The sequence below is a fragment of the Streptosporangium sp. 'caverna' genome (genome assembly GCF_003203775.1).
Classification (GTDB): Bacteria; Actinomycetota; Actinomycetes; order Streptosporangiales; family Streptosporangiaceae; genus Streptosporangium; species Streptosporangium subroseum.
On record NZ_CP029711.1, the window covers coordinates 10083238 to 10138861 of the forward strand.

Genomic DNA, 55624 nt, shown 5'->3' on the forward strand with positions numbered 1-55624 from the left:
CGGGAGGCGACCTGCTCGGCGGTGACCTGACCGACGAGACCGGTCTCCTCGGCGGCGACCTGGGCCAGGACGTCCCATGAGCTGGCGCGGACCTGGATCCACTGGTTGCGCTGCGCCTGCTCGGCGCTGATCTTCCAGGGGGTGTAACCGCCGTACAGCAGGCCGGTGTCCAGGGAGATCTGGTCGATGCCCCCGGCGGTCAGGGATGCCTCCAGCTGCTCGGGGACGAGCAGCGGATACTGCTTGCGCATCTCCGTCTTGCAGGCGGCGTTCGCTCCACAGGCGAACTCGGGCACGACCGTGTGCACGCCCAGCCGCTTGCCGGGCGCGGCCTGGCGCAGAGCCGTGGACGCGGCGGTGACGAAGGTGTTGATCTCCTCCGCCGTCTTGAAGTTCTTGTTGTAGCCCAGCTGGGAGGTGAAGCGGATCCCGGCCACCTCCGGCCGTGCGGCCAGTGCGCCGATGCGCTTGACGGCCGCGGCGAAGGTCGTCGTGCCCGCCTTCCAGTCATCGGCCAGCTCGGTGTCGATCCAGACCCTGAACCCGTCGGCCTTGGCGGTGGTGATCGCCTTCCCGGTGGGGGTCTGAGCGGCGGCGGCGACGGCGGCGGTGTCCTGCAGGGTCACGTTCTTGGTCGTCGCGGCGCCGACGGGGAGCTTGGAGCCGCCCAGCTCCGACCCGCTCACCGTCCCGTCACCACCGGCCTCATAGCCGCCGATCGCGCACTCCTGGCCCGCTTCGCACTCGGGCACCCCGCCGTCCTCGGCGCCCTCGGGGATGGGCGAGTTCTCGTCGCCCGAGATCTCGTCGCCCTCCGGCATGGGGCAGACGTCCCCCGGAGAGGAGCAGTCAAGGAACTTCCCCTCCTGGGGAGTGGCCTCCTTGAGGTTGGCCGAGTCGTTGGCCCCCCAGAACAACGCGACGTCAAGGGCCTCCTCCGGCTTCGCAAGCCATACGCAGACGACGTACGCGGGGGTGTCGGCACCCATCAGATCGTTGCAGCTACGAGGGTCGTCATCCTGCGAGTAGGCGGCCCCCGGCGTCATGACACCGACGACCGCGAGCGTGGCGCCGATGGCGAGAGCCCGGCGCAGAGTAAATCGCATGTACAGAACTCCCCGGTAAAGCCGGTCAAAAGCATCAAAACAATTTGTTTGCACTCTAGCCAGACGAGATCACCCCAACAACCCCGGTCAGGAAAACAACTCCGGTCACGAAAACATCGGAATCCCCATGTCCCGGAGGCCGTTCGGTGCGCGGTCACGACAGCCGATCACTGATCGGTCCGGCCGCTCGTGCGCAGGCCACGGGCGGGAATCCGCTCGTGAAGACCGAAGCGGGGCTCGGGCTCACGACCATCCTCAAGGATCTCCGCAACGTACTCGGCCAGGGCCGGGGCGTGCTTGAAACCGTGTCCCGACTCGCCGCCGAGCAGCCAGACGCCGTCCTCCGGCTGGGCGATGATCCACTCGCTGTCGCGCGTGATGGTGTACTGGCAGACCTGGCTGAACAGCACGGGCGCCCCCGCCAGACTCGGGAACCTGCGCCGGAGGTAGGCCCGCGAGACGTCCTCGCTCGCCGCCGAGATCCTCCGGTCTCCGGTCTCCGGGTCGTACGGCTCTCCCTCGGCGTCCGACGACACCTTCATCCCGAGCCCGTCGACGTCCCCGTGCCCGTAGATCGATGCGTCGTAGTCGACCCACGCCGGGGTGTCCCACTCGCCCGGCACCGCGAAGTGCAGCGTGTCCTGCTTGGTGACCTGGAGGTCCACGAGCCCGGGAAACAGCCGGGGCAGCCAGGCCCCGCACGCCCAGACCACCCGATCCGCACGCAGCACCTCCCCGCCGACCCGCACCGCCCCGCCGTACGGCTCCGCCCGCCCCCTGACCGACTCGACCCCGGCGGCGAGGGCGAGCCTGGCCGTCACCTGCGTGGCCCGCCTGGCCCTGACCACTCCGGCCTCGGGCTCCCAGAGCACGAATTCCAGGTCGTCGCCGCGGAAGTCCGGGAAGACGGTCCCCGCCCTGGCCGGGTCCCAGATCTCGTGCGGAATGCCGAGCCGCTCCAGAACGGAGGCGCTGGAGTGTTCCCACCCCTGAGCCCGCCGGGCGAACCAGAGCATTCCCATCTCCGCGTACAGCTCCTCGCCGACCCGGTCGCCGAGCTCCCGCCACAGCTCACGGGCCCGCCGCACCATCCGGACATACCATTCGTCGGTGCCGTGCGCGGACCGCAGCAGCCGCGTCTCCCCGGCGCTCGCCTGCCGCAGGTGTCCCGGCTGGTACTGCTCGACCAGCGTGACCCGCCACCCGGACTCCGCCAGCCGCAGCGCCAGCGACGTTCCCCAGATACCCGCTCCGACGATGACGACGGACCTCATCGGCGTCCCCTTCCCCAGATCACACCTCCACCGTGGGCCACGCCGGCTCGCGACCGCAAGCACCGGCGATAATCGAGGGCATGCTCTCAGCCCAGCGGGTGCCCTGATGGCGGCCGAAGCGTCGCAGACCCTCGAACGCGGCCTCCGCCTGCTCCGCCTGCTCGCGGACGGCCGCCGCGGCCGCACTCCCACCGAGCTCGCGGCCGAGCTGGAGCTGAGCCGCCCGGCGGTCTACCGCCTGCTCACCACCCTCCAGAGCGAGGGCTTCGTCCGCCGCGACGACAACGGCCGCGTCCACCTCGGCTTCGGCGTCCTCGTCCTGGCGCGCGCCGTGCAACCGCTGCTGCGTGACGGCGCCCTGCCCACCCTGCGCAGGCTCGCGGAGGAGGTCGGCGCGACCGCGCACCTCACCGTGGCCGAGGGAGACGACGGCCTGGCGGTGGCGGTGGTCGAACCCTCCTGGACGAACATGCACGTCGCCTACCGCGAGGGCTCCCGCCACCCCCTCGCCCGGGGCGCCGCCGGGCTCGCCATCCTCGCCCTGCGTGAGGGCCGCACCGGCTATCTGATCACCGAGGGCCAGCTCCAGGAAGGCGCCCGCGGCATAGCCGCCCCCGTCCCCGGCCTGCCCTGGCTCGAAGCCTCCGTGGGCGTGATCGCCTTCACCCCCCTGGATCCCGGCACCATCGGCCCCCGGGTGGCCGGCGCCGCCGCCGAACTCGCCCGCTCCCTGACCTGAGTGAGCGTTCGAGACTGCTTGATCACGACGGGCGTGCCGTCATCGCGTCCGGCTCACAGGTGATCGACATGGTCGGGCACCGCGTGAACGTCGCCACCCCTCCGGCCCGCGGCGGCCGCGTGAGTGCGGCGGCCGGTCCAGACCTGGCTGAGCTGAAGGACGCTCATGCCGAACATCAGCACGCCCAGCGGGACGTGCAGGGTCTTCACGTGCGCGATACCCAGCGCTATCTGCGCCAGCGTGAGCCCCATGAACACGGCCGCGTACAGGATGGGCCTGGGCGAGCCGCCGCCCGGCCGCCACAGCAGGATCGCGGTGACCAGGTGCAGCACCGCCACGGTGAACACCCCGTACGCCGAAATGCTGTGCAACGCCCGTCCGCCGGACGATGACAGCAGCAGTCCGGCGGTGATCGGCGCGGAGAAGAGGACCAAGGTTTGCAGAGTGATCACGGCACGCAACAACACGGGTGACTCCTTGACGGCTGGGGGACGGGGCGAAGCCGGCGATGATCTGCGGGCCGGATGGTGTCCCAGTAGTCCGACGACGCAACCGCGGGGAATGTGAGGTGCCGCGCCGGCCTCACCTTCCGCGGGGTCGGCTCGTCGCTCTGACGAGGGCGGACGCGACCGAGGAAGGTCGCCACCCCAACGGCCGGGGTGCTTCGACGGCCGCGCGTCCGGGTGGGTCCTAGTGCTGTGGCCCCGTCGTCCACGGCCGGAGCTTGTCGGGGTTGCGCACGGCCCAGATGTGCTTGATCCGGTCGCCTGCGACGTCGAACGCCACCACCATCACGGTGACGCCACCTTGCTGGGCCACCAGACCGGGCCGGCCGTTGACCGTACGCTCCAGGAGCGTCAGGTCGGGCACCCTGCCGGCGATGTCGACGGCGTAGCGCACGACCTGCTCGGCGCCTTCGACCGGGCGGAGCACGGCACTGACCAGGCCGCCCCCGTCGGCGATCACCGTGGCACCGGGGTCGAGAAGGCCGATGAGGGCGTCGATGTCCTTGGCCTCCCACGCGTGCTTGAAGTCCCTGACGAGGTCGGCCTGCCGGGCCGCCGGAGTCGCGGGAGCCTGTGAGTCGCGGATGCGGCGGCGGGCCGAGGAGGCCAGCTTGCGGCAGGCCGCTGGGGTGCGGCCGACGATCTCGGCCACTTCGGCGAAGGAGTAGCGGAAGACGTCGTGCAGGATGAGCGCGACGCGCTCGGCCGGGGTCATCGAGTCGAGCACGACGAGGAAGGCCATGGTGATCGACTCGTCCAGGGTGACCCGGTCGGCCGGATCGGCCGTACTGCCACCCGACGGCCCGCTGGTCCACTCCGTACGGTCGGGCAGCGGCTCGGGGATCCACTGGCCCACGTAGCGCTCCCGCCGGGCCCGCGCCGAGCCGAGCAGGTCGAGGCAGATGCGACCGGCGACGGTCGTCAGCCAGGCGCCGGGGGATTCGATGGCCTCCCGCTGCTGCCCGGACATGGCGTACCAGCGGGCGTAGGTCTCCTGGACGACGTCCTCGGCGTCGGCCAGGGAGCCGAGGAGCCGATACGCGAGATTGATCAGCTGACGCCGCTCACTCATGATCGCGCTCAGGCTCGGATCGAGCCGGTCGTCTCCCGGCTCGGATGGGGTGGTCACGGTGTCGCCGACTTTCCTTGGTCGCGTCTGCCCTCGCCAGACCGACGACACAACCCTCCGGAATGTGAGGTGACGCGTCCGCGGTTGTGTCGTCGGACTACTGAGACACCATTCAGCACGCAGGAAAGCCCGGTTACCCCCGTCCCGTATGCGGATCGCCGTTGAAAGTCCGCGGGGAGAACGTGACCGACCCCGGCGGGGACGTCGCCGGCTTCCGGCGCCGTACGACGCCCGTCGGGTCTCCCGGGAACCCGCCTGCGCGTCTCAGGTCTCCTTGAGCAGCCGCCGGAGAAGCGCGGAGGTCTCGGTCGGCGGTTCGGCCTCGACGACCAGGCGGTTCATGACGTGCCAGTAACCCTCGATGTCGGCCTCCCTGTCGGGATAGAGAGCGCTGGTGAGCTGTTCGAGATACACCACGTCGGGGAGCTCGTTCTCGGGAAAGCGCAGGATGGTGACCGGTCCCCCCGCCGCGGCGTGGCCGCCCGCGCTGAACGGCATCACCTGGATGGTGACGTGAGGAAGCTCGGCGAGCTCGATGAGGTGCTGGATCTGGGCGCGCATCGTCACGTCGCCACCGATCGGGCGGCGCAGCGCCGCCTCGTCCAGTACGGCCCACAGCGTGGGCGGGTCAGGCCGGGCGAAGATCCGCTGACGGCGCATCCGCAGGCCGACACGTCGCTCCATCTCCGCGCTCGGGGCGTTCTGGTGGCCGAGCCGGATGGTGGCGCGCGCGTAGTCCTCGGTCTGCAGCAGGCCGGGAACGAACTGGACCTCATAGCTGCGGATGACCGAGGCCGCCTGCTCCAGCCCGACGTAGGCCTCGAACCAGCCGGGCAGCACATCACCGTAGGCGTGCCACCAGCCCGGCGCGTTGGACTTCTTGGCCATGGCGAGCAGGCTCTCCCGTACGGCGCCGTCGCCGACGCCGTAGAGGGTCAGGAGATCGGCCACATCGCGCGGCTTGAATCCGGTCCGGCCCATCTCCATACGACTGATCTTGGAGTGTGACGCCCGGATCGACTCTCCGGCGCTCTCGCACGTTATCCCGCCGCTCTCGCGCAGCCGGCGCAGCTGCAAGCCCACCATCATCCGCAGCACCGTCGGCCCCGCATGATCGCAGTCCAGGACACGGTCGTCGGACAAATCACTTGCGTCCTGAATAGCCGCCATACTCCCTCTTTGTCGAGAAGCTGTGCATTTCCGACACCTCGCCGCCCCAAGCCTTCCACGTTCCCGGCCCGGCCCGAGAAGACGGGTTCCCTGACATGGCATTCTCGCCATTTTTCGGGGCATCGCGAGAGGGATTTCCAGGCATCCCCGGAGACTTGCCGCAATGTTGCCGAAAACGCTCCGCACCCGAGACGATGGCCTTCATCGGCAACTGCACCTTTGTCCTAATTGTGCCTCATTAAGCGATCTTGGCGGTTCCGGGAAACGCGGGGAGTGAGCAATAAACGGCTCCCGGGAACAGATGCAAACCGGCAAGATAGCAACAAAAAGGTCTTCTCCACCGCCGGTACCGAAGGAAAGAGCCTCCCTCGCCCTCTCGGCTCGCCGACAGCACCAACGTCATCCGCGGCAAGGAGTTCGACGAGGCGACAGCCATCTGGAACGACGCCGGTTCGACTCCGCACTTCCTCCGCGAGCCGGAGCAGATCTCCCGGTTCCTCGGCGGCCGGGAACCGGTGGAACCCGGAGTGGCCTCGTGCCCGCCGTGGCGGACCGGACCCGCCGGTCTAGACATCGGTCACGAAGTGGACGAGTTCTGCGCCGTCGGCCGGAAACTCTGACGCGCCGTCCATCGCCCTCCCTTTGGGACGAGTCCTGCAAAGGGTGACCCAAAAGGCGCAACACGGCGATTCCGGATGACCTTTTCCCTGGTCAGCGGCTTACGGTGGGCATCATCCCGATGGCCAAACCCGTTGAAGGGAGACAGGTCCTCATGCGGATCGTCGTCGACCTCAACCGGTGCGAGGGATACGCGCAGTGCGCGTTCCTCGCACCGGATGTGTTCACCATGCACGGTGAAGAAGCGCTGATGTACACCCCTCACGCCGATGACGCGCAACGCGAGCACGTCGTGAGGGCCGCGGCCGCCTGTCCGGTCCAGGCCATCCTGGTTGACCAGTGGGCCGACCAGGCCGACGAGCCCGCCCTGGCGAGGGAGGCGGACGTCCATGTCGGTTGACGGACCCGCGCAGGTGTTCAAACGGCACGGCCGCATCGTCATCGTGGGCGCCTCGCTGGCCGGCCTGCGTGCCGCGGAGACCCTGCGCAAGGAGGGTTTCACGGGGTCGCTGACCATGATCGGCGACGAGCCTCAGGAGCCCTACGACCGGCCGCCGCTCTCCAAGCAGGTCCTGCTGGGCCGCATGCCGGCGGACGGCGCTCCCCTTCCCCGGCGATGCGCCATCGACGCGCAGTGGCGCCTCGGGGTCGCCGCCACGGGGCTGGACCTGGTCGGCAAGCGGGTGCGGATGGCCGACGGCGAGGAGGTCGCGTTCGACCGCCTGCTGATCGCGACCGGCACCCGCGCCCGGCCGTGGGTGAAGGAGGCCGAGGCCGACCTGGACGGGGTCTTCGTCCTGCGCACCAGCGAGGACGCGGTCCTGTTGAACCGGCGGCTGACCGCCCGGCCTCGGCGGGTGCTCATCATCGGTGCCGGGTTCACCGGCTCCGAGATCGCCTCCGCCTGCCGTGAGCGGGGACTGGAGGTCACGGTGGCCGAGCGCGGCCCCGCCCCTCTGGTGGGCGCGCTCGGTGGCGTCATCGGCACGGTCGCGGCGGAGCTGCAGCGCGCGCACGGCGTCGACCTGCGCTGCTTCATCACGGTCACCGCGCTCGAAGGCGACTCGGCCGGGCGGCTCACGCGCGCCCATCTGTCCGACGGCACCGCGCTGGACGTGGACGTGGCGGTGGTCGCGCTCGGCGCGATGCGCAACACCGAGTGGCTCGCGGGATCCGGAGTGGCCGCCGGCCCGCGGGGGATCGCCTGCGACGCCGGGTGCCGGGCCTTCGACGTCCACGGCATCGTCACCGACGACATCTTCGTCGCCGGGGACGTCGCCCGCTCGCCCCACCCGCTCTTCGCGTACCAGTTCCTCTCGCTGGAGCACTGGGGCAACGCGGTCGCACAGGCCGAGATCGCGGCCCACAACATGATCGCTTCCGGACCCGACCGCCTCCCGCACCTGTGGGTTCCGGCCTTCTGGTCCGCCCAGTTCGGCGTCAACATCAAGTCCACCGGCGTACCGACCATGGGTGACGAACTCATGATCACCCAGGGGTCACTCGCCGAGCACCGCTTCGCCGCCGCCTACGGCTTCCAGGGCCGCGTCATCGCCGCCGTCACCTTCGACCAGGCCAGGTGGCTGGACTTCTACCGCAAACTGATCGAGTCGGCCGCGCCGTTCCCGCTCGACTTCGCCAACGTGGACCGGCGCCCCGAAGGGCTGCGGGCGGTCCCGGCCGAGTTCCCGGATCCCTCCCTGCCCTCTCACGGGCCCACCGTCACCCTGAGCGGCTACTCGCCCAGCGACCGGCGGGTCACGTTCACCCCGGCCCGTGCGTGACGACGAGCTTCCCGACCGGACCTTCACGACGGTGAGCGTCCTGACCGAACATTCGCGACGATGAGCGTCCCGACCGGATATTCAAGGACTTCCATGACTTCGGGCACCCTACTGCGGCAGATCACCGACTACGCCAACCGCGCCGATCCCTACCCGCTCTACGCCGAGCTCCGTAAGACGCCGGTGGCACGGCAGGAGGACGGCGTCTACACCGTCAGCACCTACTGGGAGATCCTCTCCCTGCTGCACGACCCGCGGCTCAGCTCCGATCTGCGCAACCGCACTCCCCAGCCGGGCTGCGCCCTTCCCGTGGAGGAGGACCCGGGCCTGCCGGTCAGCTTCATCAGGCTCGATCCTCCCGAGCACGACCGGCTGCGCCGCCTGGCGACGCGCCCGTTCGGGCCGCCGAAGAACCCCCGGCGGATCTTCAACATGCGCGGCGAGCTCGCGCAGATGATCTCCGAACTGATCGACGGCTTCCAGGGCAGGAACCAGGTCGACCTCGTCGACGACTTCGCCTACCCCTTCCCCGTGACGGTGATCTGCAAGCTCCTCGGGGTGCCCCGCCAGGACGAGCCGCGCTTCCACGCCTGGGCCGAGGCGATCGTCGCCGCCCTCGATCCCAACCCGGCCGAGGGTCCCGCCGAACGGCAGCGCACCTCCGACCAGGCCCGATCCGAGCTGGGCCTGTATCTCGCCGAGCTCATCGAGGAGCACCGTCGCACGCCCGGCGAGGACCTGCTCTCCGCGCTGGCCCTCGACCACGGTCCCGACGGGCAGATGACGTCGGTGGAGCTGATCGCCACCGGAGTCCTGCTGCTCATCGCCGGTCACGAGACCACCGTCAACCTCATCACCAACGGGATGCTCACGCTGCTGCGTTATCCCGACGTCCTCAAGAGGCTGCGGGAAGATCCCGGCCTGGCCGTCCCGCTCGTCGAGGAGCTCCTGCGCTACGAGCCGCCGGTGCAGCTCCTGCCGCAGCGCACCGCCCTCGCCGACATCGACATCGCGGGCACCACCATCCCCAGGGGCGCACCCATCTGGCTCGTCCTGGCCTCCGGCAACCGGGATCCCCAGCGCTTCAGCGATCCCGACCGGTTCGAGCCCGAACGCCAGGACAACCAGCACCTCGGCTTCGGCAGCGGCATCCACTACTGCTTCGGCGCGCCTCTCGCGCGGCTGGAGGCGCAACTCGCGCTGACCGAGCTCGCCCGCCGTCTCGGCAACCCCCGGCTGGTGAGCGACCCGCCTCCGTACCGGCAGAACCCCGTCCTGCGCGGCCCACGTCACCTCCCGATCGCCTTCGACGATCTCTCCGTATAGATCTGGAGTCGTACGGGTCCGAAGGCGGGAAGCTCGCGGAGCGGCTCAGGCCGCGCGTGGTGTTGAGCGGGGTCGATGGTACGCCGGTCGGCGAATCCGGGGCCGGCGGGCTCCCACGACGGTCGGCGGCTCATGCTGAGCGGGGTCGATGGTACGCAGACCCGGGTCAGGTCGGGCCAGGTCGGGCCGGGCCGGGCCGGGCCGGGAGACCGGGGCCGGCGGCTCAGACAGGTCGGTCGGGGCGTTGAAGGGCGAGGGCGGCGGCCGTGCCGTCGATCAGCGCCCGGAGGCCGTACTCGAAGGTCTCCTCGCCGAACGAACCGCCGCCCTCGCGAAACGCCACGAGCAGGGTCGCCTCCATGCCCCCGTCGAGCATCTCGGCCATCGCCGCCATCCGGTCCTGCGGTCCGTCGCCGGGCTCCCGGCCCTCGGTCCGGTTCGGCGTTCCGTCGGCGGGCTCCTGGCCCTCGGTCCGTTCCTGACGGGTGGCCTGCTCCTGCAGGACGGCTCCGTTGGTGTAGTGAGTGAGGGCCGTGATCGTGCGCAGCGCCAGCAACGGGGTGAATCCGTGGCCGACCATGGCGGTCAGCTCCTCGTCGAACATCCTCAACGTCGCCGGGCTCAGCCGGGCGGCGTTGGCGACGATGCGGGCGCCGTCGCGGTGGGCGAGCAGGGACTCCCGGTACGCACGGGCCCGGCGGGCGAGCCAGTCCTGCCAGGACTCGCCGTCGCGGGGCGGGCCCATCCCGGCGGCCACGACGATCGCGTCGGCCATTCCGTCGAGCAGTTCCTGCTTGTTGCGCAGGTGCCAGTAGAGCGCGGGTGACTGGACACCCAGCTCGGTGGCGAGCCGTCGCACCGTCAATCCGTCCAGCCCGACCTCGTCGAGCAGCCGCAGCGCCGCTTCGATCATCATCTGCCGGGTCAGGCCGGCCCGCCTGCTCTGTGCCATCGATTGACACCTTAGCAGCGCTAAGTTTAACTTAGCACTGCTAAGGAAGCACCGGGCTCGCCGAGAGACCACCGAGGTGGAAGCAATGATCACAACGACATCGGCCGACGGCACCAACGTCCTCGCCGCCGACGAGGGCCGGGGACCGGCCGTCCTCGTCCTGCACCCCGGCTCCGACGACGGGAGGACCTGGGGGAAGGTGGCCGGGTTGCTGGCGGCGCGCTTCCGGGTCGTGCGCCTGCACCGCCGCCAGTATCGGCTGGACCTCACCGCCGGCTCACCGTTCTCGATCGCGCAGGAGGTCGACGACGTCCTCGCGGTGGCGAAGGTGATCGGCGAGCCCGTCCTGCTCGTCGGTCACTCCTCCGGCGCGGTGGTCGCGCTGGAGGCCCTGGTGGCCTCGCCGTCGACGTTCGCCGGTGCGGTCCTCTACGAGCCGGCCCTGGTGATCGGCCCTCCGCTGGGAGGCGAGGCGGTCAAGCAGGCCAGGGCGGCGCTCGCCGCCGGCAGACCCGGCAGAGCGATGGCGATCTGGCTGCGCGACGTCATCCGGCTCCCCCCCGTGGCTCGCCCGGTTGAGCGGGGCATACGTGGCCGTCCGCCCCCGATACCGCGCACTCCTCCCGCGGCAGCTCGACGACAGCGACGCGCTCGACCAGCTGGGCGTCCGCCTTGACGCCTACGCCCGGATCGAGACTCCGATCACCCTGCTCACCGGCGATCGCAGCCCCGCCCATCTCGGCGAACGGCTCGACGCCCTCGCCCACCGGCTGCCGCACGCCGAAAAGGTGGTGATGCACGGACAGGGTCATGCCGCCAACAGGACGGCCCCCGGCGAGGTCGCCCGCATCATCGAAACCCTCGCCGACGGGGTCCTGCGCTGACCCGATGCCGCCGTACGCCGGGGGCGCCCGCGCCTCGATGTCAAAACCTCGCCATGACCGGCACGACCTCGTGAACCGGCGGATGCTGAGGGCCAGCACATCGGGCTGGTGCCGGGCGGTGGACCACAGGGCATGCCTCACTTCGTGTGGGAGGTCGCATCCGTCTGAGCAAGGCCCCTTCTCAAGATCCCGAAAATTAAGATCCTCAAGGAGAGAATCCGCCATGAGCAGCACCGAAAGCAGCACCTACCAGGGATTCACGGCCGAAGAGCGAGCCGCGATGAAGGACCATGCCCAGGAGCAGAAGAAGGCGGCGCGCCGTAGCTCGCATGCCGACAAGACGGCGCAGGAGCAGCGGGACGTACTCGCGAAGATCGCCGAAATGCAGGAATCGGACCGGATCTTGGCCGAGCGCGTCCATGCCGTCATCACCGTCAGCGCCCCGGCCCTCGCGCCGAAGCTCTGGTACGGGATGCCCGCCTACACGCTGCACGGCAAAATCGTGTGCCACTTCCAGAGCGCGGCCAAGTTCAAGACACGCTACGCGACGCTCGGGTTCAGCGACCAGGCGAACCTGGACGACGGCACGATGTGGGCTGCCGGTTTCGCCCTGACCGAGGTGACGGCCGAGGTGGAGGCGCGGATCAGTGCGCTGGTGAAGCAGGCGGTGAGCTGAGGCGCTCGTTCCGAAAGCCTTCCTTATGGATGGGGCCGAGTCGCTGGGCGCGCTCATGCCGGCGCTCAGCGGACGTTTGACATCTCCTCCCCCTTGACAGATCGTTGTTCATATAAAGGACGCTGGCGTCCTATATGCGGACAGAATAGGGAGAAGCGGATGCCGTACTACCGCGTCGTGGGTGAGATTCCCCGCAAGCGACATGTGCAGTTTCGGCGGCCCGACGGCGGCCTGTATGCGGAGGAGTTGATGGGCGAGGAGGGCTTCACCAGCGACTCGTCCCTGCTCTACCACCGTCATCTCCCCACCGCGATCATCAAGGCCGAGGCGGTCACGCCCACTGAGAGCACCACGCTGGTCCCCAACCTGCCGCTCTCCCCCCGCCACCTCCGTACCCAGGACCTGCCGACCGGCGGCGACCTGGTCACCGGGCGCGGGCTGCTGGCGGGCAACGCCGACGTCCGCATGTCGTACGCCGCGACCGAGACCCCCAGCGAGCTCTACCGCAACTCCATGGGCGACGAGTGCGTCTACATCGCCACCGGCCGGGTCAGGTTCGAGTCGACCTACGGGGTGATCGAGGCCGGCGAGGGCGACTACGTCGTCATCCCCACCGGAACGATCCACCGCTGGGTTCCCCAGGGCCGCGTCACGGCCTTCACCATCGAGGCGGCGGGACACATCCGGCCGCCCAAGCGCTACCTGTCCAAGTACGGCCAGTTCCTGGAGCACGCGCCCTACTCCGAGCGTGACCTGCGCTCCCCGGGAGAGCCTCTGATCGTCGAGGGCGAGGAGGTGCCGGTGCTGGTCCGCACGCGCGGCGGGCTGACTCGGCTGGTCTACCGCAACCACCCGTTCGACGTGGTCGGCTGGGACGGCTGCCTCTACCCCTACGCGTTCAACATCAACGACTTCGAGCCCGTCGTGAAGCGCACCCACGCCCCGCCGCCGGTGCACCAGACCTTCGAGGGCCCGAACTTCGTGATCTGCTCGTTCTGTCCCCGGCCGCTCGACTTCCACCCCGACGCCGTCCCCATCCCCTACAACCACCACAACGTCGACTCCGACGAGCTGATGTTCTACGCGGGCGGTGACTACACCGCGCGCAAGGGCTCGGGCATCGACGTCGGCTCGATCTCGCTGCACCCGGCCGGGTTCACGCACGGCCCGCAGCCGGGCGCCGTCGAGGCGGTCATCGAGGCGGTACGGCAGGGGCACACTCAGACGAGCGAGCTGGCCGTGATGGTCGACACCTTCCGCCCGCTGGACCTGGGTCCCGCGGGACTGTCCGTGGAGGACTCCGCCTACGCGTGGACGTGGGCCCGATGACGGACGCGGCCCCGACGGGCTCCGGCTCGACAACGGACACGGACAGGACAAGGAGCACGGGTACGGCAACGGGCACGGGTACAGGTACGACAACGGGCACAGGTACGGGCTCGGGCCGGCTCTTCCACGGCCTCGTCGACGATGCCGGGCTGTTCCCCCCGACCTCCCTGCCGATGGCCGAGGCTCTGGAGCGGCACAGGACCGATCTGGCCGGGAACAACCCGGTGCTCACCCATCGCTTTCTCTGCCCGGCCAGCCGCCTGGCGGAACTCCGTGCCCACCTGACCTTCCCGATCCGGCTCGGGCTCATCCTGGACACCCCGGACGTCCCATCGCCCGGGGACGTCGCCGTCGAGCTTGTCGAGGTACGACAGCCGCCCGGCGATTCACCCACAGCCGTGTCCGAACGGCTGAACCCCCTGCTACCCGGCGGAGCCCGGCTGTTCGTGGAGGTCCCCCCCGGGAACCACGCGTCCCCGCTCCACGACACCGCTCCGCCGGGTTCCTCCCCCCACGACGACACCCGGCCAAGCCCGGACTCTCCGTCCCACGCCGCCCCGCCGGGTTCCTCGCCCCACGACGCCGCCCGGCCCGGACTGAAGTTCCGCTGCGGCGGGCTCACCGCCGACGCCTTCCCCACCGCCCATGACCTGGGCGCCGCCATCACCCACTGCGTCGAGCACGGGATCCCGTTCAAGGCGACCGCCGGGCTGCACAACGCGGTCCGCCACTTCGACCCCGCGCTGGGGGTGGACCGGCACGGCTTCCTCAACCTGGTCCTCGCGGTCTGCGCGGCCGTCGAGGGCCGCGACCCGGTGCCGGTGCTGAAGCTGACCGACGTCGGCGAGTTGGTACGGCTGGCGCAGGCCGTACCGGATGACACCGCCGGGCGGGCCAGGAGTCTGCTGGTGTCGTACGGCTCGTGCAGCACACAAACCCCGATCGAGGACCTGGTGGCCCTCGGTCTGATCGCTCAGTGGCCGTCCGAGGCCGTGGGCGTGGATCCCCAGGACCGGCAGAGGTCCGACGCGAGCATCAACACAGAGGAGAACGCCTGATGTCCTGGGGCCTGGAGAACCTTCCCTACGGAGTCTTCTCCCGCAACGAGGGTGAGATCCCCCGCGTCGGCGTGCGGTACGGCGACCACGTGGTCGACCTCGCCGGAGCCCTGCACGACGAGGTGTTCGCCACCGGTTCGCTCAACGCCTTCCTGTCCAGGGGCCCCGCCGCGTGGCGGGACACCCGGGCCGTGATCCAGAGCAAGCTGAGCACCGACCAGGCGGCGGTCGAGCCGCACCTGATCCCGCTGGACCAGGTCACGCTGCACCTGCCGATCGAGGTGGCCGACTACGTCGACTTCTACTGCTCGCTGGAGCACGCCTCCAACCTCGGCCGGATGTTCCGCCCCAACGAGGAGCCGCTGAAGCCGAACTGGCGGCATCTGCCGGTCGGCTACCACGGCAGGGCCGGGACCGTCGTCGCGTCCGGCACCCCGATCGTCAGGCCCTCCGGGCAGCGCGGCGCGGCGATCTTCGGGCCCTCGTCCAAACTCGACATCGAGGCGGAGGTCGGGTTCGTCGTCGGCACGCCGACCGCACTCGGCGACCGAGCCGGCCGTTTTGAGGACCATGTGTTCGGTGTGACACTGGTCAACGACTGGAGCGCCAGGGACATCCAGGCCTGGGAGTACGTCCCGCTGGGTCCCTTCCTCGGCAAGTCCTTCGCCACCTCGATCTCACCGTGGATCACCCCGCTCGCGGCCCTGTCGCAGGCCCGCGTCGCGGGCAGGGAACAGGATCCCGAGCCGCACGACTACCTGCGCCGTCAGGAGCCGTGGGGGCTCGACCTGAGCCTGGAGGTCGCGATCAACGGCGAGGTCGTCTCCCGCCCGCCGTACCGGGACATGTACTGGACGCCCGACCAGATGCTCGCCCACATGACCGTCAACGGCGCGTCCCTGCGCACCGGCGACCTGTACGCCAGCGGTACGGTCTCCGGCGCCGAGCCGGGAGAGCGGGGGTCGCTGATCGAGCTGACCTGGAACGGCACCGAGCCGCTCAAACTGCCCGACGGCTCGGCCAGGGCCTTCCTGGAGGACGGCGACACCGTCACGATCTCCGCGACCGCCCCCGGTCCCGGAGGGGCCGTGATCACTCTGGGCGAGGTGTCGGGAACCGTCGTGCCCGCCAGATAGGCCCGTGACATGACCCAACGTGCCCGCTCGATCACCGACGGGTGGAACGGAGGCGGATGCCGGTGAATTTCACCGGTTCGAGAGCGGCCGCGAAACCGGGGCGGCGGGGACCGGGAGATCGAACCGGGAAAACGGGGAAACGGAGCCGGGGCGGATCGGAAAACCCCGCCGGGAACGGCGGGAGAACCGATTCGCAATCGCGACGCGGCAACCCCCGACGGGCATCCGAATAACGACATACGGTAGAGGAAGGAACCTCTCGGACGCCCGCCCCGTTCAATGAGTAGTAGGAGGGCCGGAGCATGGATGACTGGATCATCTGGTTGATTTTCGCGGTGGTACTGGGCGTCGCGGAACTCTTCACCTTGACCACGGCTCTCGGCCTGCTCGGCGGCGCAGCGCTGCTCACCTCCGTCGCCGCCCTTCTCGGCCTGCCGATCCCCCTGCAGCTTCTGGTTTTCACGGCCTCCCTGGTCGCCGGAGTGGTCGTGGTGCGGCCCATCGCCAAACGACACCTCAAGCTCCAGCCCTCAAGCAAGCGCTTCGGGATCCAGGCTCTCGTCGGCAAAACCGCCTACGTCCTGCGCGAGGTGAACGGCCGGGAGGGAAGAGTACAGATCGGCGGGGAGGAATGGTCGGCCAAGGCATACGACGAGACGCTAGTGATTCCTGCGGGAGCGGTCGTCGACGTTATCGAGATCGAAGGCGCCACCGCGCTCGTATATCCCCGGGAGTAACCCTATGGATGCATTCCTGATTGTCGGACTGCTCATCGTATTGTTCGCCGTTTTGACGGTGGTCCGTTCGGTGCGCATCGTCCCCCAGGCCCGTGCCCGCAACGTGGAGCGGCTCGGCCGCTACCACAGCACGCTCAAGCCGGGCCTGAGCTTCGTGATCCCCTACATCGACCGGGTCTACCCGATGATCGACCTCCGCGAGCAGGTGGTCTCCTTCCGCCCGCAGCCGGTGATCACCGAGGACAACCTGGTCGTCGAGATCGACACGGTGCTCTACTTCCAGGTCACCGACCCTCGGGCGGCGGCCTACGAGATCGCGAACTACATCCAGGCCGTCGAGCAGCTCACGGTCACCACCCTGCGTAACGTCGTCGGCTCGCTGGACCTGGAGATGACCCTCACCTCCCGCGACACGATCAACAGCCAGCTCCGGGGCGTGCTGGACGAGGCGACCGGCAAGTGGGGCATCCGGGTGAACCGGGTGGAGATCAAGGCCATCGACCCGCCCAAGAGCATCAAGGAGGCGATGGAGAAGCAGATGCGCGCCGAGCGTGACAAGCGCGCCGCGATCCTCAACGCCGAAGGCCAGCGACAGTCCCAGATCCTCACCGCCGAAGGTGACAAGCAGAGCGCGGTCCTGCGCGCCGAGGGTGACCGCAGCGCCGCGATCCTCAAGGCCCAGGGTCAGTCCCAGGCCATCGACGAGGTCTTCCAGGCGGTCCACCGCAACGACCCGGACCCGCAGCTGCTGGCCTACCAGTATCTGCAGATGCTGCCGGAGCTCGCCAAGGGCCCGGGCAACACGTTCTGGGTGATTCCCAGCGAGGTCACCTCCGCTCTGCAGGGCGTCTCGAAGGCCTTCACCGAGGTCCTTCCCCGCTCGGCCGCCACCCGCGAGGCCAGTGAGGTTCCTGAGATCAGCGAGACGGCCGCCAGGGAGTCCGCCGAGGCGGAGAAGGCCGCGGCAGAGGCGGTCGCCGAAGCCGCCGAGACCGACTCCGGTCTCCGTCAGCTCGGTTCCGGGGCCGCCGCCCACGCCGACCCTCTCGCCGACCTGCAGGAGAACCGCCACCGCGCCACGCCTTGATCCCTTCCCGCGGTTCCGATGACGGATTCCGCGGCTCACCCGGTGTCTCCGTCCTTGCGGCGAGGACGGAGACACCGGGTTCGAGCGCTTCACGGTGATCTATATTCTCGACGCCCTCCGGCTGCACGTCCCAGGACGCCGGGTTCGAGCGCCTCACAGTGATCCAGGCCCTTGACGCCCTTTCGTTGCACGTCCCAGAGCACCGGGTTCGAGCGCTTCACGGTGGTCCATGCCCCCGGGTGACGACGCCCTCGACGCACTCCGGCGGCACGTCCCAGGTTGTCCCGGCGCGCTCGGCAGGCACAGGATGTAGTTTAGATTTCAACAACATCACGCCGGGCACAGCGGGTCGGGACGATCTCGATCCGGAGGACGGACAATGACCATCGAGACACAGGCCCGCGGCCGCACCGTCGACCGGGTCGAGACCAAGCAGCGCATCGGGCACGACGCCCAGGTCGACGACAAGGCGATCATCATCGCGCCGACCAACCCCGTGCGCACCGACCCGTTCCTGGTCCTGAGCGAGGACTGGTTCTCCTCCCCGGGCTTCGAATGGCATCCGCACCGCGGGCTGGAGACCGTCACGACGGTCCTGGACGGAGTCCTCGAACACGGTGACAACGCCGGCAACGTCGGCGCACTGCAGGCCGGTGGCGTCCAGTGGATGACGGCCGGACGCGGGATCATCCATCGCGAGCTGGCCTACCGCAACGAACATGCGCACACGTTGCAGCTGTGGCTGAACCTGCCCGCGCGCTCCAGGATGGTCGACACCCGATACCAGGACGTTCTGGCGGCGGCCCGGCCTCAGATCATCAGCCCCGGGGCAACCGTGGACCTCATCTCGGGCACCCTCGGCGGCGTGAGCGGACCCGCGCTGAACCACTGGCCGGTGCAGGGCGCGATGGTCACCCTCGATCCCGGCGCCACGCTGGAATACGTCCTGCCGGCGCACCACCGGGCGTTCGCGTACATGATCAACGGCGAGGCCCGCGTGGCCGGACGCGTGGTCTGGGCAGGGCAGATCGCCTGGTCCGACCCGCTGGGCCGGACCCAGAAGGACAGTACTCTGCGGCTCGCCGCGGCCGACCGCGGAGAGCAGGTCAAGCTGATGATCTACAGCGGCCGGCCGATCGCCGAGCCGATCGCCATGGGCGGGCCGTTCGTGATGAACAAGCGCACCGAGATCGCGCAGGCGTTCGCGGACTTCCACGCCGGCAAGTTCGGCGCCGTGCCTCGCCAGGCACGCCTGAAGCACGCGTGACCGGCGCACGTGGAACACACGTGTAGACCGCACGCCTGAAACACGCGTGACCGGCGCATGTGAAACACACGTGTAGATCGCGCACCTGAAACACGCGTGACCGTGCACGGCCCGTCGTGAGGGCGGGGCTCCCTGCGAAGAGCCCCGCGGCTCTGCCTGCCCCCGACCGGCCGCATCCCCCTCTGACCCACCCTCCCCGCGCCGGTTCCAAAGCCCTGCGGCTCGTCCGTCCCCCAACCGTCCGGGATGCCGTCGAGACCGCCCTCCTCACAGCCGGATCCGGAGTCCCCGCAGCTCAGTCCGTACCGCAAGCGGTCAGGGTCCCCTCGAATCCGTCCCCTCACCCCTGAACCTGGAGTCCCAGCAGGCGGAATGTGAAGCAGCACTGTGGGCAGGGTTAAGAAAAGCGCGATGGACACCTTCTGAGCACACCGGGCACAGTGCGTAAAGTCGGAGCCGAGGGGGAATCTTTGATGAAGGCGCTGGTCAAGGAGAGGGCCGAACCCGGCCTGTGGTTGGTGGACGTGCCGGAGCCGGTCGTCGGGCCGGGAGAAGTGCTGATCAAGGTGCTGCGCACCGGGATCTGCGGCACGGACCTGCACATCCGGAGTTTCGACGCGTGGGCGCAGCAGACGCTGCGGACACCGCTCATCATCGGGCACGAGTTCTGCGGCGAGGTCGTCGAGGTGGCGCCGGGGGTCGAGGACATCTCACCCGGCGATCTGGTCAGCGGCGAGGGGCACCTGGTCTGCGGAAAGTGCCGCAACTGCATGGCCGGGCGCCGGCACCTGTGCCGCAACACGATCGGGCTGGGGGTGAACCGTGACGGCGCCTTCGCCGAATACGTGACGCTTCCGGCCTCCAACGTCTGGGTGCACCGGATGCCGGTGGACCTCGACGTCGCCGCGATCTTCGATCCGTTCGGCAACGCCGTACACACCGCCCTGTCGTTCCCGATGGTCGGCGAGGACGTGCTGATCACGGGCGCCGGGCCGATCGGGCTGATGGCCGCCGCGGTGGCCACGCACGTGGGCGCCCGCAACGTGGTCATCACCGACGTCAGCCCCGAACGGCTGGAGCTGGCCCGCAAGCTCGGCGTCACCCTGGCGCTGAACGTCGCCGAGACGTCCGTCACGGAAGGCCTGCACCGGCTGGGCATGCGCGAGGGCTTCGACGTGGGCCTGGAGATGTCCGGGCACCCGCAGGCGCTCCGCGACATGATCGCCAACCTGTCGCACGGCGGAAAGATCGCCATGCTCGGGCTGCCCGCCGAGGAGTTCGCCGTCGACTTCGCGACGATCGTGACCTCGATGATCACCATCAAGGGCATCTACGGCCGGGAGATGTACGAGACGTGGTACGCCATGTCCGTACTTCTGGAGAAGGGCCTCGACCTCTCCCCCGTGATCACCGATCGCTTCTCCTACCGCGACTTCGACGCGGCCTTCGACACCGCCGCGAGCGGTAAGACCGGCAAGATCATCCTGGATTGGACCGCCTGATGTTCGACAATCTCCGCGACGACTTCCGCGCGACCCTGGACGAGATCTCCGCGGCGGGACTGCTCAAGCCCGAACGGGTCATCACCACCCCGCAGCGCGCGGGCATCGCCGTCGCCGGCGGCGGAGAGGTGCTCAACTTCTGCGCCAACAACTACCTGGGCCTGGCCGACCATCCCGAGGTCGTGGCCGCCGCCAAGGAGGCGCTGGACCGCTGGGGCTTCGGCATGGCGTCGGTCCGCTTCATCTGCGGCACCCAGGAGGTGCACAAGGAGCTGGAGGCGCGGCTGTCGGACTTCCTCGGCCAGGAGGACACGGTCCTGTACAGCTCGTGCTTCGACGCCAACGGCGGCGTGTTCGAGACGCTGCTCGACGACCGCGACGCGGTGATCTCCGACGCCCTCAACCACGCGAGCGTCATCGACGGCATCCGCCTGAGCAAGGCGCGCCGCCTGCGCTACGCCAACCGCGACATGGCCGAGCTGGAGGCGAGGCTCAAGGAGTCCGCCGACGCCCGGCGCAAACTGATCGTCACCGACGGCGTCTTCTCCATGGACGGCTACGTCGCGCCGCTGGACGAGATCTGCGACCTGGCCGAGCGCTACGGCGCCATGGTCATGGTCGACGACTCGCACGCGGTCGGCTTCGTCGGCGACGGCGGCCGGGGCACCCCCGAGCTGCACGGCGTGATGGACCGGGTCGACATCATCACCGGCACGCTCGGCAAGGCGCTCGGCGGGGCCAGCGGCGGCTACGTGGCGGCGCGCAAGGAGATCTGCGAGCTGCTCCGCCAGCGTTCCCGCCCCTACCTGTTCTCGAACTCGCTCGCGCCGGTGATCGCCGCCGCGTCCCTGCGCGTCCTCGACCTGATCAGCGGTTCCAACGAGGCCCGTGAGCACCTGCGCGCCAACACCGCTCGGTTCCGCGCCAAGATGACCGAGGCCGGGTTCGACATCCTGCCCGGTGACCACCCCATCGTCCCCGTGATGATCGGCGACGCCGCAGAGGCCTCCGCGATGGCCGAGCGCCTGCTGGAGCGGGGCATCTACGTCATCGGCTTCTCCTACCCCGTGGTCCCGTCCGGCCAGGCCCGGATCCGGGTCCAGCTCTCGGCGGCCCACTCCACCGAGGACGTGGACCGGGCCGTGGAGGCGTTCATCGCCGCACGCGGGTAATCCCCGGCCCGTACGGCGACGCTCTTCGGAGGGCCGGGTCATCCAGCCCCGACCCCGTACGGCAACCACCGCCCAGAAGCCGGAGCGGGCAACCAGCTCCGAACCAGGGGCGGCGGGTGGCCTTCCGGAACCCGTACGACGAGTGGTTTCCCGCCTCCGCGACAATGGAGGCGTGATTGACACGCGGCGGCTCAGGACACTGCGCGCGGTGGCCGACCATCGGACGGTCACCGCCGCGGCCGCCGCACTCCATCTGACCCCCTCGGCGGTCTCCCAGCAGCTCGTCGCGCTGGAGCACGAGGTGGGTCACCGCCTGCTCGAACGCGACGGCCGAGGCGTACGGCTGACCGCCGTCGGCCGGATCCTTCTCGGCCACACCAACGAGGTCCTCGCCCAGCTTGAGCGGGCCGGGGCCGACATCGCCGCCTACACGACCGGTACGGCGGGCGAGGTGAAGGTGGCCTCCTTCGCCACCGCGATCGGGCTGGTCGTGGCGCCGGCCATGGACACGCTCCGGGACAAGGAGCCGGGCATCCAGGTGCGGGTCCTGGACGCCGAGGGCGACCAGAGCCTCACCATGGTCCTGGACGGCGCGGTGGACGTCGCCGTCGCCGTCGAATATCGCGGGGCACCCGCCGAGGACGACCTGCGACTGTCCCGGATCCCTCTCTACTCCGAGCCGTTCGACATCGTGCTTCCCCGGGACCATCCCCTGGCGGCCGTCCCGGATCACGACGGAGAGGTGGCGCCCGCTCCGGAACGCGATGCGGGGATGCCACCGATCCCGGAACATGACGCCGGGACAGCGCCGGTCGACACGTCATCGGCCTCGACACACGACCCGAGGGCACTGCCGGTCGTCACGCCGCCGGCCCCCGAGCACGACGCCAGAGCACTGCCGGTCGTCACGCCGCCGGCCCCCGAGCGCGACGCCAGGACGCTGTCGGTCGCCGACCTGTCCGGCGAGATCTGGATCGGCCCCTATCCGGGCAATCCCTGCCACGACGTGATCGCGCTCGCCTGCGAGCACGCCGGATTCACGCCCGAGTTCGCCCACTCCTCCGACGACTTCAGCGCCGTCGTCGCGCTGGCCGCCGCCGGGGCCGGGGTGGCGATGGTGCCCCGGCTCGCCCTGCGCGGCACCGACCTGTCCGGCGTGGTGATCCGCCCGGTGCCGGGCCCGAAACGCCGCGTCTTCGCCGCCGTACGGCGAGGCGCGGAACGCCACCCCCTGCTCGTCCCCCTGCTCCACGCCCTCCAGGACGCGGCAACGGCCCTGCGTCAGGCCCCGTCCCTGTAATGGAAACCCCCGGCGGGATGCTCCAGCGGGGAAGATGAGCTAACGGCGCATGTCACAGGCTTCCGGGGGAGAGGACCCGTGTGCCGCTACCCACCGGGGTGGTCTCGATGGCTTCCAGCGGACGCCGGGAACCGTGATTCTCATCCGAATGAGGGAGGGGCGGGCATTCAGGAAGAGGGGTCATCCGGAGATCGCGGAGCGGACGTCCCGATGGGGCACTCGTCCAAGGGCTGTGGATCAGTGGGAAGCTCGCACCAGACGGTCCGGCCGGAGCCGAATCGAGGCGACGTCGTCGCACGGCCGGCCACCGGGGTAGTGACAGCGGAACACCGTCGCCCGTTCGTGGTCAGGACGCTTTCCGTGCCGCCTTGGTTTTTGTGCCGACGCCGCCGAACAAGGCGAGACCGCTGATGACGACCCGTGGCGCCCCCCGCTTCCTGCGGACGGCGCTTCTGTCGAACACCCCGAACAGGCCGAAGCCCCTGACCTCGACTTCGACGTCGTCGGGAACGACGACCTCCGCGTAACCCCAGAGAGCGAAGACGCGGATCCGGATCTCGTGGCCGGTGAAGCGGGCGTCGCGCAGGTCGATCTCGCCGCCGCCGAACATCGACAACGACGTGAACTCGCGCGGGACGACCCACTGGCCCGTACGGGTGAACCAGCCGAACACACTCATCGCGAAGCGGGAGTTGGGCTCGTCCTTCACCACCAGCGTGTCCGTGCGGCTGGGCTCGGGAAGATCGCGGCCCACGCGCTCCAGCTCGGCCCGGGTCTTGGCCCCGTAGACCTCGGTGAGCCGCTGGTCCAGCTCGCCCAGCTCGATACGTCCCTCGGCGGCGGCCGTCTGCAGCCGTTCGGCCGCACGGTCACGATCCTTGTCGGAGGCTCGCACCCGCTGGTCTGCCGAGGGGCCCGGATGGTCAACCATGCGTCAGTCCTGTCCGTTCGATCAGTGCGACTGACGCCAGTCTATTCTCCAAGTGGAGAATAAGTCATCCGGCGGGCTCCAGCCCGGATTCCTCCACCATGTAAGCCCCCAGCATCGTGGCCAGTTGGCCACGGAACGCCGCCTCGTGCGCCGGATCGTCGGGATCATGCCCCATGCCCGCCAGCCACGACTGCCCGCCGATGGCGAACCCGTACGCCGCCGACAGTCCGATCAGCGCCACCGCCTCGATGCGGGACCGGCTCGGAACGGGCCGTCCCGCCAGCGCGGCGCGGATGCCGGCCTCGATCGCGTCGATCAGCTCCACCAGCTCCGGCCGTGCGGCCCCCCGGTAGTCGGCGTGCATCTCGGCCCAGACGAACAGGCGCAGGTAGCGCTCGTCCGCCAGGGTGCCGAACAGCACTCCCATGATCCCCGCCGCGGTCGGCACGTCCCGCTCGGCCCGGATCTGCTCGCGCACCCGCTCCTCGATGCGATCGTTCTCGGCCGTCAACACCTCACGGACCAGGGCGGCATAGGTGCCGAAGTAGTGGGTCACGAGCCCATGGGCGACACCGGCGGCCTCGGCGATCTGCCTCAGGCTGACGTTGTCCGGGCCTCGTTCCCTGATCAGTCGGGCCGCCGCCGCCAGCAGCTCCGCGCGCGACTCCTCGGGACTGCGCCTGCGCCGTCTGGTTGTCATGAGCGGCAGCCTATTCTCCAATGGACAACAGACTGCCGCCGCGCCAGAGAGGGCCATGTCGAAGAGGCGATGCGCACTCATAAGAGTTGTCAGGGATTCCCTGACGGCCTAATATGTCAGGGAATCCCTGACAACTGAGGAGTGCGCTGTGACACAACCTGACACCCTGACCGAACTCGCTCGGTGTTCCTTCTGCGGCAAGCCGTCCACCGAGGTCGACAAGCTGGTCGCCGGCGCCGGCGTTTACATCTGCAACGAGTGCGTGGCCCTGTCCGCGTCGATCATCGACGGGAGCCACGGCAGTCCCGCGGGACCGCCCGTGCCCATGTGGCAGTCGCTGGCCGACGAGGAGATGCTGAGCCACATTCCGCGCGTCGCCGCGCACATCGACCAGGCCGAGGCCGACCTGCGCTCATGGGTGCAGGAACTGCGTCGGCGCGGCGTCACCTGGGCCAGGATCGGGGAGGCTCTCGGGATCACCCGTCAGTCCGCATGGGAGCGGTTCTCCGGCGAGGAGTGACGCGATCCGGAAAGATGATCACCTGGAGACCGGCGGAGCGGACGCCCCGGTGAGGTGCTCGTCTGAGGGCTGTGGATCCGCGGGAAGCTCGCACCAGACGGTCCGGCCGGGTTCCGGCCCGTTTGAGCTGTGTCCCCAGTTCCCGTCCGAGAGCACGCCGACGATCGCCAGTCCCCGCCCGCTCTCCGCGAGGGAGGGCGCCGGGTCCGCTCGGGCACGGGGTTCGCCGGCGCCCAGGCCCGCGTCCACAACCTCGATACGCAGCAGCCCGCCACACGTCACCAGCCGTAGGAGCAGCGGGTCACCGGCCTCGAATCCGGCGGCTCCGTGCCGGGAGTGCTGTACGGCATTGGTCACCAGCTCGGACACGACCAGCCGCGCGTTCTCGTAGGCCGGATGATTCTCGCCCAGCCATTTGCGGACCTCATCGCGCGCCTGCGAAGGGGACTCGGGATTGCCGGGCAGAAATATCTCCCTGATTGTCTCCAGATTCATCGGCTCGTCCCCAGAGGTGGCTGACCTGGTAGCTCCCATTCGTCCATGCACGTCAATCGGTGGGGTTCCATGAAAGCCTGGGATCGGTCCCGTCCCAACCTGACCAGGCCCCCACCAGACCGTGGGTTTCCGGCAGGTGAAGGTAACTTGTGTTCGTCGTTTTGGGGCCGGTTGTTCCCGGAGGTTCGGCGTCGCTCGCTCCGGCCGGTGGGGGGTGGGTGCGGTCGGCGTGGTCGGTGGGTGTGGATCCGTAGCCATCGATCGATGCCGGACCCTCGACCCCGCTCTGAGCATGCAACAACGGCAGACGCAACACAAAACGAGCCCCCCGCGGTGAGTCCTCGATCCGCAAACTCCCCCGATGCGCCTCAGCGATATCCCGGGAAATCGCCAACCCCAGACCACTACCCCCCGCATCCCGACGCCGCCCATCAGCAAGGCGGGTAAACCGCTCGAACACCCGCTCACGATCAGCCGGCGCCACCCCCGCCCCGTCATCGACCACCGCCAACACCGCCCGGCCATCCACCGCCTCCACCGACACCTCCACACTGGCAGCCGCATGCCGGCGAGCATTACTCAGCAAATTACCCACCACCCGAATCAACCGGATCTGCGAACCCGACACCCACACCCCCGACGCCGCATGCACATACACCGCCACCCCCGCACTCTGCGAAACCTGCATCGCCTCCTCGGTCACCAACTTGCCCAGATCAATCAACTCCCGCGCCGCCGGCTCCGCCACCCGCAACCGCGCCAGCAACAACAGATCATTGACAATCGCCTCCAACCGACCCGTCGCCGACAACGCCCCCCGCAAACTGTCGGCCGCATCCACCTCATCGGGATACAGCAACGCCTCCTCCAACTGCATCCGCAACCCCGCGATCGGAGTCCGCAACTCATGCGAGGTCGTCGAGGCGAACTGCCGCTGCTGCTCCACCGCCTCCTGCAACCGCTCCAAACTCTGATTCGCCGTCCGCGCCAGCAACGCGAACTCATCCTCACCCGCCGGCACCGGCACCCGCAGACTCACATCACTGCCGGTGATCTCCGCCATCCGCGCCCGAATCGCCGCCACCGGCCGCAACGTCCGACCCACCACCCACCACGTCAACCACCCCGCCAAACCCAGCAACACCAACGCCGCCACCGCCAAGAACAACTCCAGATAATGCCCACCCAACAACCGCGGCTCCGCACTACCCGCATAAATCACCGGCGCATCCGGAGCCGGCGAGACCCGAATCGCCATCAACAACAACCCGTTATCGTGCAACCGCTGGAAACGGTCGTTGGACGGCGGCCGTACCGTGCTCAACGGCGCGCGCCCGGTCGCGTGCCGGCTCGCCTGCACCACCGTCCCGCGGGCGTCGACCAGCTGCACCAGATCCACCTCGCCCGAAGCCGACAGCATCGCCGGCGCGGTGTTCGTGCGCACCGCCGCGCTCCACTGACTGGCCACCCGCTCGGCGTTTTTGAACACATCGTCTTCGATGCGATAGCGGATCACCAGATCGCAGCTCACCCCCACCACGACCAGCACCACCAGCAACAACGCCATCGCCGCCGTGGTGTACCGCCCCTGGATCGAACGCAGGCGCAGGATCGCACGCACACGCGATATCAACCTCACCATGTCTCCTTCCAGGATCCGTACCTACTCACGACCGGGTCGTCACGCCGCAGAGGCCCGACAGGGCTCAGGCGCCTCACGCATATCCATCACGCGGGCGCCGAATCGGAGCGGAAGGCGTACAACGCCAATGTCCGCCGAGAGACGGCCCGGGATGTCTGCCGAGAGACAGCCCGGGATCGAGAGATCGCGGTGCGCGGGGCGACGTCATACCGTCGTGACCGCGAGGCTGCCCAGCAGGGCCAGGGCATACTCGGATGGACTGGCCTGCTCGGCCTGAAAGATGAGCAGTTGCTGGCCGGGAGCGCTGTTGACGTTGAACAGCTCCCAGTTGAGGATCAGATCGCCCACCTCGCGGTGGTGGAAATGCCGGTCCATGTTGATCTTGCCGAGGTCATGGCGAGCCCACAGCCGGCGGAAGTCCGCGCTCCTGGACGAGAGCTCACCGACCAGCTCGACCAGGTACGGATCGTCGGGGTCCGCTCCCGCGGCGGCCCGCAGATGGGCCACCCTGCAGCGGGCGACGGCCTCCCAGTTCCGGTAGAACTCGTGCGCGGCGGGATCCAGGAAGACCAGCCGGACCAGGTTGTCCGCATATTCCAGACCGTCGTAGAGGACGGCGGCCAGCGGGTTCGTGGCCAGTACGTCCATCCAGCGGTTGAACACGAGCGCCGGGGTGTACGGCCAGCTGGACATCAGGCGCAGCAGGTCAGGGCTGACCCGCTCCCCCCGGCCGGTCGTTTCGCACTGCCGTGGACGCGGCTGAGCGAGTTCGCACAGGTGTGTCGCGGCGTCGGGGCCGAGACCCAGGACCCGTACCAGGGCACCGAGCACCCGCTGGGACGGATGGCGCTCGCACCCGCGCTCCAGACGGATGTAGTAGTCGGTGCTGACCCCGGCCAGCATCGCCACCTCTTCCTGCCACAGTCCCGGCATCGACCGGGGACCGGAATGCAGCAGCCCTACCTGCGCGGGGGTGGTGGCCTCGCGCCGGGCGCTCAGGAATTCACCGAGGAGATTCTCACTGTCCATTTCATCAACGTATGTCGGAAACTTGCTGGTAGGGAGGACGCAATACACCCAGGAGCGACTCTCACTGTCGGGAAACATCCCTGGTCACGCGCCCCGTCCGGCTCCCACGCTCGCGACGGGCGGGAACCGTCCGGGACGGGCGCGCGCTCGCCGTCGTGTGCCATCGCGCGTCCGGTCTGGCGTGGCGAGCGCCGCCGAGGCGGGCGCCGCCGAGGCGGGCGCCGCCGAGGCGGGCGCCGCCGAGGCGGGCGCCGCCGAGGCGGGCGCCGGCGAGTTCTCCTCCCGAGGAACCCTGAAAGTCCGGGTGCCTCAGATCTAACCGCCGCAGGCGCATCCGGCGGCCTTGGCCTGCTCAACGCTCCGAGCGGAGTCGGCGGGCCGCTCATCGACGGTACCGCAGCAGGCGTCGCCCCCGGCTGCGACGGCGGTGCTTCTGCCGAGGGTGCCGGCGTCGGCCTTGACGACGTAGACCTCCCACGGCTCCCCGCCGGGTCCGTGGACCCAGACCTTGTCCTGCAGGGCGTAGCAGCAGGAGGTGTCGTTCTCCTCGAAGGTGGCCAGGCCCGCCTCCATGAGCCGGTTGGCGGCGGCGGCGACCTCCTCCGTGGATTCCACCTCAACGCCGAGATGATCCAGACGGGTCCGCTCTCCGGGCTCCCCCTCGATCAGGACGAGCTTGAGCGGGGGCTCGGCGATGGCGAAGTTGGCGTATCCCTCACGGCGCTTGGCCGGTTCGACGCCGAACAGCTTGGAGTAGAAGGCGATCGACCCCTCAAGGTCGGCGACGCGAAGGGCGAGCTGAGCACGGGACACGGTGGCTCCCAACAGGCTGAATCGATGACTGTCTATGTATTGGCGAGCTTGCCATCTGTATCGATAGTCGTCAATATAGATATGTGTCTATCAAGAAGCCGCCGGTCATCGACCTGACCACGCCGGTCGCGTGCTGCTCGCCACTCGTGCGCGAGCCCCTGGACGAGGCCGGGGCCACCGAGCTCGCGGCGACGTTCAAGGCCCTGGCCGACCCGGTCCGCCTGCGCCTGCTGTCCCTGATCGCCTCGCATGCCGGTGGCGAGGCGTGCGTCTGTGATCTGACCGGGCCTTTCGACGTCTCCCAGCCGACGATCTCGCACCATCTGAAGGTGCTGAAGCAGGCCGGGCTGATCGATTCCGAGCGTCGCGGGACCTGGGTCTACTACCGGGTGCTCCCCCCGGCGCTGGAGCGGCTGTCGGTGCTGCTGAACACCGCGGAGGCCGGGGCGTGACCTCCGAGATCACCGTGATCCCGACCGAACCCTTGGCAGGACCCACGACAGGTCCGGCCGAGAGCACGGCGATCCCGGCCGGACCTGTCGTGGGCCGCCTGCCCCGGCTGGACCGGGGGCTCCCGATGTGGATCCCGGCCGGGGTGGTCGGGCCCCTGATCGCGGTTCCGGTCCTGGTCGGTCTGGTCTACGTCGCCCTCGCCGCCCGACGTCTTTTCCCCGGCTCCCCGGTCCCGGCCGCTCGGACGGCCGCCGTCATCGAAGGAACCGCTCGTGTCTGATCTGCCCTCCGTGTTGTTCGTGTGCGTCCACAACGCCGGCCGATCCCAGATGGCCGCCGCCTTCCTCAGCCACCTCGCCGCGGGCCGCGTCCAGGTGCGTTCGGCCGGATCCGCCCCCGCCGATGCGGTGAACCCTGCCGTCGCGGCGGCCATGGAGGAGGTCGGCGTCGACATCTCCGCCGAGGTCCCCAAGATCCTCACCGTCGAGGCCGTGCGATCCTGTGACGTGGTCATCACCATGGGCTGCGGCGACGCCTGCCCGATCTTTCCCGGCAAGCGTTACCTGGACTGGCAGCTCCCCGACCCCGCCGGACAGGGCATCGAGGCCGTCCGTCCGATCCGCGACGAGATCGAGGCCCGCGTCCGCGCCCTGATCGCCGAGATCGCCCCCGCGGACGGCCCCGCCGGCATCCGCGTCATCCCGCTGGGTCCCGAGCATGCCGAGCAGGTCCTGACGATCTACCAGCTCGGGATCGACGGAGGGCAGGCGACCTTCGAGACCACCGCCCCCGGCTGGGAGGAGTTCGACGCGGCCAAGCTGCCCGGCCACCGGCATGTCGCCCTCGACACCGACGGGCGGGTCCTGGGCTGGAGTGCTGCGGTCCCGGTCTCGGACCGGTGCGCCTACGCCGGTGTCGTCGAACACTCCGTCTACGTCCACCCCGACGCCCAGGGGCGCGGGGTGGGCCTCGCCCTCCTGCGGGCCCTGATCGCCTCCACCGAGGCGGCGGGCATCTGGACGATCCAGTCCGGGATCTTCCCCGAGAACACCGCCAGCCTCGCCCTCCACCGGCGCGCCGGGTTCCGCGTGATCGGCACCCGGATGCGCATCGGCCGCCACCACGGCGTCTGGCGCGACGTCGTCCTCGTCGAGCGCCGCAGCCCGGTGGTCTCCTGATCCCCTCGCGCGCGCTCTCGCCCGTGGCGCGGAGCCGTGGCCGGCTGTGCACTCCCGCTCACGACACGGAGCCCTGGCCGGCTTGTGCACTCCCGCTCACGACACGGAGCCGTGGTCGGCTGAACTCTGCCGTACCGGGATTCAACACTTTCGTCCCCGAGTTCGTCTGGGTTGTGACGGACCGAGGAAAGGCGAAGGTAATTGGATGACGACCCCCGCTTCGCGGACTTCGTCGCCGAGCGGGCCGACGCGCTGCTGCGTTACGGCTACGTGCTCAGCGGCAACCCCCATGATGCGGCCGACCTCACCCAGGAGGCCCTGATCCGGCTGCACCGGGCGTGGTCGCGAGTACGCCGCAAGCAGGATCCGGAGAGCTACACCAGGATGATCATGGCTCGGTTGCACATCGGCGTCTGGCGGCTGCGCCGCCGCGAGCGGCTCACCTGGGAGCTGCCGGAAGGACTACATCTGGACGTGCTGCCCTCCGAAGTGGAGCAGGGGCTCTGGCAGGCGCTCGAAGGCCTGCCCCGCAAGCAGCGGGCCGTACTCGTCCTGCGCTACTACGAGCAACTGACCGACGCGGAGATCTCCGGCGTCCTCGGCATCTCCCGTGGGACCGTCCGCAGTCATGCCTCGCTCGGCCTGAACAAGCTCCGCTCCGCCGTACCGCACCCCACAGCCGCCAACGGGAGCGCCCTATGAACGACGACCTGGAAGACGTCCTTCGCCGGACTCTCGGTCATGCCTCACAGCGCGCGCCGCAAGCACCGAGCAACCTGTCCTCGCAGGTCATGACCCACTCCATCCGACGCAGGACACGCGTGCAGACCCTGGTCGCGGCCCTCGCGGTCGCGGTGGTGGCGAGCGGGGCCGTGGTGACGGTACGCGGCGCCGGCGACGACCCCGCCCCTCCGGTCGTGAATCCGACCCAGGCTCCGAGCTCCGTGACCGCGACGCCGTCCCCTTCCGGCAAGCAGGCGTTCGTGACTCCCGAGCCCATCGAGAAGGTCTGGCCGCAGGCGGTCTGGAAGATCCCGGCCAAGCTACCCGGAATCCGCAAGTACCAGCCGCGGATCTTCATCGACGACCGCACTCTGCTGCTGGAGACCTGGGGGAGCTTCGAGAAGGCCGACGCGATCTACGCCTACGACCTGGACAGCGGCCAGGTTCGCAAGATCGCCGATATCCGCACGCCGAAGGGGGTCTTCTCCTCCGGTTACACGGCGGGCGCCGGTCGGATCGTCTGGCAGACGGTCGACGAGGTCGACGGCAACGGGGTCACGGAGTTCTGGTCGGTCCCGATCACAGGCGGGCAGCCCACGGTCATCAACACGGCAGGCCCGGTCAAGGGTGTCGGCGAACACCTCACCGTGGTCGGCGACAAACTGGCCTTCTCCCTCTTCGAAGGCGGTGTCTTCACGATCCCCCTCGGGGGCGGGACGGTGGAGCCTGTCGCGGGCGCCGACAGACATCACATCCTGCGCTGGCCCTGGGTGGGCACGCCGGGTGAGTACGCACAGAACCATGAGACGAGCTTCGAGGACCTGCTCAACGTCGAGACCGGCGAGACGAGCAAGGCGGTCGTCCGGCCGGGCGAGCAGAACGTACGCTGCGGCGTGACGACCTGCGTCGGCGAGAGGCCAGGAAGCCCGTCCTTCTACCGGCTGCGTGACGGCTCGCAGGAACGAGATCTGCCCGGTTCCGCATTTCGGGGGCTGGCCGCCGACCGTTTCCAAACCGTGTTCTCGCCCGTGCCGCGGGGAGGCCAATACCTGATCGACCTGGTCACCGGAGAGTCCGGCGACCTGGGCCTGTCCCCTCCCGGTGCCAAGGGTCAGTCCATCGTTGTGCAGCTCGGCATAGGCGACAGCCGCCTGGTGTCCTACCCGATCAAGGACGAACACGTGGTCATCGACCTCGCGAAGATTCGGTGAGCGAGTGTCCTGACACAGCCACACACACCTGAGGTCCCGGACTTCCACCTGCCCGCGCGGTGAGCACCGCGCGGGCAGGGCGCGCCGCGTGGCGGCCCTCAGGCGCCGGAGGCGGCGATCACCTCGGAGACCAGTCCCGGCGAGGTGACCAGGCGGGCGTACTCGGGCTGGCGCAGCTCGCCGCCCATGAACGGGTGGGGGTTGCGGTGGACGGCGGGGCTGGGCGCGTCCACCAGGGCCGCGAAGTGGATCTCCTTGACCCCCGTCGCCTCGACCACGCGGCCGACGTTGCGGGGGGTGATCCCGCCCCCGGGCATGATGACGATGCGGTCCTGTGCCCGCTCGACCAGGGAGGCGATCAGCGGCGCGCCCTCGAACGCCGTGATGTCCTGGCCGGAGGTGAGCACCCGGTCGACGCCGAGCGAGACGAGCGTCTCCAGGGCGGCGAACGGGTCGGCGGTCATGTCGAAGGCCCGGTGGAAGGTGATCGAGAGTCCCCCTGCCGCGCCGATGAGCCGCTTGGCCACCTCGACGTCCACCTCGCCCGACGGCGTCAGCACCCCGATCACCACGCCCTGCGCGCCCGCGTCCCTGATGGTGGCGATGTCACGCTCCATGGCCGCGACCTCGTACTCGTCGTAGATGAAGTCACCGCCGCGAGGGCGGATGATCGCGTGAACGCGGATCGCCGTGACCGCGGCGAGGGTCGCCTCGACGGTGCCGAGGGTCGGGGTGAGACCACCCTCGAAGAGCGCCGAGCACAGCTCGACCCGGTGCGCCCCCGCCTGCTCGGCCGCCAGCGCCCCCGCCGTGCTGTCGATGCAGATCTCGTAGGTGAGACTCATTTTTCCTCCAGAACATGGATCTCGCCGACCGGGAGGCCCCCGCCCAGCACCGGAACGGTCGTGAACCCGGCCGCCGCCGCGACGTCGCCCCCCGCGGCCCGGAGTACGGCCAGCGCGATCGCGGTCGTGGCCCGGGGACTCCCGTCGATGACCTTGACCGCCGCCGCGTGCCCCGTGGCGAGCGCGACGACGAGCACGCCCTCGGCTCCGCCCTTCGCCAGCGCCCCCGGCAGCGCCCGCATCAGGGAGGTGTTCACGTGACCGGTCCCGCCGACGTACTCGGGATATTCACGCATCGCGTCGGCGACGGCCCGCGGCGCCGATCCGGGCTCGGCACGGACCAGCCCCTGTACGGCCCGCGCCAGCCCGGTCAGCGACAGCCCGAAGAGCGGCGCGCCGCACCCGTCGATCGCGACGTGGGCCGTCTTCTCCCCCGACAACTCCTCGACCACGGCCTGGATCCGGCGCTGCACGGGGTGAGCGGCGTCGAGATAGGAGTCGACGGCCCAGCCGGAGGCCACGGACGCGGTGAGCATCGCGGCGTGCTTGCCCGAGCAGTTCATCCGCTCGCGCGAGGCCGGCAGGCCGTTTCGGATCAGTCCGTGCCGGGTGGCCTCGTCCTCCGGCCAGTCCACGGGGCAGCCGAGGGCGTCGAACCCGAGCCCGGCCTCGCCGAGCATCTCGGCGACCAGCCGTACGTGGAAGTCCTCACCCGTGTGGCTGCCCGCGGCGATCGCCAGGCGCGGGCCGTGCAGATCGGCTCCGGACAGCAGGCACCCGAGTGCCTGGAACGGCTTGGCCGACGAGCGCGGCAGCACCGGCGCGCCGACCCGGCCCCGGGCGACGACCGTAGTGCCGTCGGGCGCGAGGCCGACGGCGCTGCCGAAGTGCACGCTCTCGACGAACCCGGAGCGCACCACCTCGGCGAGCGGGACGAACCCGGGATCTCCCCCGGCAGGCGAGACGAGGCCGGAGCTCCCATCGGCGAGCGGAACGAATCCGGAAGGCCCTTCGACGAGCGAGACGAGTCCGGAACGCCCGTCAGCGGCCGAGACGAATCCAGAACCTCCATCGGCACGTGGGACAGGTCCGGAAGATGGCGGGACGGGTTCAGGCACGGATGAGGCTCCTTCGCGGCCGGCGGGCTTGCGGGGTGCGCGCTTCGAGGACGCGGGCGAGTTTGGACAGGGACGCGTTGACCACCAGGTAGGTCAGCGCGACGATGATGTAGGTCTGGATGAGCAGGCCGTTGTAGGTCGCCAGGACCTTGCCGCTGTACAGCAGCTCGGCGTAGCTGACCACAAAGCCGAGCGAGGTGTCCTTCAGCAGTCCGACCGACTGGCTGACGATCGAGGGCAGCACCCTGCGGGCCGCCTGCGGCAGCACGATCAGCCGCATCGTCCGGCCGTAGGTGAGGCCGACCGCGAGGCCGGCCTCGCTCTGACCGCGCTCGATGGATCCGATCCCGGCTCGGAAGATCTCCGCGAAGGCCGCGGCGTTCGAGACCGACAGCGGCACCACGAGCTTCCAGAACAGCGGCAGATCCAGTCCGTACCTGGGCAGCGCGAACAGCACGAGGTAGACCAGCAGCAACGCCGGGATGGTCCGCACGACCTCCACGTACGTGGCGGCGGGCAGGCGCACCCACCGGCGCCGCGACAGCCGTCCGAGGGCCAGCATCAGCCCCGCCGCCATCGAGAGCGCGGCCGAGACGACGGCCGCCAGCGCGGTGGACCAGAGCCCGTTCAGCAGGTAGCGCCACATCGGCCACGTCGCGTACGGCTGCCAGCGGTCGGCGTCGAGCTGGCCGTTGGCCGCGAACTGGCGTACGGCCAGCGCCAGCAGGCCGAGGATCGCGACCGCCCCCACCACGGTCGCGATCCGGATCCTGCGTCGGGCACGCGGGCCCGGCTCGTCGAAGAGCAGGCTGCTCATCGCGCCCTCACCCGCCGTCGTTCGCGGCTCATCGGCCTCACCCGCCGTCGTTCGCGGCTCATCGGGCCCTCACCGGCCATTGTTCGAGGCTCATGACCGGCTGCCGTTCGAAGCTCATCGGACCGCCACCGACCATCGTTCGAAGCTCATCGGATCATCACCAGCCGTCGTTCGAGCCGCCCGGTGACGAACCCGGCGCAGGCGGCGATCAGCGCGTAGGCCAGGCCCGCCCCAATGAAGATCGGAATGGGCTGGGCCTCCATGAGGTTCACCCGGTTCGCGGCCGCGGTCAGGTCGACCACGCCGACCGCGCCGGCCAGCGCGGTGTTCATCGCCAGCGCGATGAAGATGTTGCCCATCGGCTGGATCACCGTGCGCAGCGCCTGCGGCAGGACCACGTGGCGCAGGGACTGGCCGAAGGTCAGGCCGAGCGCGCGTGCCGCCTCGCCCTGCCCCACCGCGATCGCGTTGACGCCGGACCGCAGCGCCTCGGCGATGTAGGCGGCCTCGTAGAGCGCGATGACCACGACGGCCGTCACGAGCAGGCTCGCCTTGATCCCGATCTCCGGCAGGCCGAAGACCGCCAGCACGAGAAGCACGAGGAGGGGCAGGTTCTGGAAGGTCTCCACGTAGGCCGTACCGATCCCGCGCAGAACACCGACCGGGCTGACCCGCATGGCGGTGATCGCGACCCCCACGACCACGGCGCCGACGAACGACGCCGCGATCAGCTGGAGGGTCACGATCAGCCCCTCCCAGAACTCGGGAAGGTGATCCAGGAAGGCGGACATCAGGAACCCGGAACCGATCCGATCTGCGGCGGGGTGGGAGCCTCGCCCTGCACGACCGTGCCGAGGGAGTTCTTCCAGGTCTTCTGCCAGAGGCCGTCGGCCTGGATCTTCAGCAGCCAGTCGTTGACGAACTTCTTGAACTGATCGTCGCCGTGCTTGAGGCCGATGCCGTACGGGTCGCTCGTGAACGGCGAGCCGATGATCTGGACCGACGGGTCCTTCTGGGCGTTGGCGATGAGGAGCGTCTCGTCCTGGACGTAGGCGACGCCGCGGTCCTGCTTGAGCGCCTGCATGCACTCGGGGTCGCTGCCGAACGTCACGATCTTCGCCTGCGGCGCAAGTTTCTTGATCGCCGGGATGGCCGGGGTGTTGGCTCCGGCGATGACGGTCTTGCCGTTCAGGTCCTCCGGCTTGGCGATCCCCGTCGCGCCCTTCTTGACCGCGATGGTCAGGCCCGAGGAGTAGTACGGCCCGGCGAAGGCGACCTGCTCGGCCCGCTCCGGCGTGATCGTGTAGGTCTGGAGGACGACGTCCACGGTGCCGTTGCTCAGCAGCGCCTCACGGGTCTCCGACGCCGCGTTGACCATCTTCACCTTGGGCTCGCCGATGATGTACTTGGCGAGCGCCTTGCCCATGTCGGCGTCGAATCCCTCGATCTCGCCGGTCACCGGGTTCTGCTGCGACAGCAGCGGAGCGTCGAGCGACCCGCCGACGATCAGCTCGCCGCGCTGCTTGATCTTCTCCATCGTGGAGCCGGGCAGGATGTCGGCCGCAGCCGCCACCGGCGCGGCGGCGAGCAGGTCACTACCGCCCTTGGTCGCGCCCGGCACCGCCGGGCCGGCCGAGTCCGTGCCAGCGCAGGCCGAGAGGCCGATCATCGACACGGCGGCGACAGCGGCCATCCGCTTCAGGGACACCATCGGGCCCACCATCCTTTGTGATCAGCCTGAGTCATTGCATCTTCCTTCGAAATCGAAGACAAATCGGAAGGTAACGGATGATTCCGGTGGAAGTCAACGGATTGCCGTAGTAAGTACAGACGTGGTATTCCTCTTGTCCATGTCAGGCAAAGAGAGGCTGCCCGTGCGGGGGGCGCAGGGCGATCTTCTGCGCCTCGTCGCCAACGGCCACGCCGAGTCGCGCGCCGAGCTGGCCCGCCTGTCCGGCCTGGCGGCGTCGAGCGTGTCCCTGCGGGTCGAGGAGCTGATCGACACCGGCCTGCTCGTCGAGGAGGGGTCGGGCACCTCGCGGGGCGGGCGGCGGCCACGGCGGCTGCAGGTCAGCTCCACCGCCGGGGTGCTCGCGGTGGCCGATCTCGGGGCGCACCACGCCCGTCTGGGCCTGCTCGACCTCAGCGGCACCCCGCTGGTCGTCGAGGAACGCCCCTGCGACATAGCGCTGGGCCCCGAGGCGACCCTTGACTGGATGGCGGCCTCGTTCGACGAGCTGCTGCTGGCCCACGGCCCGTCCGGCGCCCCCCTGCGCGGGGTCGGCACCGGCATCCCCGGTCCCGTGGACCCCGCCAGCGGTCGTGTGGTGTCCCCCTCGCGCATGCCCGGCTGGAACAACTTCCCCGTCGCCGAGTATCTCGACGCGCGCTACGGCCTGCCGGTCCTCGTCGAGAACGACGCCAATCTCCTGGCCGTCGGCGAGGCCCGCGCGTGGCCCGGCTGCGACAACCTCATGGTTCTGAAGGCCGGCAGCGGCATCGGATGCGGTGTGATCGTCAACGGCCGCCTGCACCGGGGGCGCGGCGCGGCCGGCGACATCAGCCACGTCCGGGTCAGGACCGACTCCTCCGTCATGTGCTCCTGCGGCCACCCCGACTGCCTGGAGGCCTACGCGAGCGGCGCCGCCCTGATGGGCGCCCTGGCCGAGCAGGGCATCGCCGTACGGCGGCCCGCCGATCTTGTCGCCCTCGTCGACGACGGGGTGCCCGAGGCCACCGCCCTGATCAGAAACGCGGGACGCCTGATCGGCGAGGTGCTCACCGTCCTGGTCAACTTCCTCAACCCCGACGCCATCGTGGTCGGCGGCAGCCTGTCCACCGCCGAGCCGCTGATCTCGTCGATCCGCGCCGCCGTCTACGAACGCTGCCTGCCCCTGGCGACCCGCGACCTGGAGATCGCCGTCACGCGCTCGGGCCCGGACGCGGCGCTGCTGGGCGCCGGGTCACTGCTCCTGGACACCGTACTGAGCTGAGACGCGGGCGCCGAACCCCTGGACGCCGTACCGAACTGAGAGGCGGAGATCGGGCCCCTGAACTCTCTACCAAGCGGAGACGCGGACACCGGGCCCTGAACGCCGTACCGGGCTGAGGCTCGGGCACCGATCGGTTCCGGGCTCAGCTCCCGAACGCCGTACCGAGCCGGACGCGTGCTGTGCCGAGCCCTAGGAGAGCTTGCCGAGGCCGCGCGCGAGGATGGCGGCGGTATCGGCGATGACCTTGTTGTCGTTCAGGGCGCCGGCGGCCCGGCGGTTGGTGTAAATGGTCATGATCAGCGGCGCGGCGCCCTTGCCGGGCCAGACGACGGCGATGTCGTTCGCCGCCCCGTAGGACGTGGTGGTGCCGGTCTTGTCGCCGATGGTCCAGGTCGTGGGCAGTCCGGCGCGGATCCGCTCGTCACCGGTCTTGTTCGCGCGTAGCCAGCCGTTCAGCCGCGCGCGGTCCTTCGCGTTGAGCACGGTGCCGGTCGCGAGCCCGCGCAGGTTCTGGCCCATGGCCGCGGGGGTGGTGGTGTCCCGCTTCGCCTTGGGGGTCCACTCGTTGAGCTCGGTCTCCCAGCGGTCCAGGCGGGAGACCGGGTCCTTCAGCGAGCGGAAATACCTGGTCAGACCCGCCGGTCCGCCGATCTGCCTCAGCAGCATGTTGCCCGCGGTGTTGTCGCTCTGGGTGATGGCGGCCTCGCACAGCCGAGCGACGCTCAGCCCGTCCTTCACGTGCTTCTCGGTGACCGGCGAGTTCGCCTTCACCTCGCTCTGCTTCCAGTGGATGACCCTGTCCATCAGCCCCGGATCCGACGTGCGGGCCTTGTGCAGCACCGCGGCGGCCGCCGACGCCTTGAAGGTGGACAGCAGCGGGAAGCGTTCGCCCGACCGGTAGGTGACCGTCTTTCCGGTGGCCGTATCAAGGGCGTACGCACCGATGCGGCCCTTGAAGGACGCCTCCAGCGCGCGCAACCGCCGACGGGCCTCGGCCTCGCCGGGCGCCGGCGTCCGGAGCGCGTCGGGGGCCGCCTGACCGCTCTCCATCCCGGCCCCGGCCGTCCCGGTCCGCGGGGTCGCAGGACCTGCGGCCGAGGCGGTGTCCGTCCCGCAGGCGGCACCGCCCACCAGGAGGGAGATCGCCAGCGCGGTCGCTTTCAGCGCCGAGGGGAGACGGCGAGCGTGGGGATGTCGCATTCCATGTCCTTGCTCTCGACCAGCAGAAGGGGAGAGCAAACCAGACCGGCTTCATCGATGTCCAATATCGATATCAGTCAGACATTGATACCGATTTACTTATGATCGCAGTTCACGCCGTCTCCCGTCCGGCGTGCGCCATGCCGCCGGCGGGATGTTCCGCCGGTGCCTCCCGCCGCTCGTCGTGCCGGGATGAGGAGTCGAAAAACTTTCGAGGAAAGCCGTCACTGGATGTCGAGGACCCGGCGACGGCTCCGACTCTCAGGTGACAGCGCGCTTCGAGAGTGCGAGAGATACACGGAGACGGGACGCCATCATGGGCAAGCTCATCCACTTCGTACACCAGTCCCTCGACGGTTTCATCGAGGGACCGAACGGCGAGTTCGACTGGCCACGGATGGAGCCGGAACTGTCCGCCTACTCGCAGGAGCTGTCCGGCGGCGACAAGGTGTTTCTCTACGGGCGCGTGGTGTGGGACATGATGTCGAACTTCTGGCCGAAGGCCGAGCAGTACTCGACGCACGAACACACCCTGGCCTACGCCCCGATCTGGCGCGAGGCGTCCAAGGTCGTGGTCTCCCGCACGCTGGAGAAGGCCGACTGGAACACCCGGGTGATCGGCGAGAACGTCGTCGAGGAGCTGACCGCGCTCAAGGAGTCCGGCGTCACGCTGCTGATGTTCGGCGGTTCCGCGCTGGCCGCCCACCTCACGGAGCACGGAGTGATCGACGAATACCGGATCTTCGTCCACCCCGTGATCCTGGGCGGCGGCAAGCCGGTCTTCCAGGAGCAGAGCCATCGGGTCGGCCTCGAACTCGTCGAGTCGCGGATGTTCGACTCCCAGGTCGTGATGCTCCGGCACCGGCGTACCGCCGCGCAGGGTTAATCCTCGGGGCCCACGCGCGGGATCAGCCGCTCCCGGTGGGAACGGTGGAACGGCGAGAACGGTGAGAACCCAGTACAAGGACGCGACGGAGGAGTGTCTCCTGCCGGTTCCGGCGGCCGGTCTCGGGGATCGGGGTACAGCCGAAGGCGTACGGCTCGCCCCCGGGCTTCCCGGCGCGAGGGCGTAGGGCGCTCTCCCCCCGGGCAGACCTACCTCGGAGAGAGCTCACTCGTGGAAAGGCCCACGGCCGGAGGAGGGGCGATGCCGAGAACTTCGATGGTGGACGGATTCCAGCTCTGCTACGACATCGCGGGCGACGGGCCGCCCACCGTGCTGCTCCATGGCTGGCCCGGTGGCCGGAGCGACTACCGGCACGTGATCCCCCTGCTCGCGCCCACGCGCCAGGTCGTCGTCCCCGATCTGCGCGGGTTCGGCGGCTCCGACAAGCATCTCGCCGACCCCCGGGAGCAGTACGGCGCCGCCGGGCAGGCGCGCAGCGTCATCGGCCTCATCGAAGAGCTCCGGCTCGACCGGCCGGTGCTGGGCGGGTACGACATCGGAAGCCGGGTCGCCCAGAGGATCGCCCAGGACCGCCCCGACCTCGTCGGCGGCCTGGTCCTGTCTCCGCCCCTGCCGGGCATCGGCGAACGAATGCTCGGCGAACAGGCCCAGCGCGAGTACTGGTACCAGGCGTTCCACCAGCTGGCGCTGGTCGAGCAACTGATCGACGGCAGGCCCGAAGCCGTACGTGACTACCTGCTGTATTTCTGGTCGCACTGGTCCGGGCCGGATTTCGAGCCCGACATCGACCACCTGATGCCCGGCTACGCGGAGCCGGGAGGGTTCTCCGCCTCCATCGCGTGGTACCGCGCCGGTGCCGGGACCATCGCCGTATCGGCCGCCGAGCGGCAACCCGAGCCGGAACATCGCATCGCCACACCGACCATCGTGCTGTGGCCCGAGCACGACCCGCTCTTCTCCCGTGACTGGTCCGACCGGCTGGCGGCCTTCTTCAGCGATGTCGAACTGCGGCCACTCGACGGGTCCGGCCACTTCACTCCCCTGGAACGCCCCGAAGAGTTCGCCGACGCCGTGACGACGGTCGGCTCCCAGCGCCCTTAACGACGCGATCCCACGGCCATCCCGTCAGTCCTACAGAACACACAATCATCATTGAAGGCCGATTGTGGTGACGAACCGCCTACCGAACATGGGTGTGGTGCGGCACTCTTCGCTGAAGAGAGGTATGCATTTCCTCGGAAGCGGCCGGAGACCTAACTAACGACGAATCGTTATTTACCGGGGCAATGCGGAGGGCAGAAGGGGCGGGGTCCACGTGGCACTCGGGCGAGTAATGACAGCATTCCCCATCGGGGATACGGAAGACCGTGAAGACTCCGTCACCGACGCGACGGCGGAGCAGCATGACAAGGCGCTGGCCGTCGTGCAGCGGCTGTTGAAGGCCCGGGGAGTTCGCGCCTACGCCGCCCACACGATCGGCCTCAGGCTGCTCGGGACCGGCGGTCTCCATCCGCTGGGGGAGAGCAGGCGATACGCCCCCGAGCTGATCGTCCACAGCGGCGCGGGATGGGTGTTCGCCACGGTGACCGTGGGGGCGCGTTCCGGCTGCTACCTGGTGTCCCTGTGGAACGGCTTCGACCTTCGGACGGTCAAGCGCGAGCACCCGGAAAAGGTCGCGGACCTGATCCTCTCGATCCGGCCCGAGGAGAGGGCCTGAAGGATGTCGTGGCGGCGGACACCTCAGGCGGGGCGGCCGAGGGCGCGCAGCTGATCGGGAGTCAGCGTGGAGATGTCCTGGTCGATGGGGGTTTCGGAATACTGGTGAATGGCCCAGGACTTCCAGTCGGCGGGCGGGGTGACGATGCCACCGCTGTAGAAGGCCACCCAGAGGGGATACTGGGCCAGGCCTGCGCCGTAGGTGTTGGCGAAGTTCCAGCTGCTGTAGACCATCGGCTTGACGCCGGTCTTGGCCTGGACACGGGCAAGCCAGGCCTTGGCCCAGGCGTTGACCTCACTGACGGACCTGCCGTCGGTGGTCTCCAGATCCAGTGCCAGCAGATCGCCGGGCTTGGCGGGCTGCTGGTTCACCACCGCGAGGAAGAAGTCAGCCTCGGCGATCGGGTTGTTGGCGGGATGAGCAAAGTGATAGGCGCCGCGCACGATGCCCTTCTTGGCCAGCTGGCTCCAGTGCCGGGCAAATGCCTTGTCGCGAAAATCCAGTCCCTCGGTGGCCTTGACGATGCCGAATTTGGCCGGGCTGGCATCCCAGTCATGGTCCGCCTGGTAATTGGAGACATCCTGGCCGTAGGTCGACACCTCGGCGCGGGCCCCGCTGAGGGAGGCGGTCTGCCCCAGGTTGACCGGCGCGGTGAGCGCCCTGGCCGAAGTCTGAACGGCACCGCTCACGGTCGTCGCGGAAAGGCTGGAGGCCAGGGCAGGGCTGGCGGCGAGAACCGCGCCGGCGACAACGGTCGCACCCATCGCGGACATGAGGGGACGGGGAAAACGATATTTGGACATGCGGGGATCAACTCCTTGCTTCCATGCCGCCTACCGGGTTAGCTGACGGGTTCGGGCGTGGAAGTGCCCTACACGACGCCATGTGGAATGGGCCGCGATTCACCCCAGAAGATTGGGTCCCCGGCTCCGTGAACGCACGGACTCGGCAGCCGCGCTCATCCCGCGACGGAAATCTCTGCGGGACGAGACCACGGTCTCGGTAATGATCAGAGCACTATCCGCGCCACAATTTGGCTGAGGCCATAACTTGGCTGGATATACGTATGCCCGAGATCCCGAAGGTAAGCGATGAGAGTCGAATGATGCAAGGCATCGTCATGTCGGCCTAACGAAATCCCTTACGGCATAGGCCTTTGATGAACAAATCTTTTACCTTTGGCAGGTGGGTTCGGGGCCTCGGAAAGCCCCATTCGGCCTTGAGATGCCGAGGCCAAGGGTGTCACCAGATACGAGCGTGTCACCAGATACGTGTGAGTCCTGTACGACCAGGTCAGAGACGCCGTCAAGGGCGCCGGACGTGGCAGGGAACCGCCCGTTCCCGTCACGAGAACATGTTGATGCCGACCACCGCTGCCGCGGCCGGCTTTCCGAGCTGGGCGGTCGACCTCCTTTTGTCGAGTGGTGAATCCGGTACCGCAGGCACGGCGGCAGAAAGCCGGGAACCCGGGCCGTTCAGCCCCCGTCCCGGGCCACCGTGATCGCCTCGACGAACCGGCGATATCTGGACAGCTCCCCGTCCACGGGTTCCAGCACGAGCTCGCGGGCGACCTGATCAACGCTCGCGCGGAGCGCCTTGGCCGCTCTGCGCGCGCGGCGCCGGCCACCGAGCCAGGCCGCCACCCGGGAGAGCAACGCGATCACCAGCCCGAGGAGGACGCCGCCGATCAGCAGGAAGGTGGGCCAGGGCAGATCGCCCACGGTCGGCAGGAACGGCTGCGGAAGCCGCAGATAGTCCATTCCGACCAGGCCGAGCAGCCATACCCCGCCCGCGATCATGGCCGCGAGCACCAGCCACTGCGCCAGCCCGACCGCCCGCCACCATCTGGGCCGCCTGGAGACTCCGAGCGTGGTGGCGGCCACGGCCCGGTCCAGACCGTCCTCCAGCTCGTCTCCGTGTGACCGCGCGGCCTGCCGTACGGCCACCGCCCACGGCCTGGGCAGTCCCGCCGAGGCGGCCCCGGCGGCCTCCCGGATCGCGGTGTCCATGCGGGAACGCTGGACGACGGTCGTGGCGGGCATGGAGCTGCGTCCCACGGCCTCGCCGGAGCGCGGATTCGGGGAGGTGCCCAGGTGGAGGCGGCGGAGCGGGTCGGGGCGGAACCGGCGGATCCACCGGGTGATCGGCCAGCCGGTGGCCGCGACCGAGCGATGGCGATGGGCCTTGGCCACGGCCTCGACGACAACCCGCACCCCTGCCGCCTCCGACAGCGCGTCGGTCAGCGGCCTGGCCAGACGGTCCACGGACACCTCCGGCGGGTTCACCGGCGTCTCCGCGTCCGAACCGGAACCTCGACCGGCTCCAGACCCGGAACCGCGACCGGCTCCAGCCTCGGAGCCAGATCCACGACCAGAACCAGAACCGGAGTCGGAGACAGCGCCGGAGCCGGCCGGTTCACCCTCGATCTCCCGCGACGGCTCATCGGCAGGGCCCATGCCGCTGGACGCCCTGACGAGCGCGTCCGCGGCCGTGCCGACGTCGGCGGCCAGGCGGGTGGCCCAGGACCGCCGGTCGGAGACCCGGGAGGTGAGAAGGGAACGCAGCTCGGAGACACCGGCCCCGGTGCGCGTGGAGACCCCGACCACGGGCACCCCCGTCAGCCCGTCGTCGTCGAGCAGCCTCCGCAGGTCCTTCAGGCACCGCTCCACGGCGGCCGGGGAGAGCCGGTCGATCTGGTTGAGCACGACGACCATCACGTCCCGATGCCGGGCCAGCGGCCGGAGGTATCGCTCGTGCACGACCCCGTCGGCGTATTTCTGGGGGTCGAGCACCCACACCAGCAGATCGACCAGCTCGACGAGCCTGTCCACCTCCAGGCGGTGCGACAGCTCGATCGAGTCGTGGTCGGGCAGGTCCAGCAGGATCAGCCCGGCCGCCTCCCCGTCCGACGGATCGATCGCGCCCACCACCTCCCCGGTAGCCGGACGAGACGCGATCCCCACCTGCCCGCCGTTCCGCGTCCGCGGCGCGATCGCGGGAGGGACATCCGACACCTCGTGGCGGCGGGGGATCTCCAGCCAGTCGAGCAACGACCCCGCCCCCGTCCCCTCCCAGAGCGCGGCCTGCGCGATCGAGGTGGTCGGGCGGGTGACCCCGACCGTGGCGAGTGAGGTGCCGGACAGCAGGTTGAACAGCGAGGACTTGCCGCTCCCCGTGGCCCCGGCCAGCGCGACCGCGGTGTGGTCGACCGACAGGCTCCGCCGTACCCCGGCACGGGAGACCACCGAACGCGCTCCGGAGACCGCTTCGGCGCCCAACCTCCCGTCGGCCAGGTCCGCGGCCTGTTCCAGCCCCGCCAGCCTGTCGTCCAGCGACACCGACTTCTTGCGACGCAACAGCTTCACGCCTCGTCCGCCTCTCCACCGGTCGTGCGGCGAACGGCATCGGGGGTCCGGCCGCGCTCTCGTACGGCCTGCGGGTCGTCGGCCGGGGGTATGGACCGCGCCGGAGGAGACTCGCCTCCCTCGGGAATCGTGCCCTGACGGCCCTCCTCGGGAGGCGCGGCCCGATGCCCTTCGGGAACCGTGCCCTGGCGCCCCTCGGGAGGCGCGGCCCGGCGTCCTTCGGGAAGTGCGCCCTGGCGTCCGCCCTCGGGGAGAGCGTCCGGGTGCCCGCCCTCGAGAAGCGCGCTCTGGCGTTCTCCGACCGGGAGCTCACGCAGATGATCCCGTACGGCACGCGCGGTGGCGCGGAGGGCCGCGGCCGCGCCGTCGGGGGGCTCCACGGCGTCGAGGAGGACGGTGAAGCGGGTCGCCTCCTCGCCGAGGAGCGCGGCGACGCGGGCCCGCAGGTCGACGCGGGCCTTGACGGTGAGGGTCCGTACGGCCTGGTCGCCGAAGACGGCCTCCAGGAGTTTCTGGCTCAGCACGCTGGTGCCTCCGGCGATGCCGACCTCGATCCCGGTCAGGCCGCCGGTCGAGGCGAACACGGCGAGCATCAGCAGCAGCCCCGCTCCGTTGACCCCGAACGAGGTGACCCGGGCGGTGGTGCGCTTCTCCGCGCCCTCCTCCCTGACCAGTTCGAGCACGTATCCCTGCCAGGCCCTGACCGCCGCCTCCGCCTTCACGCGCAGTTCGGCCGAGGCCCGGCCGAGCCGTCCGACCGTGGCGACCCCCGCGTCGGCGAGCAGGGCGCGCCCCGACGGGTGCGACGACCACGAGTCCAGCAGGCGTTCGGCGGCGCTGTCGGCCGAGGACCTGATCAGCGCCTCCACCCCGCTCTCCAGCGCGACCCGCAGCTCGCTCTCGGGTGCGGGCCGCCCGGTGAACAGCGCCACGACGCGGTCCCTGAGCCGGCCCACCCGGCTCTCCAGCGAGCGCATCAGGTCTCCGGTGCCGATGAAGTCCTGCCAGCGGGCCAGCACCTCTCCCCGCAGCAGCGACCCGTCCAGCATGCCCTCGTCGAAGGAGCTCAGCCCCACGGCGTAGGAGGCGTCCGCCATCGAGCGGAGCTCCTTCGCCCCGGCGTGCTGACGGTCCACCGCGTCGGCGAGCGCGGGAACCCGGACGGCGAGGCTTCCCAGGGCGCCCGACAGGGTCTGGCGCACCACGTCGGCGCGGGACTGGGCGTCGGCGGCGATGGCGGTCAGCCAGTCGACGACCGGCTGGACCGCCGAGCGCGGCAGCCGGGCGTTCTCCTCGGGCAATACCAGCTCGGGCACCTCGAACAGCTCTGTCCCGCCCAGCCCGTTGACCTCCAGCAGTCGGGCCAGGTCCTTCTTCACCACGCCCAGGGCCTCCGGCGGAACCCGGGACAGGATGACGGCCAGAGCCGTGCTCCGCTCCCTGGCCAGGCGGAGGAAGCCCCACGGAACCTCGTCCGCGTAACGGGCGGCGGTGGTGGTGAACAGCCAGAGGTCCGCGGCGGCGAGCAACTGGGCCGCCAGCTCGCGGTTGGCGGTGACGACCGAGTCGATGTCCGGAGCGTCGAGCAGGGCCAGCCCCGGCGGCAGGATCGAGGAGGTGACCACCCGGAGCGTGCCCGGCTCGCCCCTGGCGCTCCCCGTCACGCGCGGCAGGCCGGGCAGGACGTGCTGGGCGCCGAACCATTCGCGGTCGGCGAGGTTGGTGACCAGGGTGGGGGCCAGCGTGGTGGGCCGCAGGACGCCGGGCTCCGAGACGTCCTCGTCGACCAGGGAGTTCACCAGCGTGGACTTGCCCGCCCCGGTGGAGCCGCCGACGACGGCCAGCAACGGCGCGTCGATGACGCTCAGACGAGGGATCAGATAGTCGTCGAGCTGGCCCGTCAACTCGCGCAGCGCCCGCCGGTCGGTCTCGACATTGCCGATCGCGAGAGGGAACAGATCACGGTCGAGGTGCTGTCGCAACTCCCGCAGCGCCCCAAGCAAACCATCGTTCCCACTCATAGGATCGATCCTGCCCGCCCGGAAGCCCCCTATACGTGAAATGGCCCCACCGCTCGACCGGGTTACGGGGGCGAACTCGGTAAAGCGGTGGGGCGTACCCCCGGCTCTCACGTGGGGCTACACCGAGCTCGTCTCCCCCGCAGCTGGAGGCGAGCCCGAGCCGACCTCGCGGATCCGGGGTGATCGGGGGTTATGCGAAGCCCATTGGAACATCTGAAACTCAGCGTCACATCCGGCAAAGCTGAGTATCAGCTGAAAATTCAATCACTATGCGGCTGTCGCAAGACATATCCCACTCCACGGAGGGTGTGGATAAGTCGCGGCTCAGCCGTGTCGACTTTCCTGCGGAGGTAGGAGACGTAGGACTCCACCACTCCGGCGTCGCCACCGAAGTCGTAGTTCCAGACGTGGTCCAGGATCTGCGCCTTGGACAGCACCCTGCCGGTGTTGACCATGAAGTAGTGCAGCAGCTTGAACTCGGTGGGCGACAGCCGCACCGCGACGCCCGACCGCCACACCTGATGCGCCTCCTCGTCCAGCTCCAGGTCGCCGACCTGCAGGCGGGTGGGGAGGTCGAGATCTCCTCTGGTACGGCGGAGCACGGCCCGGATCCGGGCCAGGACCTCTTCCAGGCTGAAGGGCTTGGTCACGTAGTCGTCGGCCAGGCGCAGGCCGGCGACCTTGTCGTCGGTTCCGTCTCTGGCGGTCAGGAAGACCACGGGCATCTGCTCGCTCATCTCCCGCAACCGCCCCGCCACGGCGAACCCATCCATGTCGGGCAGCATCACGTCCAGCACGACCAGGTCGGGACGGATCCGCTCGGCGAAGTGCACGGCCTCCCGGCCGTCCGCCGCAGTCACCACCTCAAACCCGGACATACGGAGACTGGCCGAGAGTAACTCCCTGATATTCGGTTCGTCGTCCACAACCAGCAATCGGGCCTCAACTCTGTCCAGCACCCCCTGAGACTCGCTCACCCCGCTGGAACGTAGCTCAGCCATGGCTGAACGTTTCCTGGGAAAACGTTTCCCGAAAAAAGTCTTCAGAGAGCCGGGTGCTCACCGGCGACCACTTCCCTCGTCGAGCCGGGGGCTCACCGGCGACCGCCTCCCTCATTGATCATGGTCGCGGTGACCGAACCGTCGTCGGCCTTGGCCCCCTGGACGGTCACCGTGCCACCGGGCTTGAGGTCGGCGACCTTGCCCTCCTTCGCGAGCCGCACGGCCGTCTCACCGGTGGTCTTCACGGTGACGACGGACCCGTCCATGGTCTGGACGTAGACCTTCTCGCCGTCCACCTTCTGTACGGTGCCGACCGTCAGCCCGCCGAAACCGCCCTGCCGGCCCCCGAAACCGCCCTGGCCGCCCTGCCGGCCCTGGCCGCCGCCACCCTGCCCCTGAGCGCCCTGAGCTCCCTGGCCGCCCTGCCTGCCTGCGAAACCACCGCCGCCGGCACCGCCGCCCTGCCGTAGCGCGGCGCCCGGACCACTGGGCGCGTCCGAGCCGCCCATTGCCTTCTGCGCCTGGATGCCCACGATCACCCCGGCGACGAGCATCACCCCGGCTGCGAGAACCACCGTGAGCGTGGAGAAACGTCGCCGCGGCCGGGCCGCCAGCTCGTTCTCCAGGTCACCCGCGAACGGGGAGGTCTCCAGCAGCTTCCCGTTCGAGACCGTCTCGTCCTTGTTGTCGCCCATGTCCTTCTCCTTGCCTAAGCCGTACAGGGCACTCGCGTTGTGTAAGCCGTACGGGCCGCTACTCGTGACGCAGGGCCTCGATGGGCCGGAGCTTGGCCGCCCGGTTGGCCGGGTAACCGCCGAAGAACAGGCCGATGCCCACGGATACGCCGAGGGCCAGCGCGATCGAGGAGGGCACGAGCACGGGTTCGATGCCGGCGATCGAGAACCGGGTGCCGACAAACGCGATCACGACCCCCGACAGACCGCCCACCAGGCTCAGCACCGTCGCCTCCAGCAGGAACTGGCCGAGGATGGCGCTCCTGGGCGCCCCGATGGCCTTCCTGATGCCGATCTCCCTGGTCCGCTCGGTGACGGTGACCAGCATGATGTTGGTGATGCCGATCCCGCCCACCAGCAGGGATATGCCGGCGACCGCGCCGAGCAGGGCGGTGAAGATGCCGACGGTCGAGCTGACCGTCTCCTGCAGGGTGGCCTGGTTCAGGATCCGGTAGTCCGCGGTGCTCGTGGGGGTGATGCCGTGCCGCTGGTCGAGGACCGCGGTCACCTCGGCCTGGGCCGAATCGGTCGTGTCGGAGCCGGTCGCCTGCACGACGATCGACCCCAGCGGGCCGAATCCGGTCAGGCTCTGCTGTACGGCGGGCAGCGGCACGATGGCCACGTCGTCGGCGTCCTGCGCGCCCACAGAGCCCGACTCCTTGAGCACCCCGACCACCGTGAACGGCACCCCGGAGACGGCGATCTGCTTGCCGATCGGGCTCGCCGTGCCGAACAGCTCGTCGGCCACGGTCTGCCCGATCACCATGACCTTCCTGGCGGCGAGCACGTCGTCGTTGACGAAGTAGGCGCCGGTTCCGACGAGCTTGTTCGTCGCCTCGAAATAGCTCGGGTAGGTGCCCACGAGCTGGGGAATCGTATGGCTGACGCCCTCGTAGACCGCCGTGGCCGAGGACGCGGTCACCACCGGGGACACGCTCCTGACCGACGGCGCCTGCTCGTGGTCGGCCAGTGCCTTGGCGTCCTCCAGGGTGAGCTGCCTGGCCTGCGTGCGCGGCCCCGTGTTCTGCCCGCCACCGCCACCGCCACGGCCGCCGCCGAATCCGCCCCCGCCGCCGCCCCCGGCGAAGGACGCGGAGATGGTGAGGGTGTTGGCGCCGAGCCGCTGGATGCTCTTCTGGATGGTCTGCGAGGCTCCCTCGCCGAAGGCGACCAGCAGGATCACCGCCGCCACCCCGATGAGGATGCCGAGCGTGGTCAGAAAGCTGCGCAGCTTGTTGGCGGACACGCCGCGGAGCGCGAACCGCAGGATCTCAAGCCGGCTCACGAGGTGACCTCCAGCATGCGCGGCGGGAGACCGTCGGCCGGGGCCTGACGGCGGTCCTCGACGATCCGCCCGTCCACCAGGCGGATGACCCGCTTGGCGTGCGTGGCCACGTCGTCCTCGTGGGTGATGATCACAATTGTTCTGCCCGACCCGCTCAGTTCGTCGAGGATCGCCAGCACGTCCCCGGTGGACTTGGTGTCGAGGTTGCCGGTCGGCTCGTCGGCGAGCAGGAGGGCGGGCGAGGTGACCAGCGCCCTGGCCACGGCCACCCGCTGCTGCTGGCCTCCGGAGAGCTCGTTCGGCTCGTGGTGGATTCTGTCGGTCAGGCCGACCTGCTCCAGGGCCGCCAGCGCGCGGGCCCGCCGCTCGGCCGCCCCGACCCCGCCGTACGCCATGGGCAGCTCGACGTTGGCGAGCGCGCTCATCCGGGGAATGAGGTTGAACGACTGGAAGACGAACCCGATCTTCCGGTTACGCAGGACGGCGAGCTGGTGCTCGTCCAGCGCCCCGACGTCGGTGCCGTCGATGAGGTAACGACCGGAGGACGGCACGTCCAGGCAGCCCAGGATGTTCATGAGCGTGGACTTGCCGGAGCCGGAGGCGCCCATGATGGCCACGTAGTCGCCGCGTTCGACGGTGAGGGAGATCCCGCGCAGGGCGCGGACCTCCGCGTCTCCCTGGCCGTACACCTTGATGATGTCCTGGACGGAGAGGACCGGGGCGGTCATCGGCCGAATCCGCCCGCGCCGCCGCCGGCACCGCCGCCGCCGAACCCGCCCCCGCCACGGCCTCCACCACCGCCGCCTCCGCCACCGCCGCCGAGGCCGGGGAAGCCGCCCTGCTGGGTGGATCCGGTGGCCGCCGGGCGGATGAGCTGGTCGCCCTCCGCGACCCCGGACTTGATCTCGGTGAGCGCATCGCCCTTGATCCCGAGCTCGACCTGTACGGGCACCTTCTTGCCGTCCTGAAGAGTGGTCACGGTGCTCCGGCCGCCCACAGTGGAGATCATCGTGGAGGAGACCGCGAGCACGTCCTCGGCCTCCTCGACGACGATCTTGACCGTGGCGGTCTGACCGAGCCGGACCTCTTTCGGCACCTTGGTGAAGGAGATCGTCACCGGATACTGGACCACGTTGTTGTTGGTGGCGGCGACCGGCTGGATCTGGGTCACCTTGCCGACCGCGGTGACACCGGTCAGCGCGTCGAATCCGATCGAGGCGGCCTGGCCCACCTTGAGCCTGGTGATGTCGGACTCGGTGAAGTTGCCGACGAGCTGGAGCTTCTTGGTGTCGGCGAGTTCGACAAAACCGGTGGAGCCGCTTGCCGCACCGCTGGAGCCACCGGCGCCGCCCGAACCGCCGGCGCCACCCGCGCCTCCGGAACCGGACGCCTTCGCGGATGAACCGGAGGAGCCGGATGAGCCGGACGAATCCCCGGCCGCGCCGTTGACCGCCGTGACCGTACCGGCGAACGGCGCCTTGATGACGGTGCCCGCCACCGCGCGCTGCGCCTCCCGGTAGGTGTTCCTGGCGGTGACGTACTGGGCGTAGGCGGCGGCGGTCGAGGTGTCGTCGTCCGCGGAGTCGAGAGCGGCGGCGGCCGCGTCCAGGCTCTCCGACGCTGAGGCGTCATCCAGGCGGGCGAGGATCTGCCCGGCGGTGACCTTGTCCCCGACCGCGACGTAGACCTTCTCTACCGTGCCGCTCGAGCCGAAGTTGAGCGACCGCGTCTTCGCGCTGGCCACGGTTCCGGAGGCGGACACCGAGGCGGACACCGTTCCGCGGGTCACCGGTACGGTCCGCACCGCCGCGTCGGCGGTGGAGGCTCCCCCTCCGACTCCGAGAGAGGAGTAGGCGATACCCGCGCCGCCCAGCAACAGGACACCGAGGGCCCCGTTCAAGATCAGCGCTCTGCGCTTGGTGGACAACTTCACAGCGCCCGACATTGGCCTATCAGGCTTGGGCTTACCCCGGCTGTAGCTGAAGGTTTGCTGCATAAGCCGGTTTTAAACCTCTGATGCACAGGAAACCTTCAGGCATTTGTGAGGATGCAGTGAATCGGGCAGGCCAGGATGGTTCGACATGAGACCGACCAAGCTCCCGAAGCCCCTGCGTACGGGAGGACTTGCCCTGGCCGCCCTCGTCCTCGTGAGCGCGGGCGTGATTTACACGCTTGACGACGGCTCGAGCCAGGCCCCCCAGGTGGAACTCGCCGCCGCCAAGCGCGGAACGGTGATCGCCGCGGTGTCCGCCGCGGGCAACACCGTGGACGACGGCACCAGGGAGCTGGGCTTCGGCGGGGCGGGCACGGTCACGAAGGTCTACGTCAAGGCCGGAGACAAGGTCGACAAGGGCGACGTGCTCGCCAGGATCGGCTCGGCACCCGCCCGCGAGCGCTACGACGCGGCGAAGGCACAGCTCGCGGCGGCTCAGGAGGCGCTGGACGGGGCCGGAAGCACGCCGACGACGGCTCCGGCCCGGAGTCAGGGAGGCCAGGGCGCGGGTCAAGGCGCGGGGCAGGGCGCAGGTCAAGGTGCAGGCCAGGGCGCAGCTCAAGGAGCGGGACAGGGCCGGTCGGGGTCCGGTGCGGCTCCGCAGGCGAGCTGCCCGCCGACCGCGCCGAGCGGTGCCATGCCCACGCCTCGTCCGGGTGACACGGCCGCCCGAACCGGGATTCCCGGTTCGGGCCCCACGACCGCGTCCCGTTCGGGTGGCACGGCCGCCCAGACCGGGGCGCCCAGGCCCACCCCCACCGCCGCACCGAGCGGCGCACCCGCGCCGGCCGGTTCGCAATGGCCCACGACGGTGGTTCAGGCCGGTGGGGTCGCACCCGCCGGTTACTTCTTCAGGCCGGCCCCGACCCCCACCCCCACCCCGACCCCCACGATCAAGGCTCAGGTCAAGGCCCACACCCAGGCCAAGCCCCACCCCCGGCCGCAGGCCCAAACCCAGGCCGAAACCAAGTGGTCCCCGACTCCGACGCCCACGCGGACCTCGACCACAACCTCCACGCAAACGCGACCGCACACACAAACGCATACGAAATCCCCAACCCCAACCCCGACGCCAACCCCGACGCCGACGCCAACTCCGACCCCGACCCCGACGCCAACTCCGACTCCGACTCCGACTCCGACTGGGGGCTCGCCCCGTCCCACACCGACGGTCACCGTCACCGTGACGGCGACCCCCACGGTGACGGTGACGGCCACCGCCACGGTCACGGTGACCGCGACGCCGCCGGGCACAGGCACGGGCACCGGGAAACCCACCTCCAAGCCGACCAAGCCGGCCGCGACCGCCAAGCCCGGCACCAACCCGAAGCCGACCGGCGCCTGTTCCGGTCAGGGCGCAGGCCAAGGTGCAGGACAGGGCGCGGGGCAGGGCGCCGGGCAAGGTGCAGGACAGGGCGCGGGGCAGGGCGCCGGGCAAGGTGCGGGGCAGAACCCGGCACAGGGCGCAGGCCAGGGAATGGGTCAGACCGGCGGCAGCGCCCAGGCGAACGCCGGCGGCAGCCGGGGCGCCGGAGGCGGGCAGGGAGCCGGAGGCGGGCAGGGCGGAGCACTCACCGTGGACCAGGCCGAGGCCCGCGTGAAGCAGGCTCAGGCCGACCTCACCGACGCCACGGAGGAGCTGAAGGGGGTGCGGATCATCGCCCCCGCGGACGGAACCGTCATGTCCGTGGCCGGGGCCGTCGGTGACGCTGCTGACACCGGCTCGTTCGTCACCCTTGGAGATCTCAACGAGCTCCAGGTGGAGGCGCTGTTCACCGAGTCGGACATCGGCAAACTGAAGCTGGGACAGCGGGCCACGATCACGCTGGCCACTCGGGAGGGCGAGAAGTACACCGGTGTGGTGACCCACATCGCGCCCACCGCGACCAACACCGACCAGCTTGTGAGATACGGCGTCACGGTCGCCTTCGACAAGGCTCCGGCCAACCTCATGGTGAGCCAGACCGCGACGGTCACGGTCACCGTCGCCGAGTCGGAGGGGGCGCTCTACGTCCCGGCCCGCGCCGTACGGACCAAGGACGGGACCTCTCGGATCACCGTCCAGGGCGGTTCCGAGCGCGTCGTCGAGACGGGGGTCCGCAGCGACCAGTACGTCGAGATCACCTCTGGGCTCTCCGAGAACGACCGGGTGGTGCTTCCCGGCGGCGCGGCCACCGGGGAGTTCCCGGACAGCAGCTGGCCGGGATCCGCTCCGAGCGCCTCGTGAAACACGCCCCCGGGTCGAAAGGCCCGGGGGCGAGCGGCATTGCTCCGGGCCGGTCGGGCCCGGAGTGAGCAGGAGAGCCGCCGGATCGGCCCGGGAACGAACGGGACATGTCCCTGGCCGGTCCACTCCGCGAATGAGCGGGAGGTGCCCCGGATCGCGTGGGAGGACCATCATCCGGCCCGGAGCGAGCGGGAGGTGCCCCGGGTCAGTCCGCCCGAGGAGATCAGGAGAGTCGCCGAACCGGTCCGGCCCGGGAACGGAGGTGCCCCGGATCGGGTCAGAGGACCGTCAGGTCAGCCCGGTCCGGAGCGAGCGGAAGATCCCCGGGTCAGTCCAGCTCGGGGGCGAGCGGGAGGACCACGCGGAACGTCGAGCCCTTGCCCAGGTCGGACTCCACGGCGACGGTGCCGCCGTGAGCCTCGACCATGGCCGCCACGATGGACAGGCCGAGCCCGCTGCCACCGTCATCGGTGGTGCGGCGGCCGCGGGCGGAGTCGACGCGATAGAACCGCTCGAAGACGCGCTCGCGCTGCTCGGTGGTGAGGCCTGGGCCCTCGTCCGCCAGCTCGATGACGGCCATGTCGTCCTGGGCCAGGAGCGTCAGCCGTACGGGAGTGCGCGGCGGGGTGTGGGTGAGCGCGTTTGTCATCAGGTTGCCCACGACCTGGCGGAGCCGTACCTCGTCGCCGGAGACGATGAGCGCGGAGCCGTCCACCGAGAGCGTGACCTCGCGCTCGGGGGCGAGGATGCGGGCGTCGTGGACTGCGTCGGCGGCGATGGCGAGCAGGTCGACCGGTCGCATGGCCATCGGCCGCTGCTGGTCCATCCGGGCGAGCATCAGCAGGTCGTCGACCAGCAGACCCATCCGGACCGCCTCGGACTCCACCCGGCGCATCAGCGGCGCGGCGTCGATGCCGGGCGCCTGCCGGTAGAACTCGGCGAAGCCGCGAATCG

General features: G+C 69.7%; 55 protein-coding genes, 2 pseudogenes and 1 riboswitch (2 of these 58 running past the window's edge). Of the genes and pseudogenes, 28 read left to right on the forward strand and 29 right to left on the reverse strand.

Translation table 11 applies throughout. The features are described from left to right. Window positions 1–1106, reverse strand: partial view of a hypothetical protein gene (locus tag DKM19_RS43495; protein WP_110704397.1) — the 5' portion only. It extends 235 nt beyond the left edge of the window; 1106 of the gene's 1341 nt are visible here — the first part of the coding sequence; its start codon is at window positions 1104–1106; the stop codon falls past the left edge of the window. A 167-nt stretch (window positions 1107–1273) separates the two neighbouring features. Continuing rightward, window positions 1274–2380 carry an FAD-binding oxidoreductase gene (locus DKM19_RS43500; RefSeq protein ID WP_110704399.1) on the reverse strand — a complete coding sequence of 369 codons (1107 nt, stop codon included), beginning with the start codon at window positions 2378–2380 and terminating at the stop codon, window positions 1274–1276. Window positions 2381–2486: 106 nt separating this feature from the next. On the opposite strand from DKM19_RS43500, the gene DKM19_RS43505 reads away from it, so the two are divergent. Further along, window positions 2487–3119 carry an IclR family transcriptional regulator gene (locus DKM19_RS43505; protein WP_110704401.1) on the forward strand — a complete coding sequence of 211 codons (633 nt, stop codon included), beginning with the start codon at window positions 2487–2489 and terminating at the stop codon, window positions 3117–3119. 53 nt (window positions 3120–3172) lie between these two features. Here DKM19_RS43505 and DKM19_RS43510 read toward each other — a convergent pair whose 3' ends face one another. The 4 genes from DKM19_RS43510 to DKM19_RS50280 form a co-directional block, all read right to left on the reverse strand. Continuing rightward, window positions 3173–3586 carry a hypothetical protein gene (locus tag DKM19_RS43510; RefSeq protein WP_204358492.1) on the reverse strand — a complete coding sequence of 138 codons (414 nt, stop codon included), beginning with the start codon at window positions 3584–3586 and terminating at the stop codon, window positions 3173–3175. A gap of 223 nt (window positions 3587–3809) precedes the next feature. Further along, on the reverse strand, window positions 3810–4754 hold the full coding sequence (sigJ, locus tag DKM19_RS43515; protein WP_110704403.1) for an RNA polymerase sigma factor SigJ: 945 nt from the start codon (window positions 4752–4754) through the stop codon (window positions 3810–3812). A 264-nt stretch (window positions 4755–5018) separates the two neighbouring features. Beyond that, window positions 5019–5924, reverse strand: coding sequence for a helix-turn-helix transcriptional regulator (locus tag DKM19_RS43520; RefSeq protein WP_110704405.1), 906 nt, complete (start codon window positions 5922–5924; stop codon window positions 5019–5021). Next, window positions 5899–6129, reverse strand: coding sequence for a hypothetical protein (locus tag DKM19_RS50280; protein WP_162641154.1), 231 nt, complete (start codon window positions 6127–6129; stop codon window positions 5899–5901). Before DKM19_RS50280 ends, DKM19_RS43520 begins: the two co-directional genes overlap by 26 nt. A 567-nt stretch (window positions 6130–6696) precedes the next feature. Between DKM19_RS50280 and DKM19_RS43530 the strand changes: the two genes are divergently transcribed. From DKM19_RS43530 to DKM19_RS43540, 3 genes are all read left to right on the forward strand, one after another. Continuing rightward, window positions 6697–6942, forward strand: coding sequence for a ferredoxin (locus DKM19_RS43530; RefSeq protein WP_110704409.1), 246 nt, complete (start codon window positions 6697–6699; stop codon window positions 6940–6942). Next, window positions 6932–8326 carry an NAD(P)/FAD-dependent oxidoreductase gene (locus DKM19_RS43535; RefSeq protein ID WP_110704411.1) on the forward strand — a complete coding sequence of 465 codons (1395 nt, stop codon included), beginning with the start codon at window positions 6932–6934 and terminating at the stop codon, window positions 8324–8326. Before DKM19_RS43530 ends, DKM19_RS43535 begins: the two co-directional genes overlap by 11 nt. A 93-nt stretch (window positions 8327–8419) precedes the next feature. Further along, on the forward strand, window positions 8420–9652 hold the full coding sequence (locus tag DKM19_RS43540) for a cytochrome P450 (RefSeq protein ID WP_110704413.1): 1233 nt from the start codon (window positions 8420–8422) through the stop codon (window positions 9650–9652). Window positions 9653–9875: 223 nt separating this feature from the next. Here DKM19_RS43540 and DKM19_RS43545 read toward each other — a convergent pair whose 3' ends face one another. Beyond that, window positions 9876–10604, reverse strand: a complete 729-nt coding sequence (locus DKM19_RS43545) for a TetR/AcrR family transcriptional regulator C-terminal domain-containing protein (RefSeq protein ID WP_110704415.1) — start codon at window positions 10602–10604, stop codon at window positions 9876–9878. A gap of 85 nt (window positions 10605–10689) precedes the next feature. On the opposite strand from DKM19_RS43545, the gene DKM19_RS43550 reads away from it, so the two are divergent. The 12 genes from DKM19_RS43550 (at window position 10690) to DKM19_RS43610 (ending at window position 22752) form a co-directional block, all read left to right on the forward strand. After that, window positions 10690–11280, forward strand: a complete 591-nt coding sequence (locus DKM19_RS43550; protein WP_110704417.1) for an alpha/beta fold hydrolase — start codon at window positions 10690–10692, stop codon at window positions 11278–11280. After that, a complete protein-coding gene (locus tag DKM19_RS43555) occupies window positions 11195–11488 on the forward strand; it encodes an alpha/beta fold hydrolase (protein ID WP_110704419.1) in 294 nt (97 codons plus the stop codon). The genes DKM19_RS43550 and DKM19_RS43555 overlap by 86 nt, the downstream gene beginning before the upstream one ends. 223 nt (window positions 11489–11711) lie before the next feature. Then, window positions 11712–12164 (forward strand): iron chaperone, encoded by a 453-nt coding sequence (locus tag DKM19_RS43560; protein WP_110704421.1) that lies wholly within the window; start codon window positions 11712–11714, stop codon window positions 12162–12164. Between the two features lie 159 nt (window positions 12165–12323). Next, window positions 12324–13493, forward strand: coding sequence for a homogentisate 1,2-dioxygenase (locus DKM19_RS43565; protein ID WP_110704423.1), 1170 nt, complete (start codon window positions 12324–12326; stop codon window positions 13491–13493). After that, window positions 13490–14551 (forward strand): hypothetical protein, encoded by a 1062-nt coding sequence (locus tag DKM19_RS51340; RefSeq protein WP_204358493.1) that lies wholly within the window; start codon window positions 13490–13492, stop codon window positions 14549–14551. The genes DKM19_RS43565 and DKM19_RS51340 overlap by 4 nt, the downstream gene beginning before the upstream one ends. Then, window positions 14551–15687, forward strand: a complete 1137-nt coding sequence (gene fahA, locus DKM19_RS43580; protein ID WP_110704425.1) for a fumarylacetoacetase — start codon at window positions 14551–14553, stop codon at window positions 15685–15687. Before DKM19_RS51340 ends, fahA begins: the two co-directional genes overlap by 1 nt. A 302-nt stretch (window positions 15688–15989) precedes the next feature. Further along, window positions 15990–16424, forward strand: a complete 435-nt coding sequence (locus DKM19_RS43585; RefSeq protein ID WP_110704426.1) for an NfeD family protein — start codon at window positions 15990–15992, stop codon at window positions 16422–16424. Window positions 16425–16428: 4 nt separating this feature from the next. Then, window positions 16429–17511 carry an SPFH domain-containing protein gene (locus DKM19_RS43590; RefSeq protein ID WP_110704428.1) on the forward strand — a complete coding sequence of 361 codons (1083 nt, stop codon included), beginning with the start codon at window positions 16429–16431 and terminating at the stop codon, window positions 17509–17511. Window positions 17512–17890: 379 nt separating this feature from the next. Then, on the forward strand, window positions 17891–18778 hold the full coding sequence (locus tag DKM19_RS43595) for a pirin family protein (RefSeq protein WP_110704430.1): 888 nt from the start codon (window positions 17891–17893) through the stop codon (window positions 18776–18778). 473 nt (window positions 18779–19251) lie between these two features. Continuing rightward, a complete protein-coding gene (gene tdh, locus DKM19_RS43600; RefSeq protein ID WP_110704432.1) occupies window positions 19252–20280 on the forward strand; it encodes an L-threonine 3-dehydrogenase in 1029 nt (342 codons plus the stop codon). Beyond that, window positions 20280–21452, forward strand: a complete 1173-nt coding sequence (locus DKM19_RS43605) for a glycine C-acetyltransferase (RefSeq protein ID WP_110704434.1) — start codon at window positions 20280–20282, stop codon at window positions 21450–21452. The genes tdh and DKM19_RS43605 overlap by 1 nt, the downstream gene beginning before the upstream one ends. A 172-nt stretch (window positions 21453–21624) precedes the next feature. After that, window positions 21625–22752 (forward strand): LysR substrate-binding domain-containing protein, encoded by a 1128-nt coding sequence (locus tag DKM19_RS43610; RefSeq protein WP_110704436.1) that lies wholly within the window; start codon window positions 21625–21627, stop codon window positions 22750–22752. A gap of 346 nt (window positions 22753–23098) precedes the next feature. Here the strand turns inward: DKM19_RS43610 and DKM19_RS43615 are convergent, their stop codons facing one another. Together DKM19_RS43615 and DKM19_RS43620 are read right to left on the reverse strand one after the other, a co-directional pair. Continuing rightward, window positions 23099–23683, reverse strand: coding sequence for a DUF1707 domain-containing protein (locus DKM19_RS43615; protein ID WP_110704438.1), 585 nt, complete (start codon window positions 23681–23683; stop codon window positions 23099–23101). 64 nt (window positions 23684–23747) lie between these two features. Next, window positions 23748–24383, reverse strand: coding sequence for a TetR/AcrR family transcriptional regulator (locus tag DKM19_RS43620; protein ID WP_239513912.1), 636 nt, complete (start codon window positions 24381–24383; stop codon window positions 23748–23750). Window positions 24384–24531: 148 nt separating this feature from the next. On the opposite strand from DKM19_RS43620, the gene DKM19_RS43625 reads away from it, so the two are divergent. Then, window positions 24532–24903, forward strand: a complete 372-nt coding sequence (locus DKM19_RS43625) for a ClpX C4-type zinc finger protein (RefSeq protein ID WP_110704440.1) — start codon at window positions 24532–24534, stop codon at window positions 24901–24903. An 18-nt stretch (window positions 24904–24921) separates the two neighbouring features. Here the strand turns inward: DKM19_RS43625 and DKM19_RS50285 are convergent, their stop codons facing one another. The 5 genes from DKM19_RS50285 to DKM19_RS43650 form a co-directional block, all read right to left on the reverse strand. Further along, window positions 24922–25398, reverse strand: a complete 477-nt coding sequence (locus DKM19_RS50285) for an ATP-binding protein (RefSeq protein ID WP_162642209.1) — start codon at window positions 25396–25398, stop codon at window positions 24922–24924. A 52-nt stretch (window positions 25399–25450) separates the two neighbouring features. Further along, complete coding sequence (locus tag DKM19_RS52675; RefSeq protein WP_255415476.1) at window positions 25451–27019, reverse strand: HAMP domain-containing sensor histidine kinase; 1569 nt, start codon at window positions 27017–27019, stop codon at window positions 25451–25453. Between the two features lie 225 nt (window positions 27020–27244). Then, window positions 27245–28069, reverse strand: a complete 825-nt coding sequence (locus DKM19_RS43640; protein ID WP_110704444.1) for a helix-turn-helix domain-containing protein — start codon at window positions 28067–28069, stop codon at window positions 27245–27247. 61 nt (window positions 28070–28130) lie between these two features. Next, window positions 28131–28403 (reverse strand): pentapeptide repeat-containing protein, encoded by a 273-nt coding sequence (locus tag DKM19_RS53170; RefSeq protein WP_110704446.1) that lies wholly within the window; start codon window positions 28401–28403, stop codon window positions 28131–28133. Beyond that, complete coding sequence (locus DKM19_RS43650; RefSeq protein WP_110704448.1) at window positions 28385–28882, reverse strand: ArsI/CadI family heavy metal resistance metalloenzyme; 498 nt, start codon at window positions 28880–28882, stop codon at window positions 28385–28387. The genes DKM19_RS53170 and DKM19_RS43650 overlap by 19 nt, the downstream gene beginning before the upstream one ends. Window positions 28883–28965: 83 nt before the next feature. Between DKM19_RS43650 and DKM19_RS43655 the strand changes: the two genes are divergently transcribed. From DKM19_RS43655 to DKM19_RS43675, 6 genes and pseudogenes are all read left to right on the forward strand, one after another. Further along, window positions 28966–29334, forward strand: coding sequence for a metalloregulator ArsR/SmtB family transcription factor (locus DKM19_RS43655; protein ID WP_239513914.1), 369 nt, complete (start codon window positions 28966–28968; stop codon window positions 29332–29334). 137 nt (window positions 29335–29471) lie between these two features. Beyond that, window positions 29472–29615: pseudogene (locus DKM19_RS43660) on the forward strand (arsenical-resistance protein); the annotation flags it as partial. Beyond that, window positions 29608–30006 (forward strand): annotated as a pseudogene (locus DKM19_RS51345) (arsenate reductase ArsC); the annotation flags it as partial. The pseudogenes DKM19_RS43660 and DKM19_RS51345, both read left to right, overlap by 8 nt. 81 nt (window positions 30007–30087) lie before the next feature. Continuing rightward, complete coding sequence (locus DKM19_RS43665; protein WP_369990745.1) at window positions 30088–30513, forward strand: N-acetyltransferase family protein; 426 nt, start codon at window positions 30088–30090, stop codon at window positions 30511–30513. A gap of 201 nt (window positions 30514–30714) precedes the next feature. Beyond that, entirely contained in the window at window positions 30715–31215 is a 501-nt protein-coding gene (locus DKM19_RS43670; RefSeq protein WP_110704450.1) for a SigE family RNA polymerase sigma factor, read from the forward strand. After that, window positions 31212–32447, forward strand: coding sequence for a hypothetical protein (locus tag DKM19_RS43675; protein WP_110704452.1), 1236 nt, complete (start codon window positions 31212–31214; stop codon window positions 32445–32447). The genes DKM19_RS43670 and DKM19_RS43675 overlap by 4 nt, the downstream gene beginning before the upstream one ends. 98 nt (window positions 32448–32545) lie before the next feature. On the opposite strand, the gene DKM19_RS43680 is transcribed toward DKM19_RS43675, so the two are convergent. The 5 genes from DKM19_RS43680 to DKM19_RS43705 all read right to left on the reverse strand — a co-directional run bounded on the left by DKM19_RS43680 (window position 32546) and on the right by DKM19_RS43705 (window position 36938). Then, entirely contained in the window at window positions 32546–33292 is a 747-nt protein-coding gene (locus DKM19_RS43680; RefSeq protein ID WP_110704454.1) for a copper homeostasis protein CutC, read from the reverse strand. Beyond that, window positions 33289–34212: an asparaginase gene (locus tag DKM19_RS43685; protein WP_110704456.1), complete on the reverse strand. Its 924-nt coding sequence runs from the start codon at window positions 34210–34212 to the stop codon at window positions 33289–33291. The genes DKM19_RS43680 and DKM19_RS43685 overlap by 4 nt, the downstream gene beginning before the upstream one ends. Before the next feature lie 190 nt (window positions 34213–34402). Further along, complete coding sequence (locus DKM19_RS43695; protein WP_110704460.1) at window positions 34403–35227, reverse strand: amino acid ABC transporter permease; 825 nt, start codon at window positions 35225–35227, stop codon at window positions 34403–34405. A gap of 146 nt (window positions 35228–35373) precedes the next feature. Beyond that, complete coding sequence (locus tag DKM19_RS43700) at window positions 35374–36018, reverse strand: amino acid ABC transporter permease (protein ID WP_110704462.1); 645 nt, start codon at window positions 36016–36018, stop codon at window positions 35374–35376. Further along, window positions 36018–36938: a glutamate ABC transporter substrate-binding protein gene (locus DKM19_RS43705; protein WP_110706403.1), complete on the reverse strand. Its 921-nt coding sequence runs from the start codon at window positions 36936–36938 to the stop codon at window positions 36018–36020. The genes DKM19_RS43700 and DKM19_RS43705 overlap by 1 nt, the downstream gene beginning before the upstream one ends. Window positions 36939–37077: 139 nt before the next feature. Here DKM19_RS43705 and DKM19_RS43710 point away from each other — a divergent pair, with 139 nt between their 5' ends. Then, entirely contained in the window at window positions 37078–38220 is a 1143-nt protein-coding gene (locus tag DKM19_RS43710) for an ROK family transcriptional regulator (protein ID WP_239513915.1), read from the forward strand. Window positions 38221–38409: 189 nt separating this feature from the next. Here the strand turns inward: DKM19_RS43710 and bla are convergent, their stop codons facing one another. Continuing rightward, the gene (gene bla, locus DKM19_RS43715; RefSeq protein ID WP_110704466.1) at window positions 38410–39420 is read right to left on the reverse strand and encodes a class A beta-lactamase; all 1011 of its coding nucleotides are present in this window, start codon (window positions 39418–39420) and stop codon (window positions 38410–38412) included. Between the two features lie 316 nt (window positions 39421–39736). Here bla and DKM19_RS43720 point away from each other — a divergent pair, with 316 nt between their 5' ends. From DKM19_RS43720 to DKM19_RS43730, 3 genes are all read left to right on the forward strand, one after another. Then, a complete protein-coding gene (locus DKM19_RS43720; RefSeq protein WP_110704468.1) occupies window positions 39737–40306 on the forward strand; it encodes a dihydrofolate reductase family protein in 570 nt (189 codons plus the stop codon). A gap of 261 nt (window positions 40307–40567) precedes the next feature. After that, the gene (locus DKM19_RS43725; protein ID WP_110704470.1) at window positions 40568–41428 is read left to right on the forward strand and encodes an alpha/beta fold hydrolase; all 861 of its coding nucleotides are present in this window, start codon (window positions 40568–40570) and stop codon (window positions 41426–41428) included. Window positions 41429–41660: 232 nt separating this feature from the next. Further along, window positions 41661–42044, forward strand: a complete 384-nt coding sequence (locus tag DKM19_RS43730) for a hypothetical protein (protein WP_110704472.1) — start codon at window positions 41661–41663, stop codon at window positions 42042–42044. 23 nt (window positions 42045–42067) lie between these two features. On the opposite strand, the gene DKM19_RS43735 is transcribed toward DKM19_RS43730, so the two are convergent. The 8 genes from DKM19_RS43735 to DKM19_RS43770 form a co-directional block, all read right to left on the reverse strand. Continuing rightward, on the reverse strand, window positions 42068–42847 hold the full coding sequence (locus DKM19_RS43735) for a glycoside hydrolase family 25 protein (protein ID WP_110704474.1): 780 nt from the start codon (window positions 42845–42847) through the stop codon (window positions 42068–42070). A gap of 12 nt (window positions 42848–42859) precedes the next feature. After that, a riboswitch (cyclic di-AMP (ydaO/yuaA leader) is annotated at window positions 42860–43005 on the reverse strand. A 514-nt stretch (window positions 43006–43519) separates the two neighbouring features. Beyond that, window positions 43520–45409, reverse strand: a complete 1890-nt coding sequence (locus DKM19_RS43740; protein WP_110704476.1) for a GTPase family protein — start codon at window positions 45407–45409, stop codon at window positions 43520–43522. Then, on the reverse strand, window positions 45406–47430 hold the full coding sequence (locus DKM19_RS43745) for a GTPase domain-containing protein (protein WP_239513916.1): 2025 nt from the start codon (window positions 47428–47430) through the stop codon (window positions 45406–45408). The genes DKM19_RS43740 and DKM19_RS43745 overlap by 4 nt, the downstream gene beginning before the upstream one ends. 260 nt (window positions 47431–47690) lie before the next feature. Further along, window positions 47691–48431 carry a response regulator transcription factor gene (locus tag DKM19_RS43750; protein ID WP_089211909.1) on the reverse strand — a complete coding sequence of 247 codons (741 nt, stop codon included), beginning with the start codon at window positions 48429–48431 and terminating at the stop codon, window positions 47691–47693. 92 nt (window positions 48432–48523) lie between these two features. Next, window positions 48524–49126, reverse strand: a complete 603-nt coding sequence (locus DKM19_RS43755; RefSeq protein WP_204358494.1) for a hypothetical protein — start codon at window positions 49124–49126, stop codon at window positions 48524–48526. A 58-nt stretch (window positions 49127–49184) separates the two neighbouring features. Continuing rightward, the gene (locus DKM19_RS43760; RefSeq protein WP_110704478.1) at window positions 49185–50450 is read right to left on the reverse strand and encodes an ABC transporter permease; all 1266 of its coding nucleotides are present in this window, start codon (window positions 50448–50450) and stop codon (window positions 49185–49187) included. Beyond that, on the reverse strand, window positions 50447–51178 hold the full coding sequence (locus tag DKM19_RS43765) for an ABC transporter ATP-binding protein (protein ID WP_110704481.1): 732 nt from the start codon (window positions 51176–51178) through the stop codon (window positions 50447–50449). The genes DKM19_RS43760 and DKM19_RS43765 overlap by 4 nt, the downstream gene beginning before the upstream one ends. Then, entirely contained in the window at window positions 51175–52383 is a 1209-nt protein-coding gene (locus DKM19_RS43770) for an efflux RND transporter periplasmic adaptor subunit (RefSeq protein ID WP_110706405.1), read from the reverse strand. The genes DKM19_RS43765 and DKM19_RS43770 overlap by 4 nt, the downstream gene beginning before the upstream one ends. 148 nt (window positions 52384–52531) lie before the next feature. On the opposite strand from DKM19_RS43770, the gene DKM19_RS43775 reads away from it, so the two are divergent. Continuing rightward, window positions 52532–54670: an efflux RND transporter periplasmic adaptor subunit gene (locus DKM19_RS43775; RefSeq protein ID WP_110704483.1), complete on the forward strand. Its 2139-nt coding sequence runs from the start codon at window positions 52532–52534 to the stop codon at window positions 54668–54670. A 328-nt stretch (window positions 54671–54998) separates the two neighbouring features. Here the strand turns inward: DKM19_RS43775 and DKM19_RS43780 are convergent, their stop codons facing one another. After that, a protein-coding gene (locus tag DKM19_RS43780) for a HAMP domain-containing sensor histidine kinase (protein ID WP_110706406.1) crosses the window boundary here: on the reverse strand, window positions 54999–55624 show its 3' end. Its footprint extends 760 nt past the window's final position; the window shows 626 of its 1386 coding nt (coding positions 761–1386); its start codon lies beyond the right edge, outside the window; its stop codon occupies window positions 54999–55001.

Excerpts from the sequence above, each read along its gene's own strand:
- DKM19_RS43540 (WP_110704413.1), top strand. The coding sequence starts at position 8,420 with ATGACTTCGGGCACCCTACTGCGGCAGATCACCGACTACGCCAACCGC.
- DKM19_RS43710 (WP_239513915.1), top strand. The coding sequence starts at position 37,078 with ATGTCAGGCAAAGAGAGGCTGCCCGTGCGGGGGGCGCAGGGCGATCTT.
- DKM19_RS43595 (WP_110704430.1), top strand. The coding sequence starts at position 17,891 with ATGACCATCGAGACACAGGCCCGCGGCCGCACCGTCGACCGGGTCGAG.
- DKM19_RS43565 (WP_110704423.1), top strand. The coding sequence starts at position 12,324 with ATGCCGTACTACCGCGTCGTGGGTGAGATTCCCCGCAAGCGACATGTG.
- DKM19_RS43730 (WP_110704472.1), top strand. The coding sequence starts at position 41,661 with ATGACAGCATTCCCCATCGGGGATACGGAAGACCGTGAAGACTCCGTC.
- DKM19_RS43500 (WP_110704399.1), bottom strand. The coding sequence starts at position 2,380 with ATGAGGTCCGTCGTCATCGTCGGAGCGGGTATCTGGGGAACGTCGCTG.
- DKM19_RS43750 (WP_089211909.1), bottom strand. The coding sequence starts at position 48,431 with ATGGCTGAGCTACGTTCCAGCGGGGTGAGCGAGTCTCAGGGGGTGCTG.
- DKM19_RS43735 (WP_110704474.1), bottom strand. The coding sequence starts at position 42,847 with ATGTCCAAATATCGTTTTCCCCGTCCCCTCATGTCCGCGATGGGTGCG.
- DKM19_RS43605 (WP_110704434.1), top strand. The coding sequence starts at position 20,280 with ATGTTCGACAATCTCCGCGACGACTTCCGCGCGACCCTGGACGAGATC.
- DKM19_RS43755 (WP_204358494.1), bottom strand. The coding sequence starts at position 49,126 with ATGGGCGACAACAAGGACGAGACGGTCTCGAACGGGAAGCTGCTGGAG.
- DKM19_RS43745 (WP_239513916.1), bottom strand. The coding sequence starts at position 47,430 with ATGAGTGGGAACGATGGTTTGCTTGGGGCGCTGCGGGAGTTGCGACAG.
- DKM19_RS43765 (WP_110704481.1), bottom strand. The coding sequence starts at position 51,178 with ATGACCGCCCCGGTCCTCTCCGTCCAGGACATCATCAAGGTGTACGGC.
- DKM19_RS43615 (WP_110704438.1), bottom strand. The coding sequence starts at position 23,683 with ATGGTTGACCATCCGGGCCCCTCGGCAGACCAGCGGGTGCGAGCCTCC.
- DKM19_RS43550 (WP_110704417.1), top strand. The coding sequence starts at position 10,690 with ATGATCACAACGACATCGGCCGACGGCACCAACGTCCTCGCCGCCGAC.
- DKM19_RS43620 (WP_239513912.1), bottom strand. The coding sequence starts at position 24,383 with ATGACAACCAGACGGCGCAGGCGCAGTCCCGAGGAGTCGCGCGCGGAG.
- bla (WP_110704466.1), bottom strand. The coding sequence starts at position 39,420 with ATGCGACATCCCCACGCTCGCCGTCTCCCCTCGGCGCTGAAAGCGACC.
- DKM19_RS43705 (WP_110706403.1), bottom strand. The coding sequence starts at position 36,938 with ATGGTGTCCCTGAAGCGGATGGCCGCTGTCGCCGCCGTGTCGATGATC.
- DKM19_RS43775 (WP_110704483.1), top strand. The coding sequence starts at position 52,532 with ATGAGACCGACCAAGCTCCCGAAGCCCCTGCGTACGGGAGGACTTGCC.
- DKM19_RS50285 (WP_162642209.1), bottom strand. The coding sequence starts at position 25,398 with ATGAATCTGGAGACAATCAGGGAGATATTTCTGCCCGGCAATCCCGAG.
- DKM19_RS43585 (WP_110704426.1), top strand. The coding sequence starts at position 15,990 with ATGGATGACTGGATCATCTGGTTGATTTTCGCGGTGGTACTGGGCGTC.
- DKM19_RS43675 (WP_110704452.1), top strand. The coding sequence starts at position 31,212 with ATGAACGACGACCTGGAAGACGTCCTTCGCCGGACTCTCGGTCATGCC.
- DKM19_RS43535 (WP_110704411.1), top strand. The coding sequence starts at position 6,932 with ATGTCGGTTGACGGACCCGCGCAGGTGTTCAAACGGCACGGCCGCATC.
- DKM19_RS43680 (WP_110704454.1), bottom strand. The coding sequence starts at position 33,292 with ATGAGTCTCACCTACGAGATCTGCATCGACAGCACGGCGGGGGCGCTG.
- DKM19_RS43640 (WP_110704444.1), bottom strand. The coding sequence starts at position 28,069 with ATGGACAGTGAGAATCTCCTCGGTGAATTCCTGAGCGCCCGGCGCGAG.
- DKM19_RS43505 (WP_110704401.1), top strand. The coding sequence starts at position 2,487 with ATGGCGGCCGAAGCGTCGCAGACCCTCGAACGCGGCCTCCGCCTGCTC.
- DKM19_RS43725 (WP_110704470.1), top strand. The coding sequence starts at position 40,568 with ATGCCGAGAACTTCGATGGTGGACGGATTCCAGCTCTGCTACGACATC.
- fahA (WP_110704425.1), top strand. The coding sequence starts at position 14,551 with ATGTCCTGGGGCCTGGAGAACCTTCCCTACGGAGTCTTCTCCCGCAAC.
- DKM19_RS53170 (WP_110704446.1), bottom strand. The coding sequence starts at position 28,403 with ATGCGCCTGCGGCGGTTAGATCTGAGGCACCCGGACTTTCAGGGTTCC.
- DKM19_RS43520 (WP_110704405.1), bottom strand. The coding sequence starts at position 5,924 with ATGGCGGCTATTCAGGACGCAAGTGATTTGTCCGACGACCGTGTCCTG.
- DKM19_RS43560 (WP_110704421.1), top strand. The coding sequence starts at position 11,712 with ATGAGCAGCACCGAAAGCAGCACCTACCAGGGATTCACGGCCGAAGAG.
- DKM19_RS43695 (WP_110704460.1), bottom strand. The coding sequence starts at position 35,227 with ATGAGCAGCCTGCTCTTCGACGAGCCGGGCCCGCGTGCCCGACGCAGG.
- DKM19_RS43530 (WP_110704409.1), top strand. The coding sequence starts at position 6,697 with ATGCGGATCGTCGTCGACCTCAACCGGTGCGAGGGATACGCGCAGTGC.
- DKM19_RS43700 (WP_110704462.1), bottom strand. The coding sequence starts at position 36,018 with ATGTCCGCCTTCCTGGATCACCTTCCCGAGTTCTGGGAGGGGCTGATC.
- DKM19_RS43590 (WP_110704428.1), top strand. The coding sequence starts at position 16,429 with ATGGATGCATTCCTGATTGTCGGACTGCTCATCGTATTGTTCGCCGTT.
- DKM19_RS50280 (WP_162641154.1), bottom strand. The coding sequence starts at position 6,129 with ATGAAGGCCATCGTCTCGGGTGCGGAGCGTTTTCGGCAACATTGCGGC.
- DKM19_RS51340 (WP_204358493.1), top strand. The coding sequence starts at position 13,490 with ATGACGGACGCGGCCCCGACGGGCTCCGGCTCGACAACGGACACGGAC.
- DKM19_RS43545 (WP_110704415.1), bottom strand. The coding sequence starts at position 10,604 with ATGGCACAGAGCAGGCGGGCCGGCCTGACCCGGCAGATGATGATCGAA.
- tdh (WP_110704432.1), top strand. The coding sequence starts at position 19,252 with ATGAAGGCGCTGGTCAAGGAGAGGGCCGAACCCGGCCTGTGGTTGGTG.
- DKM19_RS43720 (WP_110704468.1), top strand. The coding sequence starts at position 39,737 with ATGGGCAAGCTCATCCACTTCGTACACCAGTCCCTCGACGGTTTCATC.